The following is a 49,769-nucleotide window of genomic DNA, read 5'->3' on the forward strand; positions in this document are numbered from 1 at the left end:
CCGTCGGCCTTGTAGTCGACCAGGGTCGAGAACAGGCCGGCCATCACGGCGGAGCCGTTGGACTCCATCGTGTCACCGGTGAGCAGGGGCTTCTCGGGCTCGCCCAGCTCGACGGAGAAGATTCCGTTCGGGTCAACAGCGCCCTTGGCGTCGCCGCTGTCGCTCTTACCCCCGCCACAGGCGGTCGCAGCAAGGGCAACGATGATCGCGCCCGTTACCCACTTGGCGCTCTTGGCACCGCGCATGGGTTCCTCCTCATGAGTCCACTTTTGTCACTACAAGAGGGGCACTCCGAGTTCTGCCGACACCCCTGACGGCATTGCACTCAAGTGCCCCGAGTGTGCTCGTGAGTCGGCACTCCCCACAGTGCGTGACCCATTGACCCGAGCTCAATGGAGCCAACTATTAAGTACGTCCGGGCTGTAAACCACACTTAAGTGGTCTCGTTTTGACAACATCACCACACCCCCGGATACCGAAATCCGGACAAACTGAGCACAGACAGACACCCCCGAAACGGACCGTTAACACACGTACCGGAGAGCGATGGCCGATATGCGGACACCGGGCCTCTGAAATGGAGTTGACGGAAGTTGACGAAAAGCCCGGACTCCCACAGTCCCTGTGGGGGTCCGGGCTCCGGTGCCGACGTCGCGTAGAACCGAAAGCGGGGTAGATCACAGGATCGTGATCTACCCCACTGTCATCGGCCCATGCGGCCGAACTCAACCGATCTTCAGCCAGCTCGAACGCACTGATTTCGGCCAGTTCGGCCGTCTCGACGCCGCGGCCGGCCTACGGGCTCGGTTCAGCCGTTCTTGGCGCGGGAGGACGCCCGGCCACGCGCGTTCTGGTCCAGGATGACCTTGCGGATACGCACGGCCTCCGGGGTGACCTCGACGCACTCGTCGTCGCGGCAGAACTCCAGGGACTGCTCGAGGGAGAGCTTCCGCGGCGGGACGATCGCCTCGAAGGAGTCGGCCGAGGAGGAGCGCATGTTGGTGAGCTTCTTCTCCTTGGTGATGTTCACGTCCATGTCGTCGGAGCGCGAGTTCTCGCCGACGATCATGCCCTCATACACCTCGGTGCCGGGGTCGGTGAACAGGACACCGCGCTCCTGGAGGTTCGTCATCGCGAAGGCGGTGACGGCACCGGCGCGGTCGGCGACCAGCGAACCGTTGTTACGGGTCGTCAGCGTGCCGAACCACGGCTCGTGACCCTCGTGGATCGAGTGGGCGATGCCCGTACCGCGGGTGTTGGTGAGGAACTCCGTACGGAAGCCGATGAGGCCACGGGACGGAACGACGAACTCCATGCGGACCCAGCCGGAGCCGTGGTTCGACATGTTGTCCATGCGGCCCTTGCGGACACCCATGAGCTGCGTGACCGCGCCCATGTGCTCCTCGGGCACGTCGACCGTGAGGCGCTCGACGGGCTCGTGGGTCTTGCCGTCGACCTCCTTGGTGACGACCTGCGGCTTGCCGATGGTGAGCTCGAAGCCCTCGCGGCGCATCTGCTCGACCAGGATGGCGAGCGCGAGCTCACCACGGCCCTGGACCTCCCAGGCGTCCGGGCGCTCGGTGTCGAGCACGCGGAGCGAGACGTTACCGATCAGCTCGCGGTCGAGGCGGTCCTTGACCTGGCGGGCCGTGACCTTGCGCTGCTTGACCGCGGACTTGGCGTCCGCGCCCTTGCCCGTGCCACCGCGGCCGACGAGCGGCGAGGTGTTGGTGCCGATGGTCATGGAGATGGCCGGCTGGTCGACCGTGATCAGCGGAAGCGCGATCGGGTTCTCCGGGTCGGCCAGGGTCTCGCCGATCATGATGTCGGGGATGCCGGCGACGGCGCAGATGTCACCGGGGCCCGCGACCTCGGCCGGCTTGCGGGTGAGCGCCTCGGTCATCATCAGCTCGGTGATGCGGACGTTGGAGATCGTGCCGTCGCGCTTGATCCACGCGACCGTCTGGCCCTTGCGCAGCTCGCCCTGCTCGACGCGGAGGAGCGCGATGCGGCCGAGGAAGTTGTCGGCGTCCAGGTTGGTGACGTGGGCCTGGAGCGGCGCCTCCTCGTCGTACACCGGGGCCGGGACGTGCTCCAGGATGGCGGAGAAGAACGGCTCGAGGTTGTCGCTGTCCGCGGGAACGGTGCCGTTCTCCGGCTTGGTCAGCGAGGCGACGCCGTCACGGCCGCAGGCGTAGACGATCGGGAACTCGATCTGGTCCTCGTCCGCGTCCAGGTCGAGGAAGAGGTCGTAGGTCTCGTTGACGACCTCGTCGATCCGGGAGTCCGGACGGTCCGTCTTGTTGATGCAGAGGATGACGGGCTTGCGCTGCTGGAGCGCCTTGCGCAGTACGAAGCGGGTCTGCGGGAGCGGACCCTCGGAGGCGTCCACGAGGAGGACGACCGCGTCCACCATCGACAGACCGCGCTCGACCTCGCCACCGAAGTCGGCGTGACCGGGGGTGTCGATGATGTTGATCGTGATCGGGGCCCCGCCGTCCTTGGGGTGATACTTCACCGCCGTGTTCTTGGCGAGGATCGTGATGCCCTTCTCACGCTCCAGGTCGTTCGAGTCCATCATGCGGTCGTCGAGCTGCTGGTGGGCGGCGAAGGCACCGGCCTGCTTGAGCATGGCGTCGACGATGGTCGTCTTGCCATGGTCGACGTGGGCGACGATGGCGACGTTACGGATGTCGTGGCGCGTGGGCATGGGTGCTTGCGCTTCTCTCGGATCGTGGGATGCGGCGTCAGTTCCTCGTACGCCCGCCGGGCGGACGCGCCACGGCTATGTCCTATGGTACGGGGCTGCCGCGCAAGGGGCTTCCCCGGCCAAGATCCGAGAAGTCGTCGTGCGAGTGGGCAAGGGTGTGGGGGAGGTCGTGCGGAGGTCGTGCGACCGGGTCAAAGGGCCGACGCGATCCTGCCCGCCGGGATCACCGGCGGGCAAGGAAATTGAGCTGGTTCTGAGGTTGTGACCTGCGGTTTCAGGGCTTTCAGGGCTTTCCGTGCGTTCGGTGCCCCCAGGTGAGTGGCCCGGTCGCCTCAGGGGGTGCGCTCGGCGCCCTTGGACGTCTCCCGCTTCTTGAAGCCGATGTCCTGGTAGCGCGGACCGGCCAGGCCCCAGGCGCCGGCGTTCACCAGATCCGCCTTGGCGGCGACGAGCTGGGGGCGCTGATAGAGGGGAATGGAGCCGGCGGCGGCCCAGATCCGGGCGTCGGCCTGGCGCACCAGTTCCCGGGCCTCCTCCTCGTCGAGGGTCCCCGCCGCCTGGTCGAAGAGCTGGTCGATGCGGTCGGTGCCGACCCGCGAGTAGTTCTGCTCGACCAGGAGCGAGCCGTCCGAGGCGGGCTCGGGCTTGGCGAAGATCGGCCGGGCGTCGGTCGCCGGGAAGGCGGAGGCGGGCCAGGAGTAGAGGGCCAGGTCGTAGTCGCCCGAGGCCACGTGGTCCTTGAAGAAGCTGTCGTCGGAGACCTTGGTGACCTCGGTGCGGATGCCGACCGCGTCGAGCATCCGGACGATGCGGTCGCCGACCGCCCTGAGCGCCTCGGAGCCGGGGCCGGACGGCAGGACGAAGCGGAGGCTGAGCGCCTTGCCGTCCTTGCCGAGGGCCTTGCCCGCCTCGGGCGCCGTCACGGGGGCGGCGGTGCCGATCGGGGCGTAGGCCCCTGCGACGCCCTTGTCCGTGCGCGCGATCGTCTGGGCCGCGTGGGCGCCCGCGCCCGTGCCGGTGTCGAGTGCCTCGGCGCGGGCGAGGAGTGCGGCGCTCTGACGTGCGGCCGCGGGGGCCGGGGCGAGGATGTCGGTGCCGTTCTCGGGGCCGCCGGCGCCGATGACGGGGGCGGGGGCGGCTCGGCGCTCGCCCGGCTTGTCGTCGCCGACGATGTAGAGGCCCTCGTCGGATGCGGTGTCGGCGGCCGGCTTCTTGGCGTCGGTGGCGGCGGTGTCCTCCGCCGCGTCCTTCTTCTCGGCGCCTTCCGTCTTCGCGCCGTCCGCGCCGGCCTTCTCCTTTTCACCGGCCTTCTGCCCCTCGGCCTTCTTCTCGGCCTCGCTGCCGGCCTTGGTGCCCGCTTCCACGGGCTTCCGGGCCGCGCCGCCGGGCACCCAGCCCGCGTCGGCGAGGAGGGCCCGCGCCTCCGCGGTGTCCTGGCTGCCGAGGGCGTCGCTGCTGTCCGCGTAGGCGGCCTGGCCGGCGAGGGCCAGGTGGCTGCCGGGAGGGTCCGCCGGGAGGCCGAGCGGCTTGAGTACGGATTCGGCCAGTTCCTTGCGGTTGATGGCGCGGGCCACCGCGCGCCGCACCCGCTCGTCGGCGAGCGGCCCGGACTCGCCGTTCAGCGAGAGCTGGGTGTAGGCGGGCTCCAGGGACTTGCGGACCACGTACTTCGCCAGGGTGTCCTGGGCGGTCGCGTACGCGGCGACGGCCTTCTGGTTCTTCTCGCGGGCGGCCTGGACCTCCTCGGCCTTCTCCTCGTCGGAGCCGTGGGCCAGTGCCCAGGACTTGAGGGCCTTGGAGGGGGTGATCGAGGAGCCGGGGCCGTGGGCGAGGGCGGCCTGGGCGCCGCTGCGTCCGGCGCGGGCGTCGCGGAGGGCGAGGGAGATGCGCTCGGCGGTGGACCGGTCGATCTCGGCCAGGTCGAGGGTGCCCGCGGCGAGGGCGCCCGCCCGGTCGGCGCGGGCGACGGCCTTGAGGACCAGGCTGTCGAGCTTGGCGGGCTGTCCCCACCAGCGGGGGTTGCGGGTGAGGGTGACATCGCCGTTCTTGCGGTCGATCGCCTTCAGCAGGAACGGTCCTGCGGTGGCCTTGAGGGTGGTGCGGGCCCCGTCGTTGAAGGAGTTCGGGGAGCCCATCACCTGCTTCGGGTAGAGCGGGGTGAAGAGGGACTGCCAGTCGGCGTAGGGCTTGGAGAAGGTGACCCGTACCTCCAGGTCGTTCTTGCCCCGCTCGATCTTCTCGATCCGCTCGTAGCCGGAGTTCCGGGCGGTCCAGTACGCGGTGTCGCGGCCGCTCAGCGCCCGCCACTGGGCCACGAAGTCGGCCGCTCCGATCTCGCGTCCGTCGCTCCACACCGCCTGCTGGTTGAGCTTGTAGAGGACGACCTGCTTGGGCTCCGTCTCGACGACCTGCGCGGTCTCCAGGTAGTCGGGATTGAGCCGCGGCCGGCCCCGCTCGTCGATCGTGTAGAGAGAGGGGAGCACGGCCCCGGCGATCCGGGAGGTGGCGCCGTCGGCGTCGGCCTGGAAGGTGTTGAGCGTGGTGGGGAGCGCGTCGACGGCCCAGCGCAGAGTGCCTCCGTCGGCGACCTTGTCGCGGGTGGCGGGCGCGTTGTCCTGGGCCGCGGCCCGGGCCTCGTCGGCCTCGTCGGAGCTGCATCCGGCGAGGACGGTGACGGCGAGGACGGCGCTGGTGAGGGTGGCGACGGAGCGGAGCGTGCGGGAGCGGGGGCTCCTGGAGCATGTCCTCCCGCGAGGGGCGCCGATCTGGGACATGACTTGTACCCCTTCGTCCAGATTCATTCCATTTGGAGATGATCACACCTATTGCTCATACACTGAAAAGGACGGAGCGGATCCGGCCACGGCGACACGGCGGCACGTCCGGAAAACCCCACTCGTGCGGCCCAACCGCCGGAGAGGGAGCGCTCCGGACGAGTGGAATCCCGTGCACATGGCTTCCCAAGCGGGAATGTGACGCGCGACACTCCTGCCGAAGCCGCTCGCGGAAGTGAGGGCAACCATGTCCGTTCAGGACGATCTGGCAGCCGTCAAGCGCTGCCTCGAAGACCTGGTCCGCACCGTCGGACAGCTCGAGCGCTCCGTCACGGCCGAGCGGGGCGCACCCGCCGCGCCGACCTCGGGACGCGCCGAAAGCCTGGTGACCATCCCCGACGCCCCGTACGACAGCGGCCTGTGGACGGATACGGACGACGAGGGCCTTGGGGCACGCGACCGCCACGCGCCGTAGGACGCCACGCGCAGCAGGACGTACCGGCAACCGACCGTAGGAGGGCCTGTTGGCCACAGGTACGGAACCGCCCGGATCCGCCACGGGGGTGCGCTCCGCGGGGCGCGCCGCCATCGCCGCCCGACATCTGCGGACCGACCGCTGGTGGCTCTCCCCCGCGGCCACGGCCGCCGGACTGCTCGCCTTCGTCGCCTACTCGACCTGGCGGGCCTTCGCCAACGCCGACTACTACGCCGCCCCCTACGTCTCGCCGTTCTACTCGCCCTGCCTGGCGGAGAACTGCGTCCCCATGAAGGGCGGACCGAACTGGGAGATCTTCGGCAGCTGGTGGGGGCTCTCGCCCGCCCTGCTGATCCTGGTCTTCCCCCTGGGCTTCCGGCTGACCTGCTATTACTACCGGAAGGCGTACTACCGGGGATTCTGGGCCTCTCCCCCGGCCTGCGCCGTCGCCGAGCCCCACGCGGCGTACACCGGCGAGACCCGCTTCCCGCTGCTCCTGCAGAACCTCCACCGGTACTTCTTCTACGCGGCGCTGCCGGTGGCCGGAATCCTCACGTACGACACCGTGCTCACCTTCCGGAACGCCGACTACGCCTGGGGCCACGCGGGACTCGGGACGCTCCTCTTCCTCGTCAACATCACCCTCATCTGGGCGTACACCCTCTCCTGCCACTCCTGCCGGCACATCGTCGGCGGACGGCTCAAGCACTTCTCGAAGCATCCGGTCCGCTACCGGCTGTGGACCTGGGTCGGCCGGCTGAACACCCGTCACATGCTGCTCGCCTGGTCCTCCCTGATCAGCGTCGCCCTCTGCGACCTGTACGTGTACCTGCTCGCCACCGGCACCTTCGACGACCCGAGGTTCTTCTGAGATGACGCACGTCGAGCGAGAGCAATGGGACGTGGTCGTGGTCGGCGCGGGCGGCGCCGGGCTGCGGGCCGCGATCGAGGCACGCCGTGCGGGCGCCCGGACGGCGGTCATCTGCAAATCCCTCTTCGGCAAGGCCCACACCGTGATGGCCGAGGGCGGGATCGCCGCCTCCATGGCCAACGTGCACCCGCAGGACGACTGGAAGACCCACTTCCGCGACACCATGCGCGGCGGGAAGTTCCTGAACCAGTGGCGGATGGCCGAGCTGCACGCCCAGGAGGCACCCGAGCGGGTCTGGGAGCTGGAGACCTGGGGCGCGCTCTTCGACCGCACCCCCGACGGCCGGATCTCGCAGCGCAACTTCGGCGGCCACGAGTACCCGCGGCTCGCGCACGTCGGCGACCGCACGGGCCTCGAACTCCTCCGCACCCTCCAGCAGAGGTCCGTCGGACTCCAGCAGGAGGACCACCGCGAGACCGGCGACCACGAGGGCCGGCTGAAGGTCTTCCAGGAGTTCACCGTCACCCGGATCCTCAAGGACGGGGACGGGCGGGTCTCCGGGGTCTTCTGTTACGAGCGGGAGAGCGGGCGCTTCCTCGTCCTCGAGGCACCCGCCGTCGTCCTCGCGACCGGCGGCATCGGCAAGTCCTTCAAGGTGACCTCGAACTCCTGGGAGTACACCGGAGACGGTCACGCGCTCGCCCTGCTCGCTGGCGCGCCCCTGGTGAACATGGAGTTCGTGCAGTTCCACCCGACCGGCATGGTCTGGCCTCCGTCGGTGAAGGGCATCCTCGTCACCGAGTCCGTCCGCGGGGACGGCGGCGTCCTGCGGAACTCCGAGGGCCGGCGCTTCATGTTCGACTACGTCCCCGACGTCTTCAAGGAGAAGTACGCGGAGACCGAGGAGGAGGGCGACCGCTGGTACGAGGACCCCGACCACAACCGGCGCCCACCCGAGCTGCTGCCGCGCGACGAGGTGGCGCGGGCCATCAACTCCGAGGTGAAGGCGGGTCGCGGGTCCCCGCACGGCGGGGTGTTCCTGGACGTGTCCACCCGGATGCCGGCCGAGGCGATCAAGCGGCGGCTGCCCTCGATGTACCACCAGTTCAAGGAGCTGGCCGATGTCGACATCACGGCGGAGGCCATGGAGGTGGGCCCCACCTGCCACTACGTGATGGGCGGGGTCAACGTCGACTCCGAGACGGCGGCCACGGTGGGGGTACCCGGGCTGTTCGCGGCCGGTGAGGTGGCCGGCGGCATGCACGGCTCCAACCGGCTCGGCGGGAACTCCCTCTCCGACCTGCTGGTCTTCGGCCGGCGGGCCGGTCTGTACGCGGCGCAGTACGCGCTGTCGGGGGCCGGCGGCGGGATCGTGGCGGCGGACGTCGAGGCCGCGGCGGCGGAGGCTCTTGCTCCGTTCGGTCCCCCCGACGGGCACGCCCCGGAGAACCCGTACACCCTCCACCAGGAACTCCAGCAGACCATGAACGACCTCGTCGGGATCATCCGGCGGGAGGGCGAGATGGCCGAGGCGCTGGACCGCATCGCCGCCCTGCGCGCGCGGGCCCGGCAGGTCTCCGTGGAGGGCCACCGGCAGTTCAACCCCGGCTGGCACCTCGCCCTCGACCTGCGGAACATGCTGCTCGTCGGCGAATGCGTGGCCCGCGCCGCCCTCGAACGCACCGAGTCCCGGGGCGGGCACACCCGCGAGGACTACCCGGCGATGGACCGCGCCTGGCGCCCGGTGAACCTGCTGTGCCGTCTGGACGGCGACGGGATCGCCCTCGAACGGACGCGTACGGAGCCCGTACGGCCCGATCTTCTCGCACTGTTCGAACAGGAGGAGCTGGCGAAGTACCTCGCCGAGGACGAGCTGGGAGGCCCGGAGGGCCCGGGAGATCCGGGAGATCCGGGAGGCCCGGGAGATCCGGGAGGCCCGGGAGGCCCGGGAGATCCGGGAGGCCAGGTGGGCCAGGAGGGCCCGGAGAGCCTGGAGAGCCCGGAAGGGGGGCACGGCGCATGAGCACGTACGACGCGCGGTTCCGGGTGTGGCGGGGAGACGCCGACGGCGGCGGACTCACCGACTACACGGTGGAGGTCCACGACGGCGAGGTCGTCCTCGACGTCGTGCACCGCCTGCAGGCCACCCAGACACCGGATCTCGCGGTGCGGTGGAACTGCAAGGCGGGCAAGTGCGGTTCGTGCTCGGCCGAGATCAACGGCAGGCCGCGACTGCTCTGCATGACGCGGATGTCGGTGTTCGCCCGGGACGAGGTGATCACCGTGACCCCGATGCGCGCCTTCCCGGTCGTGCGCGATCTCGTCACGGACGTGTCCTTCAACTATGCGAAGGCCCGGGAGATCCCGGCCTTCGTACCGCCCGCCGGGGTGGAACCCGGCGAGTACCGGATGCGGCAGGAGGACGTGGAGCGCTCGCAGGAGTTCAGGAAGTGCATCGAGTGCTTCCTGTGCCAGGACACCTGCCATGTGGTGCGCGACCACGAGGAGAACAAGGAGGCCTTCGCCGGGCCCCGGTTCCTCATGCGGGTCGCGGAGCTCGACATGCACCCCTTGGACGCGGCCGAGGAGGCCGGGCTCCACCGGCGGCGGACGGCACAGGAGGAGCACGGACTCGGCTACTGCAACATCACCAAGTGCTGTACGGAGGTGTGCCCGGAGTCCATCCACATCACCGACAACGCCCTGATCCCGATGAAGGAGCGGGTCGTGGACCGGAAGTACGACCCGCTGGTGTGGCTGGGCGACACGATCAGGCGGCGGCGGACGACCTAGGGCCCGGGTCCCCGCCCGCAGCTGTGCCCGTACGTGCGACTGCGCCGGCATCGGCACCGCCAACCGCACCGGCACCGCCACCCGCGCGGGCACCCGCGCCGGCGCCGGCGCCCGCGCTCCAGCGGCCGAGGAGGGGCTCGGCGAGGGTGCGGGCGGGGAGGCAGAGGGTCTGACCGTGCCGGGCGAACAGCTCGTCGCGGGAGGTGAAGCGGCCCAGGTCGGTCCGCAGGTGGGCGGAGAGGTCGCAGGGGGCCGATCCGGCGCAGGCGGCCGGGGCGTCCCAGTCGACGGTGGTCCGCGCCACGGCCTCGAAGAGGGTCTCCGCGCCGGCGTTGGTGAAGGCGCCCGCGGGGGCCGGTCCGGCCTCCTCCCGGTTCGCGAAGAGCTCCGCGACCGGCACCCAGTCGTCGTCGAGCAGGAACTCGGGCCAGGCGAGCAGCACCTCCTCGGGCACGAACGGGCGCATCTTCGGGAAGCGCGGGTACCAGAAGGCACCGTCGACGAGCAGGCCCCGGACCCGCGTGGGCACGTCGAGGGAACGGGCCACCGCCTCCAGGACCGCCATGCGCTGACTGCACGAGCCGCGCCCGAGGCGCAGCGTCCGCGACACCCGGCGCAGGTCCTCCACGGAGTACACCGGCCGCACGGTGGCGGCGATGATGCCGTGGGCCGTCCTGAGCAGGTCGCGGTCGGTCGTCGTGCCCCGCTCGTCCGCCGTGCGGCGCACCCGGGTCACGAGCGCGGCGACCCGGGGGTGCGCCAGATCCAGGATCGGTGTGGGCCGGGTCGACCCGGCGGTCTCCGCGACGGGTGCGGGACCCGCACCGGCGGTCCGGAAGGGCATCAAGAGCCGACTCGTCATGGCGTACTCCCCCTGTGCGCGGCGCCGGTTCGCGCCGATGCCCCCATCCTCCTCCGGCCCGCCCCGGCACGGCACACGGGGTCGCCCCCGGGTGCCTGGTGGCCTTCCCCTGTGCCTGGTGGCCTTCCCGGGGGCGGCGGGGCGGTGGGGTGCGCGCGGTCTCTCCCGGGTGCGGCGTCGTGCCCGCGGGGCTCAGTGCCAGCCGGCGCGGTAGGCCGCCCAGTCGCCCTCCTCCGCGGCGAAGTCGACGTACAGCGCGACCCCGAACCGTGCGCGGTCGGGGTCGGTGCGCCCGAGGCCGAGTCTGACGCCCCGGACGGCCGCCTCGACGGTCTCCGCGTTCTCGTGGTGGCCGAGGTCGTCCTCGTGGAAGAAGGGGAGCCCCATCAGGAGGTCGGTCGACTCGGGGGTCACTTCGAGGGCGAGGCTGGTCTGCTGGGCGACGTACCCGCCGTACAGGCTCTCCAGCGGCATCCACGTGTCGTACGACATGACGGCGATCTGGTCCACGCGCCGGGCGACCTGGCCGAAGAACTCCTGCGACCACCACTTCTCCTTGCCCGTGAGCAGGCTGTTGGCCGAGTGGAGGCCGGGGAGGGGGTCGATCTGGTGGGCGGCGATCGAGAGCTGCGCCTTCCGCGGCCGGGTGACCTCTCCGAGGTCGTCGAGGAGGGAGAGGTAGTCGGCGTCGTCGGAGAGCAGCGGCTCCAGGTCGAAGTGGACCCCGTCGAAGCCGGCGTCCAGGATCTGCCGGGCCGAGGTCACCACGGCCGCGCGGGTCCCGGCGTCGTCGAGGTGCAGTCCGTCGGGTCCGTCGTTGGCCAGGACGTCACCGAGCCAGGCCTGCACCCGTATCCCGGGCATCGTCCGGTGCACGGCGTCGACGAGCCACTTGGCGCGCGGGTACTTGGCGGCGGGCAGGGTGCCGTCGTGCTCCAGGGGCCCGGCGTGGACGTACAGGTCGCGTATGCCCGTGTCCTTGATCCTGGCGGCGAAGGCGGCGAGGTCGGCGTCCTTCTTCCGCCCGTCGACCCAGGCGTGGCCGAGCCAGACGGCGTCCTTGTCCCGGGTCTTCGCGTCGTCCCTGAGGTCGCCCGCGTAGCTGACGCGCAGGGCGAGCGCCCCGAACAGCGGGGGCACCACGAGGACGAGGACGAGGCCGAGCACGAACCAGCGCCCCCGTCGCCACGCTCTCCTCAGTCGACCGCTCACCCGAGCCCCCCTCGTGCCGTCGTGTCACGTGTCCCACCGCTTCTCACCGTAGCGGTGGCTACCGACAGTGACGCAGCCCTGTGGAGAATGGTTTCCGTGGGGCCGCGGTGGCGTCCGGACCACGAGGCGTCCGGTCGCGGGGCGTCCGGTCGCGGGGCGGCATACCCGGACATAACCTCCCCCTTGTGACGCGAATAGCCACCCGAGCCCTTCTCGCGGTACTGGTGGCGGCGTGGTGGCTCCTCGTGCCCGCCGTTCACGGTGCCCGTGCCGACGACCCCGTCGCCCTGTCCCGGGACGGGCAGATCACCGACCGGGTGGACGCGCTGGGCGACCGCCGCGCCTCCGTGGTCCAGGCCCTCGACCGGCTCTACGCCGAGCGGCGGATCCAGCTCTTCGTCGTCTACGTACGGGACTTCTCCGGCCGCACGGGCCAGTCCTGGGCCGACGCCACCGCCGAACGCAACGGCCTCGGGGTCGACGACGTCCTGCTCGCCGTCGCCACCCACGACCGCCGGTACGGCTACTCCGCCGACCCGGACGCCCGGCTCACCCAGGGCCAGCTCGACGCCGTGGCCAGGACCGCGATCGAACCGGCGCTGCGGCAGAACGACTGGGCGGGCGCCGCGATCGGAGCGGCCGACGGCTACTCCGCCGTCCTCGCCGGGCAGCCCGTCCCCACGCCGGCCATCACCCCCGGCCCCGCCGATCCGGGCGGCGCGGTCGACGACGGGACCTCGGCGACCGATCTGGTCCTGCCGGTGGTCCTGGTCGGCGGCGCCGGCGCCGTGGCGGCGTACGCGTTCACCAAACGGCGCCGGCGGACCGAGACCCGCACCACTCCGCAGGGCGGGCAGGGCTGGGGCCCGCCGAAGGCGCCCGCGCCGCCGTCCCTCGACGAGCTCGACGGTCAGGCCCGGCAGACGCTGGTCGCCACCGACGACGCCGTCCGCACCAGCCAGGAGGAACTCGGTTTCGCGACCGCCCAGTTCGGCGAGGAGGCCGTCCGCCCCTTCACCGAGGCGGTCGCCTTCGCCAAGGAGCAGCTGACGGCCTCGTTCCGGCTGCGGCAGAAGCTCGACGACGCGTTCCCCGAGGACGACTCGACCCGGCGGAGCATGCTGGAGGAGATCCTGCGGCGCTGCGCGGAGGCCGACGCCCGGCTCGACGCCGAGAGCGAGGACTTCGACCGGCTGCGGGCCCTGGAACGGACCGCTCCCGAGGCGCTGGCCACCGTCGAGGCCGCCCTCCGGGAGCAGACCGCGAAGTCGGGCACGGCCGAGGCCGCCCTGACGGCGATGCGCGGGCGGTACGCCGAGACGGCCGCCGCTCCCGTCGCGGGCGACGTCGAACAGGCCAAGGACCGGCTCCTCTTCGCCACGACCCACATCGACCAGGCCCGCCGGCAGATCGACGCCGGTGACAACGGCGGGGCGGCCGTCCACATCCGGGCTGCCGAGGGCGCCGTGGACCAGGCGGCCCGGCTGATCGATGCGGTGGACCGGCGGGCTCAGGAACTGGCCGAGGCGGTCGGCAGGCTGCCGGGCGCCCTGTCGGAGACGGACGCCGACCTGGCGGAGGCCCGGGGGCTGCTGCAGGGGACCACCGAAGGGTCGACGGCCGACCTCCGGGGCCGGATCGCCCGCGCAGAATCGGTGCTCGGCGAGGTGCGGCGGGTCATGGACGCCGGACGGTACGACCCGCTCGACTCGCTGCGCCGGGTGGAGGAGGCCGACGCGGTGCTCGACGAGGCGCTGGAGGGCGCGCGGGAGCGCGAGTCGGGCAGCCGACGCGCCCGCGCGCTCCTCGACCAGGCGATGCTGACGGCCCGCTCGGCGATCGGAGCGGCCTCGGACTACGTCACCACCCACCGGGGAGCCGTGGGCAGCGAGGCCCGTACGCGCCTCGCCGAGGCCCAGCGGCGCTGGGAGAAGGCGCGGGGGCTCGCCGAGGCCGGCGACCCGCAGGCCGCCCTCGCGGAGGCCCAGCAGGCGGACGCCCTGGCTCGGCGGGCCCAGGACCTCGCGGAGCAGGACGTCCGGAGGTATGGGAACCCGAACGGCCTGGGCGGTGTATCAGGGGTAGGAGGGGGCGGTGGCGGCGGGCTCGGCGGTGCGGTGCTCGGCGGCATCATCCTCGGCGGACTGTTCGGCGGGGGAAGGGGAGGCGGACATGGGGGGTTCGGTGGAGGTTCGGGCGGGGGCTTCGGGGGCGGAGGTTTCGGCGGCGGGCCCGGCAGCTTCGGCGGCAGCGGCACGCGCGGCCGGCTGGGCGGCGGAGGCCGTTTCTGAGGGCGGCGCGATGCGCGTCCTGCCCCTTTCTGTCCCTCTCAAGGAGAAGTGCCATGAGCAAGCAGACCATCCTCGGCCGGGTCACCCAGCTGGCGAAGGCCAACATCAACGCGCTGCTGGACCAGGCGGAGGATCCGCAGAAGATGCTGGACCAGCTGATCCGCGACTACTCGAACAACATCGCGGAGGCGGAGGAGGCGGTGGCCGCGACCATCGGCAACCTGCGGCTGATGGAGCAGGACCACCAGGAGGACGTGGAGGCGGCGAAGGAGTGGGGCGGCAAGGCGCTGGCCGCCAGCCGGAAGGGCGACGAGCTGCGGAGCGGCGGGCAGGTGTCGGAGGCGGACCGCTTCGACAATCTGGCGAAGGTGGCGCTCGGCCGTCAGCTCCAGTCGGAGAAGGAGGCGCGGACCGCGGAGCCGACGATCGCCGCGCAGACCGAGGTGGTGTCGAAGCTCAGGACGGGTCTCGACCAGATGAAGGCCAAGCTCGGCGAGTTGCAGGCGAAGCGCGACGAGCTGGTGGCCCGCGCCAAGTCGGCCCAGGCGCAGAACACGATGATGGACGCCGTGAAGAACATCGACGTGCTCGACCCGACGAGCGAACTGAGCCGGTTCGAGGACAAGGTGCGTCGGGAGGAGGCCCGGGCGATGGGCAAGCAGGAGCTCGCCGCGTCCTCCCTGGACGCCCAGTTCGAGCAGCTGGACGCGCTGGGCGACAGCGCCGAGATCGAGGCCCGGCTGGCGGCGCTCAAGGGCTGACCGGGTGGGTGGCCGAGGTCGCCCGCGCGGCCGGGGCCGGGCGTCGGCTCGGCCGTGTGGTCGGGCGGGTGCGGCGGCTGTCAGAACATGCTGAGGAGCTGTTCCACCGTGGGTTCCGCCGCGCCCTCGCCGTCCGGCAGGGCCAGTTCGAACCAGACGGTCTTGCCGCGCGGGGTGCGGCGCGAGCCCCAGGAGGAGCTGAGCAGCCCGACCAGCTGGAGGCCCCGGCCGCCCTCGTCGGTGTCCTTGGCGCGGCGGCGCCTGGGCTGCACCAGGCCGGCGTCCCAGACCTCGCAGACGAGGGTGCGGTCGCGGAGCAGCCGCAGCCGGATCTCGCCCTCGCCGTAGCGCAGCGCGTTGGTGACGAGCTCGCTGACGAGGAGTTCGACCGTGTCGACGAGCGGTTCGAGGTCCCAGGCCTTGAGCTGGGTGCGGGCGAGTTCGCGCGCCCGGCCGACCGAGCGGGGTTCCCTGGGCAGCCGCCAGTCGCCGACGGCCTCACTGGGCAGTCCCTGGATCCTGGCCATGAGGAGGGCGATGTCGTCCTCGCCGTGTCCGGTCTCCAGGCTGGTCAGGACCCGGTCGCAGACGTCCTCCAGGGGGCGTGCGGGGTCGGTGAGGGCGCGTCGGAAGGCGCTCAGGCCCTCGTCGAGGGGATGGTCGCGGGATTCGACGAGCCCGTCGGTGTAGAGGGCGAGAAGGGCTCCTTCGGGGAGTTCGACCTCGACCTCCTCGAAGGGTTCGCCGCCGACCCCGAGCGGCATCCCGGGGGGCACGTCGAGCAGCAGGGCCTCTTCGCCGGGTTCGACGAGCACCGGCGGGAGGTGCCCGGCGTTGGCGAAGGTGCAGCGGCGGGTGACCGGGTCGTAGACGGCGTAGACGCAGGTCGCGAGGTAGACCTCGGAGAGTTCGGGGCCGCGGGACTTGTGGCCGCGGGACTGCTGGGCGCCGATGGGGGCGCCGAGGCCGCGGGCGATCTCGTCGAGGTGGGAGAGGACTTCGGCCGGTTCCAGGTCGAGCTGGGCGAGGGTGCGGACGGCGGTGCGCAGTTCGCCCATGGCGACGGCGGCGCGCAGGCCGCGGCCCATGACGTCCCCGATGACGAGGGCGGTGCGGTGGCCGGGGAGTTCGATGACGTCGAACCAGTCGCCGCCGACCTCGGTGGCGGCGGTGCCGGGGAGGTAGCGGCAGGCGATGTCGAGGCCGGCCGCCTCGGGGTCGCCGGGCGGGAGCAGGCTGCGCTGGAGGATCAGGGCCCGCTCGTGCTCACGGCGGTAGAGGCGGGCGTTGTCGATGCAGACCGCGGCGCGGGCGGCGAGTTCGACGGCGAGGGCGCGGTCGCGCTCCCCGAAGGACTCGCTGCCCTTGGTGCGGGAGAACTGGACGAGTCCGACGACGGTGTCGTGGGCGACCATCGGGACGACCAGGGTGGTCTGGACGAGTTCGCCGTCGACGCCGGGCACGGTGTGGAGGCGGCCGGTGCGCAGCGCCCCGGCGCAGGGCGAGTTGAAGGGGTAGCGGTGGACGGCTCCGACCTCGATCGGTTCGGGTCCGCAACAGCCGCTGCCCGTTCCGTGGCCGCCGTCGGTTCTCCGGGGGGTGTCGGAGACGGCGCTGGCGAAGGCGACCCTGCGGAGTTCGGCGCTGCCGGCCCCGTAGCCGACGTCGTGGGAGCTGCCCCATCGGCCGGGCGGTGCCTCGTCGCCGGTGAGCAGGCCCTGGTAGAGGTCGACGGAGGCGAGGTCGCAGAAGCCGGGGACGGCGACGTCGAGCAGCTCGCGGGCGGTGGCCTCCAGGTCGAGGGAGTTGCCGATGCGGGCGCCGGCCTCGTTGAGGAGGGCGAGGTTGCGGCGGGCGCTGGCGGCTTCCCTGGCGGCGGTGTGGCGGCGGGTCACGTCGATGCCGAGGCCGGCGACGCCGATCGGACGCCCGGATCCGCTGTGGACGCGGTAGAGGTTGATGGACCAGTGGCGGCGGTCCCGGGAGCCGGGTGCGGCGCCGACGATCTCGAAGTCGGTGACGGACTCCCCGGTCTCCAGGACGCTGCGGAGGGCCTCGGTCATCCGGTCGGCCTCGGGCAGGTTGAGGTAGTCGTGGACGGTGCGGCCCCGGTGGTCGTCGGCGGAGCCGCCGAAGACGGTGGCGAAGCGCCGGTTGGCCCGCTTCACGGTGAGGTCGGTGCCGAAGAGGAGAAAGCCGAAGGGGGATTGGCCGAATATCGCCTGGGAGGCGGCGAGGTCCGTCTCGATGCGGCGCAGGGCGCGGACGTCGACGACGATGCAGAGCGCGGCCCGTTCCCCGGTCTGGGTCTCGCTCGGCATGACGTACATCTCGGCGATGCCGTGGGGCCGGTCGTCGCCGGGAATCCGGAAGGGGACGAGGCCTGTCCACTCCTTGCCGTCGAGGATCTCCCGGACCCGTCGGTGTCCGCGCTCGCGCAGGTCGGCGGGCATGAAGGCCTCGACGGGGTCCTTGCCCCTGGCCTCCTCCGCGGTGACCCCGAAGAGGTCCACGGCCCGTCGGCTCCACTGCTCGACGAGCCCGTCGGGCCCGATGGAGAAGGACGCCACCCGGATGTAGTCATAGATGGAGCCGGGCGGGCTGCTCTGCCACACGACGCCGCCACTCGCCTTCTCAGGTATCTCGCTCACGCGACCGTCCCCTCCAGCTCACCGCACCGGACCGGCCATGCCCGCAGTATTCAATACGGCAGGCCCCGACGGCACGACGTTCACGATCACAGGGTGGTCTCGTTCGCTGCGCGCCGAGTACCGGTGATCGTTGTCCCACTCTGTTTACTCACCAGGGAGAGCCAGCTCGAACCATACGGTTTTGCCGGTTCTTCCTTTACGGGTGCCCCAGCGGCGTGCGGAGCAGGCCACCAGACCGAGTCCGCGGCCCCCTTCGTCCTCGGGTCCGGGGGCGCGCGCGGTGGGCGGATCCGGAAGCGGATCGGAAACCTCCACGAGCAGCGCGGGCTGGTGGGCGGGGTCGCTGCCGTCGAGTCGGGGGCGGACGAGACGGACCCCGATCGGTCCGGACGCGTACCGCAGGGAGTTGGTCACCAGCTCGCTGACCAGCAGGACGGTCACATCGCCGAGGGCCGCGTCGAGGTCCCAGGCGCGCAGCGTCTCGCGCACGGCATGGCGAGCCGTGCGCACGGCGTTCGCCTCCGCCGGGAAGTTCCACTCGGCGCGGTCGCCGTCGGTGTCGATCACACCCGATCACTTCCCCAGCCGTGCGTCAGCAGGAAGGCCCACGTCCTCTTTCAACGGGTCAATCAGGACATACCCGGAATATAGGGCGGGATATCGCGCTGGGCGCAGCAGCGGGCGCACGGTGGCACGAACGGCGTAGAAAGTCAGCCCCGCGCTCCGGTGGCGGGCTCCGCCGGGAACCTTCGGGCGGCCTCCGCGACGGCGGGGCGGTCCTGGTCGAGCCAGTCGACCGAGTCGAGCTCGGACCGGGTGAGCCAGCGCAGGGCGTCGTGGTCCTCCAGCGGGCGCGGTTCGCCCGAGAGCAGCCGGGCGGTCCAGACCCGGAGGACGTATCCGGGCTTCAGCGGCCACTCGCCGGGGATCCGCTCGCCCGGCTCGACCTCGACTCCGAGTTCTTCGCGCAGCTCGCGGACGAGGGCCTCTTCGGGGCTCTCGCCCGGTTCGAGCTTGCCGCCGGGGAGTTCCCAGCGGCCGGCGAGCTCGACGGGGGCGCTGCGGCGTGCGGCGAGCAGCCGCCCCCGGTCGTACAGGGCGCCCGCGACGACGACCACGACGGATTCGTGGGGCGCGGCGGGGTCGGTGGTGCGTTCGGTCATGGGCGCGAGCGTAGCCCGGCCCGGTCGGGCCCGTCGGGTTCAGAGCGCGGGGGTGCCGATGCGCTCGACCCAGTAGAGCTGCTTGTGGCCGCGGTCGTCGAGGCTGTCCGCGATCTTCTGCGCTTCGTCCTCGGTCGCGTACCGCCCCACCCGGTAGCGGTTGCCGTTGTCGTCCTGCCGAATGACGAGCCAGGCGAGGACAGGGCCGCTCTCGGTCATCAGGCTTCTCCCTCCGCCGGTCCGGGCGCCGTTGAGGATCTCCGTGAAACCGCAATCCGCATATGCCGGAGCTTACGCCTGACCTTCACACAGCGGATACGGAATTGCACAAAGAGATACGGATCGGCCGGGAACCGACGGAGGGAGGCCGAAGTCACGCCCCGGGGGCCGCCCCGGGGGCCGCCCCGGGGGCCGCCCCGGGCACGGTCGGCACGGGCATCAGGACGGGACCGCCGGCGCCCTCGGGGTCCTTGCGGCAGGCGTCGCCGCACGTGGCGTCGAGCGAGCAGCAGAGGGAGCAGACCGGACCGGACCGCACCGGGCAGTCGGCGATGTCGGGGAGTTCGTAGGCGGTCTCGCACTCGGCGCAGGTGTGGGTCGCCCGCTCGTCGACGACACCTGCGGCCGGACCGTTCACCGTGTTGGGGCGGGCCAGGTAGTAGCGGCCCTTGGTGGCCCAGGCGATCAGCGGGCAGAGGACGAGGGCGAGACCGGCCGCGATGAAGGTGGAGAAGGCCTGGGCGTAGGTACCGAAGGCGCCGAAGAAGGCGAGGATCGAGACGACGGAGGCGATGACCATGGCGCCGAAGCCGGCCGGGTTCACGGCGTACAGATAGGCGCGCTTGAACTCGATGTACGGGGGGCTCCAGCCGGCCCGCTTGTTGATGACGAGGTCGGCGGCGACGGCCGTGATCCAGGCGATGCCGACGTTGGAGTAGAACCCGAGCAGCTTGTTCAGGGCCGCGAACATGTTCATCTCCATCAGCGTGAGCGCGATGGCGAGGTTGAGGAAGATGTACCAGACGCGGCCCGGGTGCCGGTGGGTGACGCGGGAGAAGAAGTTCGACCAGGACAGCGAGCCGCTGTAGGCGTTGGTGACGTTGATCTTGACCTGGGAGACGATCACGAAGAGCGCGGCGGCGGGCAGGGCGAACGTCCCGAGCCAGGGCTTGAGCGCCTCGATCTGAGGGGCGATCGGCTCCAGGGCGTGGGTCTTGCCGACGGCCTCAAGGGCGACGAACGCCAGGAAGGCGCCGCCGAGCTGCTTGGCCGCGCCGATGACGACCCAGCCGGGGCCGGCGGCGAGCACGGCGAGGTTCCAGCGGCGCTTGGTGGCCTCCGTCCTGGCCGGCATGAAGCGCAGGTAGTCGGCCTGTTCGCCGATCTGGGCGATCAGGGAGAGCGCGACGCCCGTGCCCAGGCCGAAGCCGATCCACGAGAAGCCGGCTCCGGCTCCCTCCGTACCTCCGAAGGAGGCGAAGGCGCCCCAGGCGTCGGGGGCTTCGAAGGCCAGGACGACGAAGGGCAGCACCATGCCGATGATCCAGACCGGCTGGGTCCAGGCCTGCACCTTGGCCAGGGCTCCCATGCCGCGGAAGACGATCGGGATGACGATGAGGGTGGTGATCAGGTAGCCGATCTCGACCGGCAGTCCGACGGCCTGGTGCATGGCCTGGGCCATGATCGAGCCTTCGAGGGCGAAGAAGATGAAGGTGAAGGAGGCGTAGATGAGCGAGGTGAGCGTCGAGCCGAAGTAGCCGAAGCCGGCGCCGCGGGTGATGAGGTCCATGTCCAGGCCGTACGTGGCACAGGCCCGGGCGATGGGGATGCCGGTGAGGAAGATGAGCGTGGCGGCGGTGAGGATCGAGGCGAGCCCGCTGCCGAAGCCGTAGGTGAAGACGATCGAGGCACCGATCGCGAAGTCGGCGAGATAGGCGATGCCGCCGAGAGCGGTCCCCGCCACGGTCCCGGGCGACCAGCGCCGGAACGAGTGCGGGGCGTAGCGCAGCGAGTAGTCCTCACGGCTCTCGTCGGCGGCCAGCTTGGCGTAGCTGCGGCGGGGGCCGCCGGGTGGCGGCGGGACCTCCCCCGGCTCCTCTAGGGCCTGGGAGGTACTCCCACCCGGCTCCGGGGTGGGGGTGGTGACCGTGTCCGTCATGAGGGTTCCTGTCGTCCGACCGGTTCGCGGGTACGGACGAGGAAGGTAGGAGCCGGTCGTGACGGACGGCGGCGGCACGCGGTTGCGCCGGGGTTACGCGAGTTGACGCCCCGTTAACTCGCGGTCACACCGCGCGGACGGCGGGGTCCGCTCAACGGTCACCGCACCGGCAGGTGGTACGAGAGGCGGTAGCGGTCGGCCGGGACCACGACGTCGGCGGTCTCGACGGCCCGGCCCGAGGCGTAGTACGTCCGCTCCACGACCATCACGACATGACCCGGCACCCCGCCGAGCGCCAGGAGCTCCTCGGCGAGGCCCGGACGGGCGCCGACGTCCTCCACCACGTTGTCCACGACCACGTCGATGGCCGCCATCCGCTCGACGACACCACAGCCACCCAGGGGGCCCTCCTCGGGCAGCATGACCGGCGTCCGGCCCGTGACGGCGAGCGGCTCCCAGGAGGTGGCGACCATCATGGGCTCGCCGCCGTCCCGGTACACGTACCGCGTGCGCATCACGCGCTCGCCCGGCTCGATGCCGAGCCGCTCGGCCACCTCGCCGCTCGCCGGCTCCTGCTCGCTGTTCGACTCCCAGGTGCCGCGGGCCCCTTCGGCCGCCTGCTCCTGCCGGAAGGGGCTGGCGCCCGACGCGGGGCGGTAGCCGGAGCGGGCGATCCTGCGCGGCACCGGGCGCTCTCTGACGTAGGTGCCCGAGCCGGAGCGCCCCTCCACCAGTCCCTCGGCCATGAGCACCTTGCGGGCCTCCAGCGCGACGGTGTCCGACACCCCGTACTCCTCGCGGATGCGTGCCTGCGAGGGGAGACGGGTATGCGGCGGAAGCGAGCCGTTCGCGATCTTCTCCCGCAGATCGCTCGCCACGCGCAGATAGGCGGGCTGCTCACCGAACGTCACTGGACACTCCCCTCAGGTTGACTTACAGCTACAGCCTGGCAACCGTCGGTCGCGATCCGCAAGCATGGGCCAAAGTTTCACTCGAAGTGATGACTCCGAGATCACACCTCTTGCTACCCACGGTCACCCCGAGTACGCGACGTCGACCCTCTTGACCCGCATTGGTACAGACCAATACGTTCCTGCCAGCACGCTCCACCGCACGCACGCTCCACTCCGCACGCACGCTCCACTCCGCACGCACGCTCCACCGTGCGCGCCGACCGCACGCTCCACCGCACGCGCCATCCCGCCTCGCACAGGAACGAGCCCATGCGTCCCAGAGCCATGACCAAGCTGACCTTCGGTGCGGCCGCCGCGGCCACTCTCGGTCTCCTCGCCACCCTGGCCCCCACCGCCGACGCGCACCAGCCGTCCGGGCACAAGCCCGAGCTGAAGCGGATCGGCTACTTCACCCAATGGGGCATCTACGGACGGAACTTCCAGGTCAAGGACCTGGAGACGAGCGGCACCGCCGCCAAGCTCAGCCACATCAACTACGCCTTCGGCGTGATCGGTTCGGACGGCAAGTGCCTGATGGGCAACGCGCCCGGCTCCGACCCGTGGGCCGACTACGTGCGCCCGGTCGACGCCGCCACCTCCGTGGACGGCGTCGGTGACACCGCGGACCAGCGACTGGCCGGAAACTTCAACGAGTTGCGCGAGCTGAAGGCCAAGAACCCCGACCTCAAGGTCATGATCTCGCTGGGCGGCTGGACCGGCTCCGCGCACTTCTCCGACGCGGTGCGCACCGACGCCGGCCGCAAGACCCTCGTCGCCTCCTGCATCGACACGTACATCAAGGGCAACCTGCCCGTCGACGGCGCCCGCGGCGGCGCCGGAGCCGCCGCCGGGATCTTCGACGGCGTCGACCTCGACTGGGAGTGGCCCGGCTCGGAGGGTGCCCCCGGGAACGTGATCCGCCCCGAGGACAAGCCCAACTTCACCAAGCTGGTACGGGAGTTCCGCACCCAGCTCGACGCCTACGGCCGCTCGCTACCCAGGGCCCAGCGCAAGCACTTCGAGCTCAGCGCGTACGTGCCCACCGCGCCCGCCAAGATCGACGCCGGCTTCGAAGTCTCCAAGATCATGCGGGACTTCGACTTCGTGAACCTCCAGGGCTACGACTTCCACGTCTCCGGCGAGAAGACCACCGCCCAGCAGTCCGCCCTCTTCGCCAAGAACGACTTCAGCGTCGACCAGACCGTCAAGGCCTGGCTGCGGCGCGGCGCCCCCGCCCACAAGCTCGTGGTCGGCATGCCGTTCTACGGCCAGGGCTGGACCGGCGTCACCGGCGGCGGCGACGGCCTCGGGCAACCGGCGACCGGCCCCGCCCCCGCGACCTGGGTGGCGGGCTCCGAGGACTACAAGCACCTGAAGAAGCTGGCGGATTCGGGGACGTACAAGCTCCACCGCGGCTACCGCAACGGGCACGCCTGGCTCTTCGACGGCACCAACCTGTGGACGTACGACGACCCGACCGTGCTGCGCACCAAGGCGTCCTACGTCCGGCAGAACGGGCTCGGCGGCGCGATGATCTGGTCCCTCGACGGGGACACCGCGAACGGCGAGCTGATCACCGCCATCGACCGGGGCCTGACCCGGCGCTGACACCCCCGCCCGGCCGCCGTCTGCGGCGGCCGGGCCTCATGACCGCGGACCGGTCCCGCCGCTCGCGGTGGACCCGCGGCGGCGGCGGTCGGTCACGGGCCGCCGCTCCCCCGGGCCACCGCCCGGTCCGCATACGACGGGGCCGGGCCTCCCGAGGGAGACCCGGCCCCGTTTCCCGTAGGCGGGTGCACGCGGGGTCCGTACGGGCCCGGTACACACGGGCCCGCAGGGGCCACGTGGACGCGGGTCTCGGACGGACCAGGCACACGCGGGGTCCGCACGGGCCCCGTGGACGCGGGTCTCGGACGGGCCAGGCACACGCCAGGCCCGTACGGGCCGGTTCACGGGCAGGCTCAGGCGGAGGCGCCCTCGCCCGCCGGGCCCACCGGCGGTGTGCCGGTCAGGTCGAGCGCGGTGCGCGCGTCCGCGCCGAGGTCCCCGGGCAGGGTCTCCCACGCCGGGTCGTACGCCTCCCAGTAGGCGTCCGCGTCGGTCGCCGTCGCCAGCTTGAGCCACTGCTTCGACGCCGCCGCGAGCTCCTTGCGCAGCGCCGCGACGGACGGGGCGGCCCCGGCGGGCCAGGTGCGCTGCCCCAGTCCCGCGTACGCCGTGTTGATCGCGCCGAGGAGCTCGGTGGCCCACACCTTGTTGGCGGTGAAGTCCTCGTCCGGGTCCTCCTCCGGCTCCCGGTACGTCACCGCCTCGATCGCGTTGACGGACGTCAGGAAGGACTCCTGGTCGTCGGTGAGCAGGGTCGCGTCGGAGCGCACGGAGCCCCGGAACGGCTTCTTCTCGCCGGCGAACGCACAGGTCACCGTGCGGTCCCCGAGCCGCCAACTCTGGCTGCTGGGCAGGTAGTAGAACAGCCAGACGTCCGCGGGGACGGCCCAGGTGTCCAGCGCGTACCCGCTGTTGATCGTGTCGCAGCGCTTCTCCGCGATCCTGTCGATCGCGTCCTCGCCGGGCCACTTGTCGAAGCCGGTCACCTTGAAGCCGCCGGTGACCTCGCCGATGTGCGGGCGTTCGCAGTCGACGACCGTGACGTCCGTCGCGTACTCCTCCAGCTTGCCCTCGGGAGTGAAGCACTGGCCGGTCCGCAGCGAGAACGGCGACTTCGAACGGGCCGCCTCGTCCATGCCCTCCTTGAAGCCGCCCCAGAACGTGCCGACGCCGCCGGTGGCGATGCCGATCACGAGCAGCAGAGAACTCAGGACGGAGAGGACGATGCCCGAGACGGCGAGCCCCCTGCCGGCCTGGTCGCGCTTCCTGATCTGCGGAAGCGCGAGGAGACCGAGCACCAGACCGAGGGGTGGCAGACAGCAGACGATGCCCGAGACGAGGGAGCCGATCGCGAGCCCGTTGGTGGTCCGCCGGGGCGGCAGCCCGTACGGACCGACGCCGGGCATGCCGGGTCCGCCGGGGCCGCCGGGCTGCCCGGCGTACGGACCGGACGTGTACGGCATCCCCGGCGAGGTGTACGGCCCCGGCGCGGGCCAACCCCCCTGCTGCGGGCCCCCCTGAGGCGACGACGGCGGCGGAGGCGGTGGGGTCGGCGGAGTCGGCTCCACGGGTACGGTGCTCCTGTTCGGGGCGAACGGCACGAACAAACGATCGGTCGCGCATCGTACGCGGCCGGATGGAGGGGGCGACATGTGGGGGACGACTCCGACGATCCCGGCGGCGACGGTACGAGCCGTCAACCGCCTCACCGCCCGATGGGCCCACGCGACCGCGACCACCGGCGCGCCCGCCGCCATCGCGCCCGCCACACCCGAACTCGGCGCCCCCGCCGGCACCGTCCTCTCCGCCGCAGGGCTCTGGCCGCTCCTCGGCTTCCTCGCGGACGGCGCCGCGGGAACCGCCCGCGCCGAACTGGAGGAGGCGCTCGGGCTGCGGGCGGAGGAGGCTGCCGGTGCCGCCCGCGGGCTGCTCGCCGCGCTCTCCGCGATACCGGGCTCGGCCGCGGCCGTCGGCCTCTGGACGCGTCACGACCTGAAGGTGCGGGAGGAGTGGCGCTCGGGGCTGCCGGAGACGGCGCTCGGCCGGCTCGGCGGCGACGGTCCCGAGGCCGATCAGCGTCGGCTCGACGCGTGGGCGGCGAAGCACACGGACGGTCTGATCCCCTCGATGCCGGTCCCGGTCCGGGAGGACACGGAGCTCGTCCTCGCGGTCGCCCAGGCGCTGCGGACACGATGGATCCGGCCCTTCGACGCGGGCCGGCTGTCACCGGAGACCGGCCCGTGGGCCGGGCGCGAGCTGGTCGGGCTCCGCCGGACCACCTCCCTGCTCGACCGGGTCGGCGTGGCGGAGACGGCCTTCGGTCCGCTCACCGTGCTGCGCGTGCTCGGGAACACCGGGGTGGACGTCCATCTCCTCCTCGGCCCGGAGGAGGCGGACGGCGGAGCCGTCCTCCCGGCGGGCGTCGAGCTCCTGTCGGGGGCGCGGAAGGCGGTGCCGGGCGACCTGCTGCCGCTCGGAACACCCGGTCCCGGGCTGCGGGTCGAGATCCGGCGGAGCACGAGCCGCGAGCCCCGCCTCCACGTCTCCACGACGCCCTTCTCACTCACCTCCGACCACGATCTCCTCGCCCACGCGCGACTGTTGGGACTCAGTGCGGCCTGCGTGGCCGATCCCGCGCCTTTCCCTGGGGTGAGCGAAGCACCGCTCGTGGTCGAGGGGGCCCAGCAGACGGCCGTGGCCCGGTTCCACGCGCGGGGCTTCGAGGCCGGCTCGGTGTCGGCGATGGCCGCGGTCGGCTGCGGCCTCCCCCACACGCCGTACCGGGTGCGGTCGGTCGAGCTCGGCATCGACCGCCCCTTCGGCTTCCTGGCCGTCCACCGCACCTCGCGGCTCGTCCTGTCGGCGGGCTGGGTCGCCGAGCCGGTCCCGTACGACGAGGGCGACCTCGCGCACCTCTACGACGACGACGATGAGGACGAGGGCTGGGGCGGGTGACGGAAGGGGCGGCCGCCGTCAGGCGACCGCCCCTCACCGCTCACGCTTCCTGCCGCTCGCGTTCCGTGCTGCTCACGAGCCGCCGGATCGGGTCAGAACTGCAGGCCCCAGGAGTCGATCTTCCCGATGTCGGCGTTCGCGTTGTCGGTGACCCGGAGCTTCCACGTGCCGTTGGCGACCTCCGAGGAGGCGTTCACGGTGTACGTGGTGTTGATGTTGTCCGAGCTGCCACCGGTGCTGAAGGCCTTCAGTGTGTACGCCGAGCCGTCGGGGGCGATCAGCTGGACCTGGAGGTCACCGATGTAGGTGTGGACGATGTTCACCGGCACCTGGAGCGCGGCCGGGGCGTTGCCGGTGACGCCGCTGACGGTGACCGGGGACTCGACGGTCGAGTTGTCGGCGATGGCGAAGTCGGCGGTGTTCTCGAACTTCGGACCGGGCGGGGTGGTGGTGCCGCCGCCGACGTAGAGCAGCCGGTTCGGGGAGCCGGAGCCCGGGTTGGTGACGACGTTCGGGGTGGCCGCGGTCGTCAGGGCCGTGGAGACCTGCGCCGGGGTCGCCGTCGGGTTGCCGGCGAGGTAGACGGCCGCGGCGCCCGCGACGTGCGGGGTCGCCATGGACGTACCGGAGATGGTGTTGGTGGCGGAGTCGCTGGAGTTCCAGGACGAGGTGATGGAGGAGCCCGGGGCGAAGATGTCCAGGACCGTGCCGTAGTTGGAGAAGCTGGAGCGGGCGTCGGTGTTGGTCGTGGAGCCGACGGTGATGGCCTCGGCGACGCGCGCCGGCGAGTAGTTGGAGGCGTTGGAGCTGTCGTTGCCCGCCGCGACCGCGTACGTGACGCCGGAGGCGATCGAGTTGCGGACGGCCGTGTCGAGGACGGTGTCGACGCCGCCGCCGAGGCTCATGTTGGCGACGGCCGGCTTCACGGCGTTCCGCGTGACCCAGTCGATGCCCGCGACGACCTGCTCGGTCGTGCCGGAGCCGGAGTTGTCGAGGACGCGGACGCCGACGATCTTCGCCTTCTTCGCGACACCGTACGACGTGCCCGCGACCGTACCGGCGACATGGGTGCCGTGCCCGTGGCCGTCCTGCGCGGTGTTGTCGTTGTCGATCGCGTCGTAGCCGTAGGAGGCACGGCCGCCGAAGTCACTGTGGGTGATGCGCACGCCGGTGTCGATGATGTACGCGGTGACGCCCTGGCCCGCGCTGTCCGGGTAGGTGTAACTCTGGTTCAGCGGAAGGGCCTTCTGGTCGATCCGGTCCAGGCCCCAGGACGGCGGGGACGGCTGCGTGCCGTCGACCGTGAAGACGCGGTTCTGGACGACGGAGGTCACGGCGGGGTCGGCCGCGAGCTTCTTCGCCTGCGCCTCGGAGAGTTCGACGGAGTAACCGTTGATCGCCGAGGTGTAGGTCCGCTTGATCTTCGCGCCGAACCTGCCGGCCACGGCACGGCCCTTGGCGGTCTCCGCCTGCGCCGACTCGTCCAGGGTGACGATGTAGCTGCCCGCGATCGTGCCTTCGGCTCCCGCGTTCTCGATGACGCCCTCCGGGGCGGCCGGTGAGGCGGCGGCCGGGAGGGTGGAGAGGGTGCCGAGGGTGAGGGCGGTGACGGCGACGGCCGCCGCGGTGGCGATTCTGCGCCGTGATTCACGCATCACTGACATGTGAGGGGTCCTCCTCATTGGTGGTGCGTTGCTGTGGGGGATTAGCAGGGCCATGACAAGACGCTGTGGCTCCACACCGCCTCGCACATCCGGCTGCCGAGCGAAAGATTGACTGATCCATAGGAATCTCACAAGGGCTCTCGACCGCCCGCAACACCCGCGCCACACAGCTGACATGCTGATCTTCATGACCTCATACGTGTGCCACCGCTGCCGGGTCCAGTCCCCCACGGACGCCCTCACCTGGCGTTGTCCGAAGTGCCGCGGCCCCTGGGACCTGGAGTTCGACAGCGGGCCGGTGCCACTCCCGTCACTCGCGTCACGAGGAAATTCGTTGTGGCGTTACGAGGAGGCATTGCCGCCGATGCCGTACGCGACGGAGGTGACGCTCGGGGAGGGCCGTACGCCCCTCGTCCCCCTGGAGGAAGGGACGGAGGGATCACTTTCCGCCAAGCTCGACTTCCTCATGCCGACCCTGTCCTTCAAGGACCGCGGCGCGGTGATGCTCGCCGCCCACGCCCTCCGCCTCGCGCGGAACGGAACCCTCCGGCGGGTCGTCGCCGACAGCAGCGGGAACGCGGGCACGGCGATCGCCGCGTACGGCGCACGGGCCGGGCTCGACTGCCTCGTGTACGTCCCCGAGGGCACCTCGCCCAAGAAGCTGGAGCAGATCCGGGCGCACGGGGCACGGGTCGTCGAGGTCCCCGGCGACCGCGAGGCCACGGCCGCCGCCGCGCGGGCCGCCGCCGACGAGCCCGGCACCTTCTACGCCTCGCACGTCTACAACCCGTACTTCCTGCACGGCACCAAGACCTACGTCTACGAGCTGTGGGAGGAGCTCGGCGGCCGCCTCCCGGACACGATCGTCGTCCCCGTCGGCAACGGCACCCTGCTCCTCGGCGCCGCCCTCGCACTCGACGAGCTGCACCGCCACGGGCTCGCGGACAACCGCCCCGCGCTCGTCGCCGTCCAGGCGGAGGCCGTCTCCCCACTGGCGGCGGCCTTCCACGCGGGCGCGGAGGAGCTGGGTGAGGCCGTCCCCGTCCGCCCCACCCTCGCCGAGGGCATCGCGATCCCCGCGCCGCCCCGCGCCCACCAGATCCTGCGGGCGGTACGGGCGACCGGCGGCACGTTCCTGACGGTGACGGAGGACCAGATCCGCACGGCCCAAAGGGAGCTGGCAGGCCGCGGGCTCTTCGTGGAGTCCACCGGCGTGGCCTGCTGGGCGGCGGTCCGGGCGGCCGCGCCGAGGCCCGGTCTCACCGTCGTACCGCTGTGCGGGGCGGGGGCGAAGACCGGCCTGGCGCAGTGACCCGGACCGGCCGGGGACCTGCCTGAGGTCGAGCGTGTACCGGCCAGAGGTCGAGCGTGTACCGGCCTGAGGTCGAGCGTGTACCGGTCCCGGACCGGCCGGGGACCTGCCTGAGGTCGAGCGTGTACCGGCCAGAGGTCTCCTACTGGAGCCCGGGGCCGGAACCCGCTGACGGCCGGGTGTCCGGCAGGGCCGCTCAGAACTCGTCGGCGCCGTTGCGGAGCTGCTCCGTCCAGTAGCCCGTCTTCGCGGCGGCCTCGTCGACGGCCAGACCACCCGCGGGAGCCTTGACGACGATGCTGCCCTCGGCCGGGCCCGCGGCGGCGAAGAGGTTCACGTTGAAGCTCTTCACGACCTCGGTGTTCCCGTGGGTGCCGCCGAGCGCGACACGCACGTTCGCGTACGCGGGCGCGCCGGGCCGCAGGACGACCGGGGCGGCCGGCTTGCTCTTCGCGACGGCCGGGACGTCCTTGGCGGTCTGGACCGGGCCGAAGGCGATCAGCGGGTACTCGAGCAGGGTGCAGGCGCTGCCGGAGGTGTTGGTGGCGGTGAGGACGATGTGCTCGGTCGGGACCTCGTCGGCCTTCGCCGCCGTGACCTTGATGTCGCCGTAGGCGCAGGCGGGCGCCTTGGCGGAGGTCTTGGTGGAGGTCTTGGCGGCGGTCTTGCCGCCGGTCGAGGACCCCGTCGTGGACCCGGCCGTGCTCCCCTTCGTACCGCTGCCGCCGGACGTACCGCCGGTCGCCGTCGAACCACCGGCCGTCGACTTGCCGGCCGAGCCGGAGCCGCTCTCCGCGGCGGTCTGGTCGGCGGCGCCCGCCGCGGCGCCCGTCTCCTTGTCTGCGGCGCCCGCGTCCGTCGCGGAGGAGCTCGCACTGCCCGCGTCCTTCGCGCCGGTGTCCGTGCCGCCGCCGCAGGCCGTCAGGCCGAGCGAGAGGGCGGCGATGGCGGCGGCGGCCAGGACGGTGGACTTGTGGTGGGTGCGCATGGTGGTTCTCCCCCGTGAAGCGTGCGGTCGGCGTGGACGCGCCGGGGCGACCGCCCCGGCGTGAGGGCTCCGAGTACGTCAGGTCCTCGGTGCTGCATCCAGCTTCCGGTCCCGCGCTGCCGTCCCGCTTGCGTACCGCTAACGATCCGCTGACAGGCGGGAGAGCCCCGCCGCCGCCCGTGCCGAACCCTCGGTGAAACCGGCCGCGTCGGACGCCGCGATCGCACGTTCCAGCTGGTCGGCGGCCTCCTCGAGACGGCCGACGCCGGCCAGCGCCTCGCCCTTCACGATCTGCAGCTGGGCCTGGACGACCACCGCGTCGGGTGCGACGAGTTCCCCGGCGCGAAGGGTGTGCGCGAGGGCCGCCTCGTAGTCCCCCGCCTTCATGCAGTGCCCCGCCAGGTGATGGAGGGTGAGCACCTGGGTGGACGGATGGCCCGTGCGGTCGGCGAGCGAGACCGCGTGCACCATGAGCAGCCCGGCCCGCTCGTGCTCCCCCGTCGCGTCCAGGACGGCGGCGTGGTTGACGTGCGCGATCGTCTCACTGATCATGTCGCCGGCCCGGGCGGCCAGGCCTGGCGCCTTCTCCAGATGGGCGAGGGCCTCGGCGTCCCTGCCCTCCTCGTGGAGGATCCAGCCGAGCAGCGCCCTTGTCCGGGACTGCGCGTCGAAGTCGCCGACGTGCTCGGCCGAGGCGAGTCCGGCCTCCAGGAGCGGCGTCCAGCCGTCCCCGATCCGCATGAGCATCAGCGGCCACTGCACCAGGGCGAGCCGCCAGGCCCGGTCGTGCAGGCCGAGGGCGGCCGCGGCGGTGACGGCGCCCTCGAGGGCTGCGCGCTCGGCCACGTACCAGTCGAGGGCCGCCGTACGGTCCTCGAACTCGAGGGTCGCGGCGGGCCGTCGGGCGTCGGCGGGCAGCGAGTAGCAGGGCTGGGAGCCCGGCTCGGCCGCCGCGTCGGCCGAGAGCCCCGTGTACAGGTAGTGGTCGAAGAGGCGGCGCAGGCCCTCGGTGTCGGCGTCCTCGGCGAGGTGTCGGGCGTAGAGCCGTACCAGGTCGTGCGGCATCCAGCGGCCGGGGACGGGCTCGGTGAGCAGATGGGCGGCGGCCAGCCGGTCCAGGTCGGCGGAGGCCTGCACCGGGGACGTACCGACGAGCACGCCCGCCGCGAAGCGGTCCAGGTCGGAGCCGGTGTGCAGACCGATCGCGCGGAACAGCCGGGCCGCGGAGTCGGGCAACTGCTGCACGGTGAGGCGCAGTGCGGCGGAGACGCCCCGGTCCTCGACGTCGAGGAGCATCAACCGGCTCTGTTCGTCGGCGAGTTCGCCGACCATCGCGTCGAGCGTCCAGCGGGGGCGCTCGGCGAGCCGTGCGGCCGTCACGCGCAGGGCGAGCGGCAGGCCGTCGCAGAGCACGGCGAGCCGTGCGGCGGCGGCGGGTTCGGCGGCGACGCGCGTCTCGCCGAGGACGGTGGTGAGCAGTGCGGCGGAAGCGGCCGCGGGGAGGTGGCCGAGCGGGACCGGTCGGGCCGCGTCGGAGGCGATGAGACCGCCGAGCCGGTCGCGGCTCGTGACCAGGGTGGCGCAGTGGTCGCCGCCGGGCAGCAGCGGCCTGACCTGCTCGGAGGAGCGGGCGTTGTCGAGGACGACGAGCAGCCGGCGGGCGGCGGTCAGCGAACGGAACAGGGCGCCGCGCGCCTCCACGGCCTCCGGGATCCGCTGCGGCTGCACGCCGAGCGCGAGGAGGAACTCGCGGAGGACACCGGCGGTCTCGGGTGCCGGGGTGTCGCTGAAGCCGCGCAGGTCGGCGAAGAGGCGCCCGTCGGGGAAGTCGGCGCGGCGCTCGTACGCCCAGTGCACGGCGAACGCCGTCTTGCCCACGCCGGCGGGCCCGGTGACCAGGCAGACGGGTCCGTCGCCGCCGCGTACGGACCGGTCGAGGGCGGCGAGTTCGGTGCCGCGCCCGGTGAATCCGCGCGGGGCGCGCGGCAGCCCCTCCGGCGCCGGGACCGCGGCGGGAGCGACGGGCCGGGGCAGCGTCACGGGCTCGGCGGAGCGGAGCAGCGTCGCGTACGCCTCGCTGAGCGTCTCGCCGGGGTCGACGCCCAGCTCTTCGGCGAGCAGCCGCCGGGTGCGGTGGTACCAGTCGATGGCGTCCGACTGCCGGCCCGAACGGCCCAGGGCCAGCATCAGCGCGGCCGCGAGGGACTCCCGCAGGGGGTGCGCGACGGCCTCGGTGCGCAGTACGGCGGCGGCCCTGGCGTGCTCGCCGAGTTCCCCGTACGCCTCGGCGAGCGACTCGACGGACGCGAGCCGCAGCTCCTCGAGCCCTCCGGCGGCGGCCTCCAGCGGCCGGCTGTGCACGGTCCCGGTGAGCGCCGGCCCCTGCCAGTACGACAGGGCCTCCCGCAGCATCCGTACCGCGTCGGCGGGACGCCGCTGCACCCCGGCGAGCGCCACGAGCTCCTCGAAGCGGTGCGCGTCCACCAGGGATTCCGGCATCCGCAGCACGTACGCCGAACCCTGCGTGGCCAGCTCGACCCCGTACGCCTCCGCCCCGTGCTCGGCGAGCAGCGCCCGCAGCCGCGAGACGTGCCCCTGCAACACGGTCTTGGCGTGGGTGGGCGGCTCCTCCTCCCAGAGCGCGTCGATCAGCTGACCGACGTTCACCGCGCTGTTGGGCCGCAGCAGCAGCATGACGAGCAGACTGGACCGTTTGGCGGGCCCCAGGGCTACGTCCCCGTCCTCCGTCACCAGCGCAACGGAGCCGAGCAGCCGGAACTCCACCAGTACACCTCCGCGATCCGTCTCCCCCGTTCACCAGCTGTCGAGGATACGTGGGGCGGGAGGGCCGACCGCCGGCTCGGCCCCACGACTGGCGGAAATCGCTAGGGTTGTCCCATGACCGCACTGCCCGACCGGATGCGCCCGCCGCGCGCGGAAGGCTGGCTCGCGGAGGACCTGGACCGCCTTCAGGAAGCGCCACGCACACCGAGCTGATCCGGGACCTGCTGCTGACCACGGCGCCCCATGAGGCGGACCGGACGGGCTCGGACCAGCGTGGCGCCCGTTTCTCGACACGCCCCGCGTCCCTACTCCACGAAGTAGGAGTCGTGCCGGACGAAGAACTCCGCCCGCTCCTCGTCCGTCGCGTCCGCCATCGCCGCCAGCCCCTCGAAGTACTCCTCGCGCGCGGCGCCCGGAGCGAAGATCATCAGCATCTCGGCGGGGGCGTCGGAGTCGTTCCGGAAGGCGTGCAGCCCGCCCTGCGGCACGTACAGGAAGTCGCCCTTCCCCGCGTCGACCCAGTCCTCGCCGTCGAACAGCCGCACCGTTCCGTCGAGTACGAAGAACGACTCCGAGATCGTCTTGTGGAAGTGCGTCCTGGGCCCGCCGGCCCTGGCACTCATCTCCACCCGGTAGAGCCCGAACTCCCCTTGTGTGGAAGCCTTGGTGGCCAGGTAGTGCATCGCGTCCCCGCCCGCGACACCGATCTCGGGAGGCGTGTCCACGGCCCGGAAGACCGCACTGACCTCGCCCTCCTCACGGTGGTAGACCTGCTCCGGATACTCCGGGTACGACATCGGATCCCCCTGGGTAGACGGCCCTGCCGGACGTGACAGCGCCCTCTTGACCAACCACGGACCGCCGGCCGTATTCCGCCCCACCGTCCCCCCGGTCCCGACCCGGAACGCCGAAGGGACCACCTCCCGGGGGAGGCGGCCCCTTCTGGGGTGCTGCTGTCGCGTTCTGGGGTGCTGCTGTCGCGCGTCACACGTTGAAGCGGAACTCCACCACGTCGCCGTCCTGCATGACGTACTCCTTGCCCTCCATGCGGGCCTTGCCGGCGGCGCGGGCGTCGGCCACCGAGCCGGTTTCCACGAGGTCGGCGAAGGAGATGACCTCGGCCTTGATGAAGCCCTTCTGGAAGTCGGTGTGGATCACACCGGCCGCCTCGGGGGCCGTCGCGCCCTGCTTGATCGTCCAGGCGCGGGATTCCTTGGGGCCGGCCGTCAGGTAGGTCTGGAGGCCCAGGGTCGCGAAGCCCACGCGGGCGAGGGTCGCCAGGCCCGGCTCCTCGGCGCCGACGGACTGGAGGAGCTCCATGGCGTCCTCCTCGTCCAGCTCCGCCAGGTCCTGCTCCAGCTTCGCGTTCAGGAAGATCGCCTCGGCCGGAGCCACCAGCGCGCTCTGCTCGGCCTTGAACGCGTCGTCCGTCAGCTCGTCCTCGTCCACGTTGAAGACGTAGAGGAACGGCTTGGTGGTGAGGAGGTGCAGGTCGTGGAGGAGCTCCGCCTTCTCCGAGCCCTGCACGATGCCCTGCGAGAAGAGGGTGTCGCCCTTCTCCAGGATCGCCTGCGCGGCCTCGACGGCGGCGACCTTGGGCGCCGTGTCCTTCTTGATCCGCATCTCCTTCTGGAGGCGCGGCAGGACCTTCTCGATCGTCTGGAGGTCCGCGAGGATCAGCTCCGTGTTGATCGTCTCGATGTCGTCCTTCGGCGAGACCTTGCCGTCGACGTGCACGACGTTCTCGTCCTTGAAGGCGCGGATGACCTGGCAGATCGCATCCGACTCGCGGATGTTCGCCAGGAACTTGTTGCCGAGGCCCTCGCCCTCGCTCGCACCGCGCACGATGCCCGCGATGTCGACGAAGTCGACCGTCGCCGGGAGGACCCGCTGCGAGGAGAAGATCTCCGCGAGCTTGGTCAGGCGGGCGTCGGGGACACCGACGACTCCGACGTTGGGCTCGATCGTGGCGAACGGGTAGTTGGCCGCCAGCACGTCGTTCTTGGTCAGGGCGTTGAACAGGGTCGACTTGCCGACATTCGGCAGACCGACGATTCCGATCGTGAGCGACACGGTGGCGACTTCCTGAAGTGTGGACGGGGGGCCGATCCCCCAGTTTACGGGCGGGCCGAACCGGCCAGTGACGCCGACCTTCGGTCGTTCTCGGGGGCAAGGTCACCCAAAGGGCGTGTCCCGGACCCGGTTCCCGCCCCATTCCGACCTACGTTGGTGGAGTGGAGCAGCACAGGACAAGTCAGCCGCAAGGCCGCCGACGGCCCCAAACCCCCGTCACGCCGCCCGTCACCCCGCCCCCCGCGCTCGTGGAGGGCGCGGCCGTGTACCGGGTGACCGGCCGGACCCGGCGGGGCCCCGGCGGCCCCCGCGTCCAGCGCGCCGGGGCACCCGGAGCGGCGGCCGGGAAGCCGAACGGACGGCCCGTGCCGCCCGTCGTCCTCGCACTGCGGCGGCTCCCCCAGCCCCGCCTCACCGGGCTCGGCGCCGGGCTCTTCGCCTCCGCGGTCATGCTGACGCTCGGCTTCCTCGACCTGCTGCTCCTCGACGGCTCCCCCGTCGTCTACGGACTGCTGTTCCTGCCGGTCAGCGCCCTGACCGCGCTCTGGGTCCGGGCCGCGGACCTCGTCACCGCCCCCATCGGCGTGCCCATCGCCTTCGCCGTCGGAGTCGTCCCCATCGCGGGCGGCACGGGCGGCTTCGGCGGCCAGGCCATGGCCGTCGTCACCGCCCTGGCGGTGCACGCCGGCTGGCTGTACGGCGGGACCCTCGTCGCCGGGCTCATCGCGAGCGTGCGGAAGGTGCGGGAGATGGGCCGGCGCCAGCACCTCGTGCGTACCGCCGCCGCGGCGGCCCCGGCCGCCGGTAACCCGGCCGGACCCTCCGCCGGCGCCGGCGAGGCGCCCGGGGCCGGCGGGAGGGGATCCGCGCCGGGCGGCCGGACCCCTCGGCGCCGCCCCGTCGGCTAGACCGGCCCTCGTACGCGGACGGACACGAGGACGCCCGGAGACCCGCCACCCGGAGACCCGGGCGCCCTCTACGCCGCCCCCGCCGCCATCCCGGCCCCCACGATCCCCGCGTTGTTCTGGAGTTCCGCCGGGACGATCTCCGCCCTGATGCCCTCGATGAGCGGCAGGAACCTGTCCGCCTTCCGGCTCACCCCGCCGCCGATGATGAACAGCTCCGGCGAGAACAGCATCTCCACGTGCGCGAGGTACTTCCGCACGCGGCGCGTCGCCCAGTGCTCCCAGCTGAGGTCCTCGTCCTCCTTGGCCTTCGTCGACGCCCTGGTCTCCGCGTCGTGGCCCTTGAGCTCCAGGTGGCCCAGCTCCGTGTTCGGGACGAGCCGGCCGTCGACGAAGAGGGCCGAGCCGATGCCCGTGCCGAGGGTCAGCATGATCACGGTGCCCTTGCGGCCGCGGCCCGCGCCGAAGGTCATCTCGGCGATGCCGGCCGCGTCGGCGTCGTTCAGGACGGTCACCGGGAGGCCGCCGAGGCGGTCGCTCAGCAGGGTGCCCGCGTCCACGCCGACCCACGATCTGTCGACGTTCGCCGCTGTACGGATGGTCGAGCCGGTCACCACTCCCGGGAACGTCACCCCCACCGGTCCCGTCCAGCCGAAGTGCGCCACGACCTCCGCGACGCACCCCGCCACACCGTCGGGTGTGGCGGGGTGCGGGGTCAGTACCTTGTGGCGCTCCTCGGTGAGCGCCCCGCGCTCCAGGTCCACGGGGGCGCCCTTGATGCCCGAGCCGCCGATGTCCACTCCGAAGACGTTCATGGAATCCACGGTACGGGCTGGGGTGCCGGGTTACTCCTTGACGGAAGCGGCGGGCTCACCCGCGCCGAGCTTCTCGGCGACGGCCCTGAGGTCCTTGTTGCGGAGCTCCTTGGGCAGGGAGAAGGTGAGGGACTCGTCGGCCGTCTTGACGATCTCCACGTCGGCGTAACCGCGCTCGGAGAGCCACTCCAGGACCTCCTGCACGAGGATGTCCGGGACGGAGGCGCCGGAGGAGAGACCGACGCTGGTGACGCCCTCCAGCCAGGCCTCGTCGATCTCGCTCGCGAAGTCGACCAGGTACGCGGCGGGGACGCCGGCCTGCTTGGCGACCTCGACCATGCGGATCGAGTTCGAGGAGTTCTTCGAGCCGACGACGATGACGAGCTCGGCCTGGCCCGCCAGCTCCTTGATCGCGATCTGGCGGTTCTGGGTGGCGTAGCAGATGTCGTCGGACGGCGGGGAGATCAGCTGCGGGAACTTCTCCTTCAGCGCGTCGACCGTCTCCATCGTCTCGTCGACCGAGAGCGTGGTCTGGGAGAGCCAGACGACGCGGGACGGGTCGCGGACCTCGATCTTGGCGACGTCGCCGGGGCCGTCGACCAGCTGGATGTGGTCGGGGGCCTCGCCGGAGGTGCCGATGACCTCCTCGTGGCCCTCGTGGCCGATGAGGAGGATGTCGAAGTCCTCGTTGGCGAAGCGGACGGCTTCCTTGTGGACCTTGGTGACCAGCGGGCAGGTGGCGTCGATGGTCGCGAGGCGGCCCTGGCGGGCCTCCTCGTGGACGGTCGGGGCGACGCCGTGCGCGGAGAACATCACGATGTTGCCCGGCGGCACCTCGGTCGCCTGGTCGACGAAGACGGCGCCCTTCCGCTCCAGGGTCTGGACGACGTACTTGTTGTGGACGATCTCGTGCCGGACGTAGATCGGGGCCCCGTACTGCTCCAGGGCCTTCTCCACCGCGATCACGGCACGGTCCACGCCCGCGCAGTAGCCGCGGGGAGCGGCGAGCAGGACACGCTTCGGGCGGTTCGTCGCGGAGGCGGAATCGGGCGTCGACGCGGGCGTTGCAGTCATGCGTCCCATCGTAAGGCCGCGTCGGTGAGCGGTTTGATCGGTGCCGTGGCCGAAACTGTGGCCATGGCCGAGGAATCGCAGGTGGCGGCGCACGGGGAAGACGCGGAACACACGGGACTTCGTCGGAACCTCGGGTTCCGGGACCTGGTCGTCTACGGGCTGCTGTTCATCGCCCCCATGGCGCCCGTCGGCGTCTTCGGCACGCTCGACGCGAAGTCCGGCGGCGCGGTCGCACTCGTGTACGTCGTGGCCACGGTCGCCATGGCCTTCACGGCCTTCAGCTACGCGCAGATGGTGCGGGTCGCGCCCCAGGCCGGCTCCGTCTTCACGTACGCGCGCAAGGGCCTCGGCGAAGGGCCGGGGTTCATCGCCGGCTGGATGGCGATGCTCGACTACCTGCTGATCCCCGCGGTCGCCTACCTCTTCGCCGGCATCGCGATGGAGGCGCTGGTCCCGGAGGTCGACCGGTGGGTGTGGACCGGGATCGCCGTCGTCCTGACGACCCTGCTCAACCTCTGGGGCGTACGGGCGGCGGCCCGGGTCGGCTTCGCCGTGCTCGCGATGGAGATCGTCGTGCTGCTCGTCTTCGTCGTCTCCGCGATCACGGTGCTCGCGGAGGACGGGGCACGGCGCGACTGGTGGTCGCCGCTCGCCGGTGACGGGACGTTCTCCCTGGCCGCGGTCTTCGGCGCGGTCTCCGTGGCCGTCCTGTCCTACCTGGGCTTCGACGCGATCGCCTCCTTCGCGGAGGAGGTCACGGGCGGCTCGGCGAAGGTGGCGCGGGCGCTGCTGTTCTGCCTGGCCCTCGCGGGCGTCCTGTTCATCGCGCAGACCTGGCTGGTCGCGCTGCTCGAACCGGTGTCGTCGGCCGACCTCGCGGCCGACCCGGGGAAGCAGGGGTCGGCCTTCTACGACGCCGTCGAGAGCGCGGTCGGCAGCTGGCTGCACGACCTCGTGGCCGTCTCGAAGGCGATCGGCGCGGCCTTCGCGGCGCTCGCGGGGCAGGCGGCCGGTGGCCGTCTCCTCTTCGCGATGGGCCGCGACCGGCGGCTGCCGCACGTGCTCGCCCGGACGGACGGGGGCGTGCCGCGGGTGGCGCTCCTGGTGTCGGCGACGGTGACGATGATCGCGGCGGTGTGGGCGGCCCGTCGGGACGACGGCCTCGACCACCTGGTGTCGGTGGTGGACGTGGGCGCCCTGACGGCGTTCGTCCTGCTGCACGCGAGCGTGGTGGGCTGGTTCGCGGTACGCAGGGCGGAGGGGCCGCCGCACTTGCTGAAGCACGTCGTCCTGCCCGTGGTCGGCGCGGCGATCCTGATCGCGGTCATCGTGGAGGCCTCGGTGGCGGCGCAGGTGGTGGGCGTGGTGTGGCTGGGCGTGGGCCTGATCGTCCTGGCGGTACAGGGCGCGACGAGAACACCGGCGAACCACTGAGCGACGCGGGCCTCACGGGGCGGACGCATGCCCTCCGGGTGGCGGGCGGGACGAGGCCGGGGCGCGGCCATGGCCTCCAGGTGGCGGGCGGGCGCGTGACCGGGGCGCGGCCCTGATCCCCGGGTGGCGAGGCGGGCGCCTGGCCGGGGCACGGCCCTGATCCCCAGGTGGCGGGACTCGTGGGCGCCGCCCTGATCCGCAGGTGGCGGGACTCGTGGGCGCGGTCCTGGCCTCCAGGTGGCGGGCGGGCCCGTGGCCGGAGCCGGGCTCCTGGCCTCCAGGTGGCGGCTGCCGCGTCGCCGGGCCGCTGCCCCGGTCGCGGGGCGGTGAGTCCGCGTCCGGCCCGGGAGGGGGCAGTGCGTGCGCGTCCGGCCCGGGAGGGGGCAGTGCGTGCGCGTGCCCCTGACGTTGTCGTACCGCGCGGTTACGCTCGGTCCATGGCTCTGACTACGTCCGCCGAAGCGCCGCTTCCCGTCGGTGAGGTCTCCCGTCTGATCGGGGGGTGGATCGACCGGCTCGGGGCGATCTGGGTCGAGGGGCAGATCACGCAGCTCTCCCGGCGCCCCGGCGCCGGGGTCGTCTTCCTGACGCTGCGGGATCCCTCGTACGACATCTCCATCGGCGTCACCTGCTACCGCCAGGTCTTCGACGCGGTCGCGGACGTCGTCTCGGAGGGCGCCCGGGTCGTCGTGCGCGCCAAGCCCGAGTGGTACGCGCCGCGCGGCCAGCTGTCGCTGCGGGCGGTGGAGATCAAGCCCGTCGGCATCGGCGAGCTGCTCGCCCGGCTCGAGCAGCTGAAGCGGAGCCTCGCCTCCGAGGGGCTCTTCGCGCTCGACCGGAAGAAGCCGCTGCCGTTCCTGCCGCACCGCATCGGCCTCGTCTGCGGCCGCGCCTCCGCGGCGGAGCGGGACGTCCTGGAGAACGCGCGCCGGCGCTGGCCCGCCGTCGCCTTCGAGGTGCGGAACGTGGCGGTGCAGGGCGTGAAGGCGGTGCCCCAGGTAGTCCAGGCCGTCAAGGAGCTGGACTCCCACCAGGACGTCGACGTGATCATCGTCGCCCGGGGCGGCGGCAGCGTCGAGGACCTGCTGCCGTTCTCGGACGAGCAGCTCGTCCGAGCCGTCGCCGACTGCCGTACGCCGGTGGTCTCGGCCATCGGCCACGAACCCGACTCGCCCCTCCTCGACCTCGTGGCCGACCTGCGCGCCTCGACGCCGACGGACGCGGCCAAGAAGGTCGTCCCGGACGTCGGCGAGGAGCTGGACCGGGTGCGCGGGCTGCGGGACCGGGCCCTGCGGACCGTACGCGGGCTGCTCGACCGGGAGGAGCGCGGTCTCGCACACACGCTCGCCCGGCCCGTCATGGAGCATCCGCAGCGCATGGTCGAGGTCCGCGAGGACGAGCTCGTCGCGCTGCTCGCGCGCAGCCGTCGGGTCCTCGGGCATCTCCTGGACCGGGCGGACTCCGAGCTGTCGCACACCCGGGCACGAGTCCGGGCGCTGTCGCCCGCCGCGACGATGGAGCGGGGTTACGCGGTGCTCCAGCGGGCCGACGGCTCGGTGGTCCGCTCCCCCGAGGAGGTCGCGGCCGACGAGGAGCTGCGGGCCCGGGTCGCGGAGGGCGAGTTCGCGGTACGGCGCGTGGCCGGCCCCCACCCGGCCTGAGCGGAACCGCACCGGGGCGCGCAGAACCAGCAGGACCACGCATGACCACGTAGGACCACGCATGACCACGTAGGACCACGCAGGACCACGTAGGACGCAAGAGAACCGGTTACGGAGGGTGGAGCGGCACATGGCAGCGGGAACGGGTACGGCGGGATCGGGTACGGACGAGGCGGCGCTCGGTTACGAGCAGGCGCGCGACGAGCTCATCGAGGTCGTACGGCGGCTCGAAGCGGGCGGGACGTCCCTGGAGGAGTCCCTCGCGCTCTGGGAGCGCGGCGAGGAGCTGGCGAAGGTCTGCCGGCGCCGCCTGGAAGGGGCGCGGGCCCGGCTGGACGCCTCGCTCGCCGCCGAACGCGCGGCGGAGGAGGCCGAGGGCGCGCCGGGCGCCGACGGGGACGAGTAGCCGCCCACGACACCGACCGCCCCGACGCGGACCGCCCCGGCACCGACCACCGCGCGCCACCGGCCCGCCCGGACCGCCCCCGCACCGCCGACCTGCGGCGACTCCACGGCACGGCGTAGACTGGCGAGTGAAGCGGATCACTATCCGGATGGATTGGTTGAACTTTCACCAATCTTCGGCGTACTGTCGAGGACATCGCTTGAACCCCCTACGAGCGAACCCCCTTTGCAGTCCGGAAGGTACGCAGCATGTCTCTCGCCCTTGACGCCGCCGCTCAGGATCTCCTTTTCCGCGAGGCCCGCACCGCCAACACGTTCACCGACGAGCCGGTGACCGACGAGCAGGTCCAGGCGATATACGACCTGGTGAAGTACGGCCCGACCGCCTTCAACCAGACCCCGCTGCGCATCACCCTGGTCCGCTCCCCCGAGGCCCGCGAGCGCCTGGTCAAGCACATGGCCGAGGGCAACCGGCCCAAGACCGCCACCGCGCCGCTCGTCGCGATCCTCTCGGCCGACAACGAGTTCCACGAGGAGCTCCCGGCCCTGCTTCCGCACTTCCCGCAGGCCAAGGACATGTTCTTCGCCGAGCGCCCGGTCCGCGAGCAGTCCGCCGTCCTGAACGCCGCCCTGCAGGCCGCGTACTTCATCGTCGGCGTCCGCGCCGCCGGCCTGGCCGCCGGCCCGATGACCGGCCTGGACTTCGCCGGCGTCCAGAAGGAGTTCCTGGACGACGACCACACCCCGCTGATGGTCGTCAACATCGGCAAGCCGGGCGACGACGCCTGGTTCCCGCGCTCCCCGCGCCTCTCCTTCGACGAGGTCGTCACCACCGTCTGAGTCCGCTGACGCGGCGATGACGCGGCGATGACGCGAAGAAGGCCCCGCACTCTCGTGGAGTGCGGGGCCTTCTTCATGCCGTCGCCCGGGATCAGGCCTTCTTCGACTGGAGCGAGCCCACCATCTCGGCGAGCCGCTCGAACGACGCCGTGCCGGTCACCACCGTCGTCGCCCCGCCGTCCACCCGGACGAGCGCGTCGTACTTCGGGCCCTCCCAGCGCTGCCAGACCCGGCCCGCCACCGTCTCGGTCTTCCCGGTGTCCTTCGCCCGCTGGGTGACGTCCGGCACGAAGGTCTTCGGCGCGGCCGTCGACTGGTGGATCGCCACGTACTGGGTGTCCGGCGAGAGGAAACCGAGCTGCCAGGCGTTGGCGTTCTCGCGCTTGTACGAGACGACCGTCGCCTTCCAGCCCTCGCCGAGGCCCTCGGGGGCCAGCACCGGATACGGTGCCGCCCGCTGAGCCGTCAGGAGCTCGACCCGGTAGTCCTTCGCCTTGACCGGTTCGGCGCTCTCATCATGCGGAATGAAGAGATACATCACTCCCGCGGCGACCAAGATCACCCCGAGGGACTGGAACATCCCGCGTACCGTCTGCCTGCCTCGCATACCTGCCACGCGCACCATGGTCGCATCAAGGGTCCGTGCTCATACGTGGGCCCCTCTGCTCATTTTGTCGACGTACCGATAGAGTCGCAGCACCCTCCCTTAACCGGCCGTCGCCGTACAGAAAGGTGCGTTCCGATGACCGAGCAGCAGAATCTGCCGCCCGAGCTCGTGGTCTCCCCCGAGGCTCCCGACCGCAACCTCGCCCTTGAGCTGGTCCGCGTCACCGAGGCCGCCGCCATGGCCGCCGGCCGCTGGGTCGGCCGCGGCGACAAGATCGGCGCGGACGGCGCGGCGGTCAACGCCATGCGCACCCTGATCTCCACCGTCTCGATGAACGGCGTGGTCGTCATCGGCGAGGGCGAGAAGGACGAAGCGCCCATGCTCTTCAACGGCGAGCGGGTCGGAGACGGCACCGGCGCCGAGGTCGACATCGCCGTCGACCCGATCGACGGCACCACGCTGAACGCCAAGGGCATGCCGAACGCGATCGCCGTCCTGGCCGCCGCCGACCGCGGCACCATGTTCGACCCGTCGGCGGTCTTCTACATGGACAAGCTGGTCACCGGCCCCGAGGCCGCCGACTTCGTCGACATCAACGCCCCCGTCTCGGTCAACATCCGCCGGGTCGCCAAGGCGAAGAACTCCTCCCCCGAGGACATCACGGTCGTCATCCTGGACCGCCCCCGTCACGAGGGCATCGTCAAGGAGATCCGCGAGACCGGCGCCCGCATCAAGTTCATCTCGGACGGCGACGTCGCCGGTTCGATCATGGCCGTCCGCGAGGGCACCGGCGTCGACATGCTCATGGGCGTCGGCGGCACCCCCGAGGGCATCATCTCCGCCTGCGCCATCAAGTGCCTCGGCGGTGTGATCCAGGGCAAGCTGTGGCCGAAGGACGAGGCCGAGCGCCAGAAGGCCCTCGACGCGGGCCACGACCTGGACCGGGTGCTCTCCACGAACGACCTGGTCGGCGGCGACAACGTCTTCTTCGTCGCGACCGGCATCACCGACGGCGAGCTGCTCCGCGGGGTGCGCTACCGCGCGGAGACGGCGACCACGCAGTCGCTCGTCATGCGCTCGAAGTCCGGCACGATCCGCCAGATCGACTCCACGCACCGGCTCTCGAAGCTGCGCGCGTACAGCAAGATCGACTTCGACCGCGCGAAGTAGCGTCGCCGGTCGACACGGCACCGACGCTTCGCCACGAAGCGGTACGAAGAGGGGCGCCCCCATGTGCGGTGGGGGCGCCCCTTCCCGTACGGAACGACGGCGACGGCCGCGCTCCCGTCAGCCGCGAAGGCTGTGCGTCCCGGTCAGCCCGCCTGGGCGATGCGGTCCGTCGCGGCCGCCTTCCGCAGCTCGACCTCGCGCCGCCGGCGGCGGGCCAGGGCGACGCGGCGCTCCGCCGCGGTGAGCCCGCCCCACACCCCGTACGGCTCGGGCTGGAGGAGCGCGTGCTCCCGGCACTCGACCATCACGGGACAGCGGCCGCAGACCCGCTTGGCGGCCGCCTCACGCGCGAGCCGCGCGGCGGTCGGCTCCTTGGAGGGGGCGAAGAACAGTCCGGCCTCGTCCCGGCGGCACACCGCCTCCGCGTGCCAAGGACCGGCCTCGTCCTCCCGTGCAGGGGCGCGCTGAGGGGGCACGGCGGCGACCTGGAGGGGCTGATGCGGCAGTTGCAGCACGGTCTACTCCTGACGACGGCTTCGCGAGCGAGCGGCGATGCACCAGCCCTACCCGCTGTGCGCGCGCCTATGCACTGCGTGCCGCGCCGTTCCGCACTGCGGATACCCGAGGGCGAATTCCGGTCACCCCGGGACCGCCGGTCGGAACGGCGTGTCGGACCCAGCCGTCGGACCGGGCCATCAGATCCGGCCGCCGGACCCGGCCGCCTCACCCATCGCCTCGCCCGTCTCCGGGTCAGTGGCCGAGGTGCTTGCGCATCCTGTCCTGGAGGTCGGTGATCCACTTGCCGCGCTTGGGCCTGGCCTCGACGTTCCCGAAGACCGAGTAGCCGTTGATGACGACGACCGGGGCCTGCGGGTCGACGCCCTCCAGGGTCACGACCTCGAAGTTGCCGAAGACCCCGCTGCCGTTGCCCCGGAGGCTGATGTTCTCGGGGACCCGGACCTCCACGTTGCCGAAGATCGACGTGGCGTTGATGGTGGTCAGCCGCTGCGCGAAGATCGCCTCGGTCAGGTCGATCTCGATGTTCCCGAAGAGCGCGAACGCGTTCGTCCGGCGGCTCACCCGCCACCGCCCCTTGCGGGTGGTGCTGGAGAAGATCGCGACGAGGTTGGCCGGAGGGCCGTCGGCTTCCTCCGGGCCGTACCCGTAGTCCGGCGCGGGCTCCTGGCGCGTCCGGGCGCCCGGCAGGTCGCGGACGATCGGCTCCAGCTCCCCGACGGTCTTCGCCCGGTACACCGAGTCGATCCGGTCCGAGTGCTCCTCGGCGTCGATCCGCCCCTCGGCCAGGGCGTCCCTGAGGATGTCCGCGATCCGGTCCCGGTCCGCGTCCGAGGCCCGCAACGAGCCCTGCGGGTCGGCGAAGACGGTCTCCGCGGGGGCGGGCTCTGCGGGTGCGGCCTGCCGCTGCGGCTCCGGCTGCTTTTCGGGTTCGGGCTTCTTTTCGAGGTCCACGTCGCCAGCCTAGCGAAACGCGATAGATCGCGACCAGGGGGCGGGGCCGTGGCCTGTGGACGACGTCTCGAACCGGGCGCCCGAAACGCCGGGTTGAAGCCACGCCCGACCGGGGCGGGGCCGAACGCCCCACGAGCCCGGCCCGGAGCGCCGAAACGCGCCACTCCGGCGCGGTCCCCGTTCCAAGTGAGCCTTACCTCACAGGACCGGGCCCCTGGCCGCGTTCTACGCTGGAGGGCGCACTGCCAACGGAGGCGGTGCGCCGTCTTGCCGAGTGAGGAATGGCCCCCATGCCAGAGTTTGCGTACTCCGATCTGCTCCCCCTGGGAGAGGACACCACGCCCTACCGCCTGGTGACCTCCGAAGGTGTCTCCACCTTCGAGGCCGACGGCCGTACGTTCCTCAAGGTCGAGCCGGAGGCGCTGCGCACCCTGGCCGCCGAGGCCATCCACGACATCCAGCACTTCCTGCGCCCGGCCCACCTGGCCCAGCTGCGCCGGATCATCGACGACCCCGAGGCCTCGTCGAACGACAAGTTCGTCGCGCTCGACCTCCTCAAGAACGCGAACATCGCCGCCGCCGGCGTCCTGCCCATGTGCCAGGACACGGGCACCGCGATCGTCATGGGCAAGCGCGGCCAGAACGTGCTGACCCCCGGCCGCGACGAGGAGGCCCTGTCCAAGGGCATCTACGACGCGTACACCAAGCTCAACCTGCGGTACTCGCAGATGGCCCCGGTCACCATGTGGGAGGAGAAGAACACCGGCTCGAACCTGCCCGCGCAGATCGAGCTGTACGCGACCGACGGCGGCGCGTACAAGTTCCTCTTCATGGCCAAGGGCGGCGGCTCCGCCAACAAGTCCTTCCTCTACCAGGAGACGAAGGCCGTCCTCAACGAGGCGAGCATGATGAAGTTCCTGGAGGAGAAGATCCGCTCGCTCGGCACGGCCGCCTGCCCGCCGTACCACCTGGCGATCGTCGTCGGCGGCACGTCCGCCGAGTTCGCGCTCAAGACCGCGAAGTACGCCTCCGCGCACTACCTGGACGAGCTGCCCGCCGAGGGCTCGGCCGAGACCGGCCACGGCTTCCGCGACAAGGAGCTGGAGGAGAAGGTCTTCGAGCTGACGCAGAGGATCGGCATCGGCGCGCAGTTCGGCGGCAAGTACTTCTGCCACGACGTCCGCGTCGTCCGTCTCCCCCGCCACGGCGCCTCGCTGCCCGTCGCGATCGCCGTCTCCTGCTCGGCCGACCGCCAGGCCGTCGCGAAGATCACCGCCGAGGGCGTCTTCCTGGAGCAGCTGGAGACCGACCCGGCGCGCTTCCTGCCGGACACCACGGACGAGCACCTCTCCGAGGAGAGCGACGTCGTCACCATCGACCTGAACCAGCCGATGGACGACATCCTCGCCGAGCTGACCAGGTACCCGGTCAAGACCCGCCTCTCCCTCAACGGCCCGCTGGTCGTGGCGCGCGACATCGCGCACGCCAAGATCAAGGAGCGCCTGGACGCGGGCGAGGAGATGCCGCAGTACCTGAAGGACCACCCGGTCTACTACGCGGGCCCGGCGAAGACCCCCGAGGGGTACGCCTCCGGTTCCTTCGGCCCGACGACGGCCGGCCGGATGGACTCGTACGTGGAGCAGTTCCAGGCGGCGGGCGGCTCGAAGGTCATGCTGGCCAAGGGCAACCGCTCGCAGCAGGTCACCAACGCCTGTGGCAGCCACGGCGGCTTCTACCTCGGCTCGATCGGCGGCCCGGCGGCGCGGCTCGCGCAGGACTGCATCAAGAAGGTCGAGGTCGTCGAGTACGAGGAGCTCGGCATGGAGGCGGTCTGGAAGATCGAGGTCGAGGACTTCCCCGCGTTCATCGTGGTGGACGACAAGGGCAACGACTTCTTCCAGAACCCGGCCCCGGAGCCGACGTTCACGCACATCCCGGTGCGGGGTCCCGGCCTCGGCTGATCGCCCGACACCTGACGCCTGACGCCTGGCGCCTGACGCCTGGCGCCTGACGCCTGACGCTCGCCCCTCGGTCCTCCTGGACCGGGGGGCTTCGTCGTCCGGTCCCGAGCTTCGCCGTCCGATTCAGGCTTCGCCGTTCGGTCCGGGGCCTCGGCGTCCGCTCCAGGGCTTCGCCGTCCGCTCAGAAAGTCGCTACCGACCGGTAGCCATCTCGTTGCCTACTGTCCAGTATTGAGCGCGAGCATGCCAAAGTCCCCGAGCCGGTCGACCAAGGAGCCCCCCATGCCCGTCACGCCCTTCCGCAGGCGAGCCGCCGCCGGAACCACCGCCACGCTCGCGCTGACCGCCTTCCTCGTCGTCGGCCCCGCGCCCACCGCCTCGGCCTCCGACCCGGACGGCCACAGCACGTCGACCGCCGCCTTCAAGGACGTCGACTACACGACCTGGCGCCGTGACGTGGCCGCCGTGGTCGCACAGGCCCGCCCGTACATCGAGGAGCGTTCCAAGAACGCGGGCGACGAGAAGCAGGCGATCGTCCTCGACATCGACAACAGCTCGCTGGAGACCGACTTCCACCCCTTCTGGGAGCTGCCGACCCCGGCCATCGCCGAGGTGCGCACCCTCGTCCGCGAGGCTCACGACCGCGGGGTCGACATCTTCTTCGTCACCGCCCGCCCCGGGATCATCCACTCGCTCACGGACTGGAACCTGAAGCAGGTCGGCTACCCGGTCGACGGGCTGTACGTGCGCTCGCTTCCCGACCTGTTCGCCGAGGTCAGCGCGTACAAGACGGAGCAGCGCGCCAAGATCGAGGGCAAGGGCTACACGATCATCGCGAACATCGGCAACAACACCACCGACCTGGTCGGCGGTCACGCCGAGCGCACGTTCAAGCTCCCGGACTACGGCGGCAAGCTCTCCTGAACCGCCGCGGTGGGCCCGGCCCGGACTCCGTCCGGGCGGCTCACCGGGTGAGGTGGAACTCCAGTCGGGAGAAGTCCCCGTCCGGCGTCGAGCGAATGGTGCCGCGCGCGTCCTTGAAGTCGCCCGTCCCACCGGTGACGGCGATGTCGAACGCGGCCTGTTCCTCGGCGTCCGGGTCGACCGACAAGAGGGTCTGGCCCATGATCTGCCCGCCGGGTCCGCCGTTCAGCACGAACGTGCCCACGCACAGGAGGTCGTTGGGGCTGCCGGTGCGGACCACGGTGCAGGTCACGCCGTCCCGGCCGACGTTGTCGCCGCCCTTGGACCGGAAGAGGTCGTCGGCGAAGGCGAACGAGTCCCCGAGTCCGGCCGGCGGCCCGGTCGTGTCGCCGCCCTGGTCGGTCGGGACCTCCTTGGCGTAGAGCGTGAACTCGAACCCGTCGGCGGCGGACGCCGGGACGGCTGCGACGGCGGAGAAGGCACCCGCGGCCACCGCGGTGACGCCGAGCACGCCGATCCTCCTGAAGCTGCGGATCATGTCCTGCCTCCTGCGGGGAAGCCCCCCGGGGATCTTCGGACCTGTCTCACATTGTGCGACGCCGGCCCCGGGTACGCCCGTCCGGGGGACGCCGGGACCGCCACTACGCTGACGCGCATGAGACACCCGATACGGACCCTGGCCCCGGTCACCGCCGCCCTGGCGGCGGGGCTGCTGCTCGCCGGCTGCGGCGGCGTCGAGCCGCTGCCCGAGGTCACGCAGGGCGCACGGCCCACGACGGAGACGCCCGCGGCCGCCACGTCCGCCCTGACGCTCGGCGGTCCGGGGACGGCCTGCGTACTGCCCGTCTCCTTCGGGGTGGCGGAGAAGTGGACGCCGAAGGCGGTCGAGGACCCCGAGAACCCGGAGTTCGCGGCGCTCACCCGGCAGGGACCGGCCACCGTTCGCTGCGAGGTCGACGCCAAGCCGGCCGGGCACGTGGGCTTCCTGCGGGTGTGGACGGCCGGGAAGGGCCCGGCGAGGACGGCCCTCGAAGGGTTCGTGAAGGCCGAACAGAACACCTCCGCGGTGACCTACAAGGAGAGCGGATCCGGCGCGGGGCCCGTCACCGAGGTGACGTACACCGTCTTCAACAAGGTGATGGAGGAGTCGAAGGAGGAGCGCGCCTTCGCCGTCTCGACGCCGAAGGGGACGGTGATCGTGCACCTCGGCGGGCTCGACACGGCGGAGCACCGGGCGATGATCCCGGCCTACGAGCTGGCCAGGAGCACGCTCAAGGCGCTCTGAGTCCGCACCCGTACGGAGCGGGAGCGCGGTCCCCGTACGGAGCGGGAGCGCGGTCCCCGTGCCGAGCACGGCCGTGCCGGCAGGGCCGTCGCCTCGCCTCGTACCGAGCACAGCCGGCGCCCCGTGCCGCGCAGGACCGTGGCCCCCGTCCGAGCACGGA

40 protein-coding genes and 2 pseudogenes are annotated in these 49,769 nt (G+C 71.8%); 19 read left to right on the forward strand and 23 right to left on the reverse strand.

Going from position 1 to position 49,769, the window contains the following annotated elements; translation table 11 throughout:
- The 3 genes and pseudogenes from ACFQ79_RS24845 to ACFQ79_RS24855 form a co-directional block, all read right to left on the reverse strand.
- Nucleotides 1-245: pseudogene (locus ACFQ79_RS24845) on the reverse strand (ABC transporter substrate-binding protein); the annotation flags it as partial.
- 563 nt (nt 246-808) lie between these two features.
- Nucleotides 809-2,710, reverse strand: a complete 1,902-nt coding sequence (typA, locus tag ACFQ79_RS24850) for a translational GTPase TypA (protein ID WP_055641510.1) — start codon at nt 2,708-2,710, stop codon at nt 809-811.
- 332 nt (nt 2,711-3,042) lie between these two features.
- Nucleotides 3,043-5,484: an ABC transporter family substrate-binding protein gene (locus ACFQ79_RS24855; RefSeq protein ID WP_383587006.1), complete on the reverse strand. Its 2,442-nt coding sequence runs from the start codon at nt 5,482-5,484 to the stop codon at nt 3,043-3,045.
- Nucleotides 5,485-5,731: 247 nt separating this feature from the next.
- On the opposite strand from ACFQ79_RS24855, the gene ACFQ79_RS24860 reads away from it, so the two are divergent.
- Genes ACFQ79_RS24860 through ACFQ79_RS24875 form a run of 4 tightly spaced genes read left to right on the forward strand, consistent with a single transcriptional unit; the run spans nt 5,732 to nt 9,623 of the window.
- Nucleotides 5,732-5,959, forward strand: coding sequence for a hypothetical protein (locus tag ACFQ79_RS24860; RefSeq protein WP_383587008.1), 228 nt, complete (start codon nt 5,732-5,734; stop codon nt 5,957-5,959).
- Between the two features lie 49 nt (nt 5,960-6,008).
- A complete protein-coding gene (locus tag ACFQ79_RS24865) occupies nt 6,009-6,830 on the forward strand; it encodes a hypothetical protein (protein WP_383587011.1) in 822 nt (273 codons plus the stop codon).
- Between the two features lies 1 nt (nt 6,831).
- Complete coding sequence (locus tag ACFQ79_RS24870) at nt 6,832-8,853, forward strand: fumarate reductase/succinate dehydrogenase flavoprotein subunit (RefSeq protein ID WP_383587014.1); 2,022 nt, start codon at nt 6,832-6,834, stop codon at nt 8,851-8,853.
- Complete coding sequence (locus ACFQ79_RS24875; protein WP_383587017.1) at nt 8,850-9,623, forward strand: succinate dehydrogenase/fumarate reductase iron-sulfur subunit; 774 nt, start codon at nt 8,850-8,852, stop codon at nt 9,621-9,623. The genes ACFQ79_RS24870 and ACFQ79_RS24875 overlap by 4 nt, the downstream gene beginning before the upstream one ends.
- On the opposite strand, the gene ACFQ79_RS24880 is transcribed toward ACFQ79_RS24875, so the two are convergent.
- Nucleotides 9,601-10,485 (reverse strand): transglutaminase domain-containing protein, encoded by an 885-nt coding sequence (locus ACFQ79_RS24880; protein WP_383587020.1) that lies wholly within the window; start codon nt 10,483-10,485, stop codon nt 9,601-9,603. The two genes, ACFQ79_RS24875 and ACFQ79_RS24880, sit on opposite strands and share 23 nt — an antisense overlap.
- Before the next feature lie 192 nt (nt 10,486-10,677).
- Nucleotides 10,678-11,697 carry a hypothetical protein gene (locus ACFQ79_RS24885; protein ID WP_383587023.1) on the reverse strand — a complete coding sequence of 340 codons (1,020 nt, stop codon included), beginning with the start codon at nt 11,695-11,697 and terminating at the stop codon, nt 10,678-10,680.
- A 185-nt stretch (nt 11,698-11,882) separates the two neighbouring features.
- Here ACFQ79_RS24885 and ACFQ79_RS24890 point away from each other — a divergent pair, with 185 nt between their 5' ends.
- Both ACFQ79_RS24890 and ACFQ79_RS24895 read left to right on the forward strand, forming a co-directional pair.
- Nucleotides 11,883-13,988, forward strand: a complete 2,106-nt coding sequence (locus tag ACFQ79_RS24890; protein ID WP_383587026.1) for a TPM domain-containing protein — start codon at nt 11,883-11,885, stop codon at nt 13,986-13,988.
- Between the two features lie 53 nt (nt 13,989-14,041).
- Complete coding sequence (locus ACFQ79_RS24895; protein WP_383587028.1) at nt 14,042-14,749, forward strand: PspA/IM30 family protein; 708 nt, start codon at nt 14,042-14,044, stop codon at nt 14,747-14,749.
- 80 nt (nt 14,750-14,829) lie between these two features.
- On the opposite strand, the gene ACFQ79_RS24900 is transcribed toward ACFQ79_RS24895, so the two are convergent.
- The 6 genes from ACFQ79_RS24900 to ACFQ79_RS24925 form a co-directional block, all read right to left on the reverse strand.
- Nucleotides 14,830-17,400: a SpoIIE family protein phosphatase gene (locus tag ACFQ79_RS24900; protein WP_383587032.1), complete on the reverse strand. Its 2,571-nt coding sequence runs from the start codon at nt 17,398-17,400 to the stop codon at nt 14,830-14,832.
- 144 nt (nt 17,401-17,544) lie between these two features.
- A complete protein-coding gene (locus ACFQ79_RS24905) occupies nt 17,545-17,967 on the reverse strand; it encodes an ATP-binding protein (protein WP_383587034.1) in 423 nt (140 codons plus the stop codon).
- Nucleotides 17,968-18,110: 143 nt separating this feature from the next.
- Nucleotides 18,111-18,563, reverse strand: coding sequence for a (deoxy)nucleoside triphosphate pyrophosphohydrolase (locus ACFQ79_RS24910; protein ID WP_383587037.1), 453 nt, complete (start codon nt 18,561-18,563; stop codon nt 18,111-18,113).
- A gap of 39 nt (nt 18,564-18,602) precedes the next feature.
- Entirely contained in the window at nt 18,603-18,782 is a 180-nt protein-coding gene (locus ACFQ79_RS24915) for an SPOR domain-containing protein (RefSeq protein WP_030320624.1), read from the reverse strand.
- Nucleotides 18,783-18,936: 154 nt separating this feature from the next.
- A complete protein-coding gene (locus ACFQ79_RS24920; RefSeq protein WP_383587040.1) occupies nt 18,937-20,721 on the reverse strand; it encodes a purine-cytosine permease family protein in 1,785 nt (594 codons plus the stop codon).
- Between the two features lie 158 nt (nt 20,722-20,879).
- A complete protein-coding gene (locus ACFQ79_RS24925) occupies nt 20,880-21,632 on the reverse strand; it encodes a GntR family transcriptional regulator (protein ID WP_383587043.1) in 753 nt (250 codons plus the stop codon).
- A gap of 312 nt (nt 21,633-21,944) precedes the next feature.
- On the opposite strand from ACFQ79_RS24925, the gene ACFQ79_RS24930 reads away from it, so the two are divergent.
- Nucleotides 21,945-23,282 (forward strand): glycoside hydrolase family 18 protein, encoded by a 1,338-nt coding sequence (locus tag ACFQ79_RS24930; protein ID WP_383587046.1) that lies wholly within the window; start codon nt 21,945-21,947, stop codon nt 23,280-23,282.
- A gap of 353 nt (nt 23,283-23,635) precedes the next feature.
- Here the strand turns inward: ACFQ79_RS24930 and ACFQ79_RS24935 are convergent, their stop codons facing one another.
- Complete coding sequence (locus ACFQ79_RS24935; RefSeq protein WP_383587049.1) at nt 23,636-24,745, reverse strand: DUF4190 domain-containing protein; 1,110 nt, start codon at nt 24,743-24,745, stop codon at nt 23,636-23,638.
- A 187-nt stretch (nt 24,746-24,932) separates the two neighbouring features.
- Here ACFQ79_RS24935 and ACFQ79_RS24940 point away from each other — a divergent pair, with 187 nt between their 5' ends.
- Nucleotides 24,933-26,237 carry a serpin family protein gene (locus tag ACFQ79_RS24940; RefSeq protein ID WP_383587052.1) on the forward strand — a complete coding sequence of 435 codons (1,305 nt, stop codon included), beginning with the start codon at nt 24,933-24,935 and terminating at the stop codon, nt 26,235-26,237.
- Between the two features lie 92 nt (nt 26,238-26,329).
- Here the strand turns inward: ACFQ79_RS24940 and ACFQ79_RS24945 are convergent, their stop codons facing one another.
- The gene (locus ACFQ79_RS24945; protein WP_383587055.1) at nt 26,330-27,901 is read right to left on the reverse strand and encodes a S8 family peptidase; all 1,572 of its coding nucleotides are present in this window, start codon (nt 27,899-27,901) and stop codon (nt 26,330-26,332) included.
- 175 nt (nt 27,902-28,076) lie between these two features.
- Here ACFQ79_RS24945 and ACFQ79_RS24950 point away from each other — a divergent pair, with 175 nt between their 5' ends.
- Entirely contained in the window at nt 28,077-29,213 is a 1,137-nt protein-coding gene (locus ACFQ79_RS24950) for a threonine synthase (protein ID WP_383587059.1), read from the forward strand.
- Nucleotides 29,214-29,409: 196 nt separating this feature from the next.
- Here the strand turns inward: ACFQ79_RS24950 and ACFQ79_RS24955 are convergent, their stop codons facing one another.
- Nucleotides 29,410-30,201 carry a DUF4232 domain-containing protein gene (locus ACFQ79_RS24955; protein ID WP_383587062.1) on the reverse strand — a complete coding sequence of 264 codons (792 nt, stop codon included), beginning with the start codon at nt 30,199-30,201 and terminating at the stop codon, nt 29,410-29,412.
- A gap of 138 nt (nt 30,202-30,339) precedes the next feature.
- Complete coding sequence (locus tag ACFQ79_RS24960; RefSeq protein WP_383587064.1) at nt 30,340-32,985, reverse strand: BTAD domain-containing putative transcriptional regulator; 2,646 nt, start codon at nt 32,983-32,985, stop codon at nt 30,340-30,342.
- Nucleotides 32,986-33,099: 114 nt separating this feature from the next.
- On the opposite strand from ACFQ79_RS24960, the pseudogene ACFQ79_RS24965 reads away from it, so the two are divergent.
- Nucleotides 33,100-33,186: pseudogene (locus tag ACFQ79_RS24965) on the forward strand (Uma2 family endonuclease); the annotation flags it as partial.
- 104 nt (nt 33,187-33,290) lie between these two features.
- Here the strand turns inward: ACFQ79_RS24965 and ACFQ79_RS24970 are convergent.
- Together ACFQ79_RS24970 and ychF are read right to left on the reverse strand one after the other, a co-directional pair.
- Nucleotides 33,291-33,782, reverse strand: a complete 492-nt coding sequence (locus tag ACFQ79_RS24970; protein ID WP_383587066.1) for a cupin domain-containing protein — start codon at nt 33,780-33,782, stop codon at nt 33,291-33,293.
- Between the two features lie 187 nt (nt 33,783-33,969).
- Complete coding sequence (gene ychF / locus ACFQ79_RS24975; protein WP_383587069.1) at nt 33,970-35,058, reverse strand: redox-regulated ATPase YchF; 1,089 nt, start codon at nt 35,056-35,058, stop codon at nt 33,970-33,972.
- A 263-nt stretch (nt 35,059-35,321) separates the two neighbouring features.
- Here ychF and ACFQ79_RS24980 point away from each other — a divergent pair, with 263 nt between their 5' ends.
- Nucleotides 35,322-35,966, forward strand: a complete 645-nt coding sequence (locus tag ACFQ79_RS24980; protein WP_383587072.1) for a DUF6542 domain-containing protein — start codon at nt 35,322-35,324, stop codon at nt 35,964-35,966.
- A gap of 68 nt (nt 35,967-36,034) precedes the next feature.
- On the opposite strand, the gene ppgK is transcribed toward ACFQ79_RS24980, so the two are convergent.
- On the reverse strand, nt 36,035-36,778 hold the full coding sequence (gene ppgK / locus ACFQ79_RS24985; protein WP_383587075.1) for a polyphosphate--glucose phosphotransferase: 744 nt from the start codon (nt 36,776-36,778) through the stop codon (nt 36,035-36,037).
- Between the two features lie 30 nt (nt 36,779-36,808).
- Nucleotides 36,809-37,861, reverse strand: a complete 1,053-nt coding sequence (locus ACFQ79_RS24990; protein WP_383587078.1) for a 4-hydroxy-3-methylbut-2-enyl diphosphate reductase — start codon at nt 37,859-37,861, stop codon at nt 36,809-36,811.
- A gap of 54 nt (nt 37,862-37,915) precedes the next feature.
- On the opposite strand from ACFQ79_RS24990, the gene ACFQ79_RS24995 reads away from it, so the two are divergent.
- The 4 genes from ACFQ79_RS24995 (at nt 37,916) to ACFQ79_RS25010 (ending at nt 42,192) form a co-directional block, all read left to right on the forward strand.
- Entirely contained in the window at nt 37,916-39,286 is a 1,371-nt protein-coding gene (locus tag ACFQ79_RS24995; protein WP_383587081.1) for an APC family permease, read from the forward strand.
- Between the two features lie 437 nt (nt 39,287-39,723).
- A complete protein-coding gene (xseA, locus tag ACFQ79_RS25000) occupies nt 39,724-40,947 on the forward strand; it encodes an exodeoxyribonuclease VII large subunit (RefSeq protein ID WP_383587083.1) in 1,224 nt (407 codons plus the stop codon).
- 130 nt (nt 40,948-41,077) lie between these two features.
- Nucleotides 41,078-41,353 carry an exodeoxyribonuclease VII small subunit gene (locus ACFQ79_RS25005; RefSeq protein ID WP_383587086.1) on the forward strand — a complete coding sequence of 92 codons (276 nt, stop codon included), beginning with the start codon at nt 41,078-41,080 and terminating at the stop codon, nt 41,351-41,353.
- A gap of 248 nt (nt 41,354-41,601) precedes the next feature.
- Complete coding sequence (locus ACFQ79_RS25010; protein ID WP_376388323.1) at nt 41,602-42,192, forward strand: malonic semialdehyde reductase; 591 nt, start codon at nt 41,602-41,604, stop codon at nt 42,190-42,192.
- Between the two features lie 91 nt (nt 42,193-42,283).
- On the opposite strand, the gene ACFQ79_RS25015 is transcribed toward ACFQ79_RS25010, so the two are convergent.
- Complete coding sequence (locus ACFQ79_RS25015) at nt 42,284-42,817, reverse strand: DUF4245 domain-containing protein (RefSeq protein ID WP_383587090.1); 534 nt, start codon at nt 42,815-42,817, stop codon at nt 42,284-42,286.
- Between the two features lie 117 nt (nt 42,818-42,934).
- Here ACFQ79_RS25015 and glpX point away from each other — a divergent pair, with 117 nt between their 5' ends.
- Nucleotides 42,935-43,969 (forward strand): class II fructose-bisphosphatase, encoded by a 1,035-nt coding sequence (gene glpX, locus ACFQ79_RS25020; RefSeq protein ID WP_030320583.1) that lies wholly within the window; start codon nt 42,935-42,937, stop codon nt 43,967-43,969.
- A 143-nt stretch (nt 43,970-44,112) separates the two neighbouring features.
- Here the strand turns inward: glpX and ACFQ79_RS25025 are convergent, their stop codons facing one another.
- Both ACFQ79_RS25025 and ACFQ79_RS25030 read right to left on the reverse strand, forming a co-directional pair.
- Nucleotides 44,113-44,484 carry a WhiB family transcriptional regulator gene (locus ACFQ79_RS25025; protein WP_030320581.1) on the reverse strand — a complete coding sequence of 124 codons (372 nt, stop codon included), beginning with the start codon at nt 44,482-44,484 and terminating at the stop codon, nt 44,113-44,115.
- Nucleotides 44,485-44,719: 235 nt separating this feature from the next.
- The gene (locus ACFQ79_RS25030; protein ID WP_383587094.1) at nt 44,720-45,439 is read right to left on the reverse strand and encodes a DUF1707 domain-containing protein; all 720 of its coding nucleotides are present in this window, start codon (nt 45,437-45,439) and stop codon (nt 44,720-44,722) included.
- A 290-nt stretch (nt 45,440-45,729) separates the two neighbouring features.
- Between ACFQ79_RS25030 and ACFQ79_RS25035 the strand changes: the two genes are divergently transcribed.
- Complete coding sequence (locus ACFQ79_RS25035) at nt 45,730-47,400, forward strand: fumarate hydratase (protein ID WP_383587097.1); 1,671 nt, start codon at nt 45,730-45,732, stop codon at nt 47,398-47,400.
- 282 nt (nt 47,401-47,682) lie between these two features.
- Entirely contained in the window at nt 47,683-48,324 is a 642-nt protein-coding gene (locus tag ACFQ79_RS25040) for an HAD family acid phosphatase (protein ID WP_383587100.1), read from the forward strand.
- A gap of 40 nt (nt 48,325-48,364) precedes the next feature.
- On the opposite strand, the gene ACFQ79_RS25045 is transcribed toward ACFQ79_RS25040, so the two are convergent.
- Nucleotides 48,365-48,862, reverse strand: a complete 498-nt coding sequence (locus tag ACFQ79_RS25045; protein WP_383587102.1) for a hypothetical protein — start codon at nt 48,860-48,862, stop codon at nt 48,365-48,367.
- Nucleotides 48,863-48,979: 117 nt separating this feature from the next.
- On the opposite strand from ACFQ79_RS25045, the gene ACFQ79_RS25050 reads away from it, so the two are divergent.
- Nucleotides 48,980-49,609: a lipoprotein gene (locus tag ACFQ79_RS25050; protein ID WP_383587105.1), complete on the forward strand. Its 630-nt coding sequence runs from the start codon at nt 48,980-48,982 to the stop codon at nt 49,607-49,609.
- The last annotated feature ends 160 nt before the right edge of the window (nt 49,610-49,769 follow it).

This window comes from Streptomyces sp. NPDC056480 (genome assembly GCF_042795405.1).
Classification (GTDB): domain Bacteria; phylum Actinomycetota; class Actinomycetes; order Streptomycetales; family Streptomycetaceae; genus Streptomyces.

Excerpts from the sequence above, each read along its gene's own strand:
- ACFQ79_RS24910 (WP_383587037.1), bottom strand. The coding sequence starts at position 18,563 with ATGACCGAACGCACCACCGACCCCGCCGCGCCCCACGAATCCGTCGTG.
- ACFQ79_RS25045 (WP_383587102.1), bottom strand. The coding sequence starts at position 48,862 with ATGATCCGCAGCTTCAGGAGGATCGGCGTGCTCGGCGTCACCGCGGTG.
- ACFQ79_RS24920 (WP_383587040.1), bottom strand. The coding sequence starts at position 20,721 with ATGACGGACACGGTCACCACCCCCACCCCGGAGCCGGGTGGGAGTACC.
- ACFQ79_RS24875 (WP_383587017.1), top strand. The coding sequence starts at position 8,850 with ATGAGCACGTACGACGCGCGGTTCCGGGTGTGGCGGGGAGACGCCGAC.
- ACFQ79_RS24955 (WP_383587062.1), bottom strand. The coding sequence starts at position 30,201 with ATGCGCACCCACCACAAGTCCACCGTCCTGGCCGCCGCCGCCATCGCC.
- ACFQ79_RS25040 (WP_383587100.1), top strand. The coding sequence starts at position 47,683 with ATGCCCGTCACGCCCTTCCGCAGGCGAGCCGCCGCCGGAACCACCGCC.
- ACFQ79_RS25035 (WP_383587097.1), top strand. The coding sequence starts at position 45,730 with ATGCCAGAGTTTGCGTACTCCGATCTGCTCCCCCTGGGAGAGGACACC.
- ACFQ79_RS24995 (WP_383587081.1), top strand. The coding sequence starts at position 37,916 with ATGGCCGAGGAATCGCAGGTGGCGGCGCACGGGGAAGACGCGGAACAC.
- ACFQ79_RS24945 (WP_383587055.1), bottom strand. The coding sequence starts at position 27,901 with ATGTCAGTGATGCGTGAATCACGGCGCAGAATCGCCACCGCGGCGGCC.
- ACFQ79_RS24935 (WP_383587049.1), bottom strand. The coding sequence starts at position 24,745 with ATGCCGTACACGTCCGGTCCGTACGCCGGGCAGCCCGGCGGCCCCGGC.
- ACFQ79_RS24940 (WP_383587052.1), top strand. The coding sequence starts at position 24,933 with ATGTGGGGGACGACTCCGACGATCCCGGCGGCGACGGTACGAGCCGTC.
- ACFQ79_RS24855 (WP_383587006.1), bottom strand. The coding sequence starts at position 5,484 with ATGTCCCAGATCGGCGCCCCTCGCGGGAGGACATGCTCCAGGAGCCCC.
- ACFQ79_RS24915 (WP_030320624.1), bottom strand. The coding sequence starts at position 18,782 with ATGACCGAGAGCGGCCCTGTCCTCGCCTGGCTCGTCATTCGGCAGGAC.
- ACFQ79_RS25010 (WP_376388323.1), top strand. The coding sequence starts at position 41,602 with ATGTCTCTCGCCCTTGACGCCGCCGCTCAGGATCTCCTTTTCCGCGAG.
- ACFQ79_RS24860 (WP_383587008.1), top strand. The coding sequence starts at position 5,732 with ATGTCCGTTCAGGACGATCTGGCAGCCGTCAAGCGCTGCCTCGAAGAC.
- ACFQ79_RS24930 (WP_383587046.1), top strand. The coding sequence starts at position 21,945 with ATGCGTCCCAGAGCCATGACCAAGCTGACCTTCGGTGCGGCCGCCGCG.
- ACFQ79_RS24950 (WP_383587059.1), top strand. The coding sequence starts at position 28,077 with ATGCTGATCTTCATGACCTCATACGTGTGCCACCGCTGCCGGGTCCAG.
- ACFQ79_RS24870 (WP_383587014.1), top strand. The coding sequence starts at position 6,832 with ATGACGCACGTCGAGCGAGAGCAATGGGACGTGGTCGTGGTCGGCGCG.
- ACFQ79_RS24970 (WP_383587066.1), bottom strand. The coding sequence starts at position 33,782 with ATGTCGTACCCGGAGTATCCGGAGCAGGTCTACCACCGTGAGGAGGGC.
- ACFQ79_RS24990 (WP_383587078.1), bottom strand. The coding sequence starts at position 37,861 with ATGGGACGCATGACTGCAACGCCCGCGTCGACGCCCGATTCCGCCTCC.
- ACFQ79_RS25005 (WP_383587086.1), top strand. The coding sequence starts at position 41,078 with ATGGCAGCGGGAACGGGTACGGCGGGATCGGGTACGGACGAGGCGGCG.
- typA (WP_055641510.1), bottom strand. The coding sequence starts at position 2,710 with ATGCCCACGCGCCACGACATCCGTAACGTCGCCATCGTCGCCCACGTC.
- ACFQ79_RS24880 (WP_383587020.1), bottom strand. The coding sequence starts at position 10,485 with ATGACGAGTCGGCTCTTGATGCCCTTCCGGACCGCCGGTGCGGGTCCC.
- glpX (WP_030320583.1), top strand. The coding sequence starts at position 42,935 with ATGACCGAGCAGCAGAATCTGCCGCCCGAGCTCGTGGTCTCCCCCGAG.
- ACFQ79_RS24895 (WP_383587028.1), top strand. The coding sequence starts at position 14,042 with ATGAGCAAGCAGACCATCCTCGGCCGGGTCACCCAGCTGGCGAAGGCC.
- ACFQ79_RS25015 (WP_383587090.1), bottom strand. The coding sequence starts at position 42,817 with ATGGTGCGCGTGGCAGGTATGCGAGGCAGGCAGACGGTACGCGGGATG.
- xseA (WP_383587083.1), top strand. The coding sequence starts at position 39,724 with ATGGCTCTGACTACGTCCGCCGAAGCGCCGCTTCCCGTCGGTGAGGTC.
- ACFQ79_RS25050 (WP_383587105.1), top strand. The coding sequence starts at position 48,980 with ATGAGACACCCGATACGGACCCTGGCCCCGGTCACCGCCGCCCTGGCG.
- ppgK (WP_383587075.1), bottom strand. The coding sequence starts at position 36,778 with ATGAACGTCTTCGGAGTGGACATCGGCGGCTCGGGCATCAAGGGCGCC.